A 57116-nucleotide genomic window follows, 5' to 3' on the forward strand; every position below is an offset into this window, starting at 1 on the left:
GATCGCGGCCGGATTCTTCGCCTTGACCTGGTCGACCGCGTCAATGATCACGTCGGCGATGTCGTCGCCGCCCTGGTAGCCGGAGAGCACGGCGTCCACCTGCGCGAGCGCGCCGCGCTCGTCCATGCCGGTGATGATTTCGGCGACGTCGCTAGCCGGAATCATCGGGCCGGTCCAGTGGCCGTAACCGGTGTGGTTGGAAAAGTTCACGGTATAGACCGGCCACACCTCGTGGCCGATGCGCTGCAGCGGGAACACGGCGGCCGAGTTGCCCACGTGCCCGTAGGCCACGGCCGACTGGATGGAGAGAATGTTACTCATAGCACTATTGTGCACCGCCGCTTCCAAGCGACCGCGTTAAGGGTGAAGGGGCTGACAAAGGTTAGGCTTCTGGGGCGAGTGGTTCGGCGGGCGGCGCGGGGACGTCGATAAGCACGGTCCGGGTTTTGATCCGGCCGCGGCGGTCGAAGCCACCCTCGGCGGTGTAACGCACGCCGTCAATCACCGTCGACGAGCCTGGCAACGGGACGCGACCCAGCTGGTAGGACAACAGTCCGGCGACGGTGTCGACGGAATCGGTGAGCTCATCATCAAACTCCACCGAGTAATCGAAGTTATCCGCAAGGTAGTCGACCAAATCGTCCAGCGGCAGGCGCGACTGCGCACGGAAGCGACGCTCACCGACCTGCTCGATCGGGGCGTCCTCGTCCTCGTCGTACTCGTCGGTGATCTCGCCGACGATTTCCTCGAGCAGGTCCTCCATCGTGAGCAGCCCGGCCACGTTACCGAACTCATCAATGACGATCGCGATGTGCATATTTTGCTGCTGCATCTGCCGCAGCAACTCGTCCAAGGGCTTCGACTCCGGCACAAACAGCGGCTCGCGCATGAACTCCGTCAATACCGTCGACCCAGCGATCGGCGCACCGTTGTGCCCAAACATGTCCTTGAGGTAGGCCACGCCGACGATCTCGTCAACGTTTTCCCCAATCAGCGGAACGCGCGAATGCCCGGAACGCACCATCAGACTGGTGGCCTGGCGTGCCGTCTTCTCCCCCTCGATCCAAATCATCTCGGGCCGCGGCACCATCACCTGGCGGGCGTGCGTCGACGCGAGGTCGAAAATGTTTTGAATCATCCTCCCCTCGGTCGTTTCCACGACGCCCTTTTCCTGCGCAATGTCGACAGCCTCGCGCAACTCCACCTCAGTGGCGTACGGGCCGTCGCGGAAATCCTCGCCGGGGTGGAAGATGTTGCCCAGCCTGATCAAGCCGCGCGCCACTGGGCCAAACACCGCGTGGAAAACCACGAGCCACTGCGCAGCCTTTAAAGAAATTGTGTACGGGTTACGCTTGCCCGCGGTCCGGGCAAACACCCCAATGATGCCGAACTGCAACAGCGCCACCGCTACCACGGCGGCCGTGATCGCCCACGAGTCCTGGGCGATCAGGTCCATCGCCGTCATCGCCGCGAACACCGCCGCGGTGATATCTAGCACGGTGCGGAGCATGACCAGCATGTTGATGTGGTTCGCCCGAGATTTGACTACCCGCAGCAGCGCGGCCGCGCCCGCCACGTCGTCCTTGACCATGTTCTCCACGCGTGCGCGGGACACCGGCGAGAGCGCGGATTCCACAGAGCCGAAAAGCCCCGAAAGCAGCATCGCCGCAATCGCGACAACGCCATAGATGACAGTGTGGTGCATACAGGTGCCTAGTCTTTCTCGTTCGCGCCACGCATCCGGCGGTCGAGTTCTTCACGGTCCGCGGCAGAGGGAAACGCATGCGGACCGGTGGGCTTGGGCTGGTATTCGACGCCGCGAGCGGCCAAAGAGTCGTACCAGTCGGCAAGGATTTCGTTCTGCAGCGCGAACATTTCGCGCTCGTCGGCCGGCTGGATATGGTCGTAGCCCAACAGATGCAGTACTCCGTGCACCGTCAACAGCGCCAGTTCGTGAGCAAGATCGTGGCCCGCCATCTCCGCCTGCTTGCGGTCGAACGCCGGGCACAAAATGATGTCGCCTAGCATCGCCGCCCCCAGTGGGTTCGCGTCGGGGCGTCCGCCGCCCGGGGTCAGCTCGTCCATCGGGAAGCTCATCACATCCGTGGGGCCTTCCAAGTCCATCCAGCGGACGTGGAGGTCTGCCATCGTCGCCTCATCGACGAGCGTAATGGTGGCCTCGGTGTCGGGGTGGACGTCCATGGCCTGGAGTGCGAACGAGCAGACGTCGATAAGCATCTGCTCGTTGACTTCCGCCTCGCCGGACTCGTTGAGAACCTCGATGCTCACTGTCCTGCCTCCTTTTCGCGCTCGCGCTCAAGCTCGCGCTGACGCTTCTCGTAGCGCATCGAATTCTGGGCATCGTGCCGGTCGTAAGCAGCAACGATGCGGGAAATCAGGTGGTGGCGCACCACGTCTTCGCCGCGCATCTCCTGAAACGCGATGTCTTCAATATTGGACAAGATGCGGCGGGCCACGCGCAGCCCAGACACGGTACCGCGCGGCAAATCCACCTGAGAAATATCGCCGGTGACCACCATCTTCGAGCCGAAGCCCAAGCGGGTGAGGAACATCTTCATCTGCGCGCCGGTCGTGTTCTGCGCCTCGTCTAAGATCACGAACGCATCCGACAGAGTCCGGCCGCGCATGTACGCTAGCGGAGCGACCTCGATGATCCCTGCGTCGACCAGCTTCGGGATCGCCTCCGGGTCCACCATGTCGCGCAACGCGTCGTACAGCGGGCGCAGGTACGGGTCGATCTTGTCGCTGAGCGTGCCCGGCAGAAAGCCCAACTTCTCGCCAGCTTCGACCGCGGGGCGGGTAAGAATGATCCGCTTGACCTCCTTGGCCTGCAGCGCCTGCACCGCCTTCGCCACCGCGAGATACGTCTTGCCGGAACCTGCCGGGCCAATGCCAAAGGTAATGGTGTTCGCGTCGATCGCATCCACGTACGCGCGCTGGCCCGCCGTCTTCGGGCGGATCACCTTGCCGCGCCGGGCGACGATTTCCGCGCCGAGGATCTCCGAGGCGGACTCCGGTGCCTCCGCCTCCATAATGCGCACCGCCTGCACAACGGTGTCCTGGTCCACGGGGACGCCGCGGCGCGCCATCGACTCCAACTCGTCTACCACTTGCGCTGCAGACACCACTTCCGCCTCTGTGCCACGCACCGTCAACGTCGTCCCGCGCGCGTGCAGGTTCGCCGCGAGCTGGCGGTTGAGCACTCGCAGGTTTGCGTCGTTGACGCCAAGTACTGCCTGCGCGTATGCCGAGTCAAGGTCGAGCTTGCGAGTCACCTTCGCTGAATCGTTTTCGGCCTGTGAAGTGTTCACGTCATTGTGAGTGTGCATCGTGCTCCCAACGCTACCAGCGAGATGTCAACGCGCCGATGGCGCACAGTGCCGCAAACCCAGCGCTCGCTGTGCGCAAGACCTGCGGCCCCAACCGCACGGGCTGGGCCCCGAGCAAATCTAACTCATCTGCGCCGATCCCGCCCTCCGGGCCGACCAGGACGTACAGGGTTTCGACGCCGGTGAAGTCGACGTCTCTTATCGACGTCTTCGCGTCCTCGTGCAAGACGATGGCGCGCTTCCCGGCGATGCGCTCGGCGAGCTGGTTTGTCGTCACCGGGTCGTGTACTTCGGGCCAGTTCGCGCGGCGCGACTGCTTCGCTGACGCCACCGCTTGGTTGCGCCACTTCTGCACCTGCTTGTCCTGCTTGTCCGCGCTCCAGCGGGCGATGGTGCGGTGCGAGATCCACGGGATGATGGCGTCGACGCCGCCTTGGACCGCAAGGTCGACCGCCAGCTCAGCGCGCTCGGACTTCGGCACCGCCTGCACGAGCACCACTTGCGGCTGCGGCGCCTCGACGTCATGCTCTGTTACAACGTCGCCAACCACGCGCTCGCGGGAGCAGTCGCGGACTGTGACTTCCGCGGCGTGGCCGGAGCCGTCGACAAGCATGATGCGATCGCCTTGGCTGATGCGCTTGACGTGCGCGTGTTTCGCCTCCGCACCGGTGAGCACACCCTCGGCGGGCCGCGGCGCGTAGAAGTACGGCAGGCTCATTAGCGGCGGAACCTGTCTCGCATGCGGGAGAAGAATCCGTCGCCGCCGCCCTCGTCACCGGTGTGGACGCGCGCCGAGTCCTCGTGGCCCTCGCGCAGCTGTTCCAGCGTTGCGCGTGCATCCTTGGACAGATCCGTAGGCACAACCACCTGCACGTGCGCGATCATGTCGCCGGCACCTTCGGCGCGCAGCTTCGGCATGCCCTCTCCGTGCAGCACAATCTCCTCGCCCGGTTGCACGCCCGCCGGGACGGCAATCGTGGTTGTTTCACCGGCCAGGTTGTCCACGTGAAGCTCGGTGCCGAGCGCGGCATCGTACATGGGAACGCGCAATTGGAGGTGCAGGTCGTTGCCTTCGCGGGCAAAGACCTTGTGCGGGGTGGTGTGGACTTCCACGTACAGGTCACCCGCCGGTCCGCCGCCGTGGCCGACCTCGCCCTGATCGGCCATGCGGATACGCATCCCGGAGGCAATGCCGGCCGGAATCTTCACTGTGAGGTCGCGGGTGGCGCGCACGCGGCCGTCGCCGGCGCACTGGCGGCACGGATCCGTAATGATTTCGCCGTAGCCGTGGCACTTCGGGCACTCGTGCGTGGTCATCACGTTGCCCAGGAAGGACTGCTGCATCTCCTGGACCGCGCCCTGTCCCTTGCAGTAGTCGCAGGTCTGCGGTTTGGCCCCCGACTCGGAGCCGGAGCCGTGGCACTTGTTGCACAGCACCGCGGTGTCGACGGTGACTTCCTTGCGCACACCGGAAAACGCTTCCTCCAGGGTGATCTGGGTGCGCAGCAACGCATCGTTGCCGGGTTGGACGCGCGAGCGCGGTTCGCGCCCGCCGGCGCCGCCGCCGAAGAACGCTTCGAAGATGTCGCCGACGCCGCCAAAACCGCCGAAGCCGCCCGCGCCGCCGGGTGCGCCGCCGCCCTGCTCCATCGGGTCGCCGCCGCGGTCGACAATGCTGCGCTTTTGCGGGTCCAAGAGCACTTCTTGGGCGAGCGAGATTTCCGCGAACTTCTCCGCCGCTTCCTCGGACGGGTTGACGTCCGGGTGGTATTTGCGGGCGAGCTTGCGGTACGCCTTCTTAATCTCCTGCTCGGTGGCCTCCCGGTCGACGCCGAGGATGCCGTAGTAGTCACGTGCCAAAATGTAACACCTTTCACAGTTGTAGAAGTCCAAGTGCGGCGCGCGCCGCGTTATTCGCCCTGCAGGATGCGGCTGATGTAGCGGGCGACTGTGGCAACCTTTTGCATGGTACCGGGGTAGTCCATGTAGGTCGGCCCCACCACCCCGAGCCCGCCGAGCGCTTCGTCGCCTGCACCATACGCAGTTGTAACAATTGCCGCCTGGGAAAATTCCTCGTTCTCGTTCTCGCGCCCGATGCGCACGGAGACGCGCTCCATGTCTTGGGCGGTTGCGAGCAGTTTGAGCACCACGACCTGCTGCTCAAGCGCGTCGATCACGCTGTGGAGGTCGGCGAGCCGGTGCACGGTGAGGTTGCCCGCGCCCGCGATCAGCAGCCGGTCCGCGGCGGTGTCGACCAACGTGTCCACGAGCACCGCAGCGCAGCGCGACACGGCGTCGGCGAGTTCGCGTGGGGCGCGCGCATGCAGGGCGGAAAGCCCGGCGGCGGCCTCGCGCATCGTGCGGCCAACGAGGATGTCGTTGAGTAGGTCGCGCAGCACGGGGACGTGGGCGTCCGCGAGCGGGCTGCGCAGCTCCACATTGCGCTGGTCCACGCGGCCGGAGTCGGTGATGACCACGAGGAGCAGGCGCGTCGGCGTCAGCGCCACGACCTCGCAGTGTTTGACCCGGGAGATTTCCAGGTTGGGCAGCTGCACGACGGCGGCTTGGTTAGTCAGCTGCGCGAGCAGTTGCACGCTGCGGCGCAGCACGTCTTCGAGGTCGACGCCGTGCTCGAGAAAGTCGAGGATGGCGTGGCGCTCGGCCACCGACAGCGGTTTGACGTCGTCGTGGAGGGCGTCGACAAACGCACGATAGCCGGCCTCCGTGGGGATGCGACCCGAGGAGGTGTGGGTCTGGCTAATGTAGCCCTGTTGCTCCAGCACGCTCATGTCGTTGCGGATGGTCGCCGAGCTCACGCCCAGCTTGTGGCGCTCGACCAGCGCCTTAGATCCGACAGGTTCTTGCTGCGCGATGTAGTCGGCAACGATTGCGCGCAGCACCGCGCGGCGGCGGTCATCAGCAGCACTCATTAGCACTCCCTCTCATCGACTGCCAGCTATCCTACTCGGCGGCCAAAATATCGGTGACGATGCCGTCGGCAAGCAGCCTGCCCGCATCCGTGACCGCAATGCGCTCGCCGGAAGTCAGCAGCCCGCCGCGTACATGCTTTTCGACGACCCCCCGCGCCCCACCGCCGACCCAACCGGCAGGAATCCCCTCTTTGAGCCGTAGCCCGAGCATCACCTGCTCGTCGTGGTGCTGGGTGTCGTTGAGCGTTTCCGAAAAATCCACCGGCAGCTCGCCGGCGCGTAGCAGTGCGGCGTAGCGCTCGGGCCGCTTGACGTTGGCGAAGCGCTCACGCCCGATATAGGAGTGCGCGCCCGGCCCCGCGCCCCACCACTGCCCGCCGCGCCAGTAGAGCAGGTTGTGGCGGCACTCCCCGCCCGGCTTTGCCCAGTTCGACACCTCATACCAGTCGAAACCGGCGTGCTCGAGCACCAGGGCGATGAGTTCGTAACGGCGGGCGTAGACCTCCTCTTCGGGTGCCGGCAGCTCGCCGCGGCGGACTTTGCGCGCCATCGCCGTGCCGTCCTCCACGATCAGCGAGTAGGCGGAGACGTGGTCCACGTCAGCAGACAGGATAGCGTCGAGGGTTTTACGCACGTCATCGTCGGTTTCCGTCGGCGTGCCGTAGATCATGTCCAGGTTCACGTGCGCGAAGCCTGCGGCACGCGCCTCTTTCGCCGCCGCGACGGCGCGGCCCGGGGTGTGCGCCCGGTCAAGCACCTTGAGCACCGGCGCGGACGCCGACTGCATGCCCAAAGACACACGCGTAAAGCCCGCGTCCACCAGGCCCGCGAAATATTCGGGGCTCGTGGACTCCGGGTTCGACTCCGTGGTCACCTCGGCACCGCCCGCGAGCCCGAAGGTGGCGCGCACCGCGTCCAGCACGCGAGCCAGCCCCGCCGCGCCGAGCAGGGACGGCGTGCCGCCGCCGATAAACACCGTGTGCGCACCGCGCGCGGCGACCCGCGCCGCGGCGAGTTCAAGCTCGAGCTCCAACGCGTCAAGGTATTCCGCATGGGAGGACTCCACCTCGTTAGGCGTATAGGTGTTGAAGTCGCAGTAGCCGCAGCGGGTCGCACAGAAGGGGACGTGAATGTAGACACCGAAGGTGTCTCGACCTGTCTCGGATTCAGCCATGCGGCTAGTCTAGGCGCCGCGGCGCGAACGCTTCGCGGCCACCTTTTCCACGATCCGGTTGATGCGGGCGCGCTCTTCCAAAAACTCCGGCGGGTTCGTCCCGCGCATGGTGCGCGCGAACGCCGGGTGGTCTACGCACACGGTCTCGACCCACCCGTCGACAACGGCCTCGACGAGCTCCGAGACGGTGGCGAACAGGTGCGGCAGACTCACCGCGCCGAGTTCACGGGCGACCATGTCGGTCTGTTCCAGGGTGTAAGAGACGATCTCGGTGAGGTGCTGCACCGTTAAGTCGGTGCGGCCGGTCAGCGCGTCTTCCATCGTCTGCACGGAGAAGGGGGCGGCGAGTGGGAAGAGATCGCTTAAGCCGGCGGCGTCGAGAAGCTCGGGCTCCGGCACCTTTTCCTCGGGGCAGGCAGAGGCCGAGAGCACGCCCGCGCGCATCCCCGAAGTCAGTGCCTGGCGCAACCCGATCAGCTCGCCGACGACCCGGCGCGCGTCTACGCGAGCGTCATCGGCGATCTCGACGAACTCGGCGAGGCAGTCGTCGGTGAGCTCGCCGTCGTAGTCCGCAACAGCTTCGGCGATGTGCTCGATGTATTCGGCAACCTCATCGCCGATGTTGTAAATCTCCTGCGTGAGCTCACGGTGCCGCAGCATGGCCGCTGTCTTGCGCACGGATAAGCCCCCTTCGGTTCGCTTGGACTACAACTAAAGATTTGCTGGGAGCCATGCTAAGCCACAGCGGTGGCGCGCCGTGGACGGCGCGCCGCTACCGCTCGTAGAGCTTGTCGATGTCCTCACTGAAGCGCTCGAAGACGACGTTGCGCTTGACCTTCATCGTCGGCGTCATCTCGTTGTCCTTCTCAGACAGGTCGCGGTCCAAGATGCGGAACTTCTTGATCGCCTCGGCATGCGAGACGGTGGCGTTGGCCATGTTGATCGCGTCCTGGACCTCCGCGCGCAGGCTCGCGTCCAGAGCGAGCTCGGCCAGCTTGCGGTGCTCGGGGATGTTGCGGTCCGCCTTCCAGCGGGCCAGCTCGTCCTCGTCGAGCGTGACGAGCACGCCGATGAACGGCTTGCCGTCGCCGACGATCAACGCATTCGAAATCAGCGGGTCCTGGCGGATGATCTCCTCCATCGGACCTGGCGAGACGTTCTTGCCGCCGGCAGTGACAATAAGGTCCTTCTTGCGGCCAGTGATGCGTACGAAGCCCTCGTCGTCCACCTCGCCGAGGTCGCCGGTGTTGAACCAGCCCTCGTCGAAGGCTTCTGCGGTGGCCTCCGGGTTGTTCCAATACTGCTTGAACACGCCTGGGCCGGCGAATTCGATCTCGCCGTCGTCGTTGATGCGCACCGAGTAGCCGTTGACCGGCGGGCCAACCGTGCCGATCTTCTGGCCAACCTTGTTGTTCACGCACGCCGCCGCACACGTCTCAGTCAGGCCATACCCCTCGAACACGGGCACGCCCATGCCGCGGAAGAAGTGCGATAGGTCCGCGCTCATCGCCGACCCGCCCGTGATGCCGTAGGTCACGGCACCACCCATGGCGTCTTTGAGCTTGGAGTACACAAGCTTCTCAAACACCTTGCGCTTCGCCTTCTGCACGCGGTTCGGTCCCTCGGACGTTTCCATCGCCTTGGAGTACTCGATCGCGGCGCGCTCTGCCTCGAGGAAGACGCGCTTGCCCACCGCGGAGCCGTCGGCGGCCTTGTTGTAGGCGGCGTTGCGCACCTTTTCAAACACGCGCGGCACGCCGAGCACCATGTTGGGTCGCGCGCGCTGCAGCTCCACGGTCAAGGTGGAGGTGTCGGACCAGTGCGACTGGGTCGCGCCCGCCATCGCGAGTGCGAGGGAGACGGCACGCTGCAGCACGTGCGCCAGCGGCAAAAACGTCACCACTCGCTTGCCGGGCACGGCAACCTCTCCGATCTCGTTGAAGATCAGCGCGCGGGTTTGGTGGATCCAGTTGCCGTGGGTCAGCTCCACGCCTTTGGGTCGGCCAGTCGTGCCCGAGGTGTAGACGATGGAGCCGATGTGGTCGTGGGTGATGGCGGCCACGCGGGCGTCGATAAGCGACTGCTCCACGTCGCGGCCCTCGAACTTCAGGGTTTCCACGCCGGAGGCATTGAATTCGTAGATCTTCTGCAGTTTGGACGTCGACCCAGCGAGCCGGGGCGTGCCGTCGTCTTGCAGCAGGAAGGAGCTGATGAGCTGCGTGTGGTCGCGCGTTTCGGTCAGCGCCAGCTTCGCGCCCGAGTCTTCCAGGATCCACTGGATCTGCGACATTGAACTCGAGGGGTAAATCGGCACGGAGATCGCGCCCGCCGCCCAGATGGCGAAATCCATCAGCGACCACTCGTAGCGCGTCGCCGACAAAATTGCCACGCGGTCGCCCGACTCCACACCCGCGGCGACCAGGCCTTTCGCCGCCTCGTAGACTTCCTCGAGGAATTCTCCGGCTGTCACGTTGACCCAGTCGTAGTTGCGCGGTCGCGAAAACAGCACAATGTGCGGCTGCGTTTCGCACAGCGCAATGAGCTGACTGAGGCAATTCTCCTCCGGCGGCACCGTGAAACCAAGGTCCGTTGTGTAAGCATTCTGCGACATAAACCCTCACACTACCGCCTGAAGCCCCACCTGGCCCCGGTCACGCGCGTTTGGCACAATATTGACTGTGATGAACGAGGATCTCTTGCTGTCTCTGGCCCAGTCCTACGGCTTCGGCACCGCCTACCGAGCCTCCGACGGGCAGCTGACCACCCCGCCCGCCCAGTCCTTCCTCAAACTGCTGCGCGCCATCGACGTTGACGTGCCCGACTCCCCCACCGACGAGACGCTCCGCGCGCTTATCGACGCCCGCGCGACCGAACTCGCCACCCGCCCGCTACCGCCCACCGTGGTGGCTACCGCCGGCGAAGAGCAGCACTTCAACGTGCACGTGCACGACGGCCACTACGCGCACTGCTGGATCCGCCTCGAGGACGGCTCCTCGCGGGACGCCTACCAGGACGAGAACTGGACGCCGCCGACCACCGCCGCCGACGGCACCGTGTGGGGCGAGGCCACCTTCCACGTCCCTGGCGACCTGCCGGAGGGCTTCCACGAGCTGCACTTAGAATCCGACGACCTGCACGAGGTCTCGACGCTTATCGTCGTGCCCGCGCGCCTGCAGTCGAATGAGGCACTGGTCCAGCGACCCGCCTACGGCGTGATGGCGCAGCTGTACTCGGTGCGCTCGACCCAGTCCTGGGGCATCGGCGACTTTGAGGACCTCGCGCGCCTGGCCGAGACCGTCGCCGCCGAGGGCGCCGACTACCTGTTGATCAACCCGGTGCACGCCGCGCAGCCAGTGCCGCCAGTGGAGGACTCGCCGTACCTGCCGGCGTCGCGCCGCTTCGTCAACCCCATCTACATCTCGGTCGAGGCGGTGCCCGAGTACCTGCACCTGGACGCGGGCACGCGCGCCGACGTCGACGAACTTGCCGCGCCGCTGAAGGCGATGAACCGCACCGCCGCCCCGCTCGAGCGCGATGCCGTCTTCGGCACCAAACTCGCCGTGCTGCGCGAGCTGTTCTTCCTGTCCCAGCAGGATGAGGGCCGCGCCCACGATTTCGAGCTCTACACCCTCGACGAGGGCGAGGGGCTGCGCGAGTTCGCGCAGTGGTGCGCTTCGCGCGCCGCCGACCTCGAGCGCGGCCAGCACGCCGTCGCCGCCGAGACGGACGAAGAGACGGTGCGTTTTTACATGTGGCTGCAGTTCATCGCCGACGAGCAGCGCCGCGTCGCCCAGGACCGCGCACTCGCCGCGGGGATGCGCATCGGGATCATGACCGACCTCGCGGTGGGCATCCACCCCGACGGCGCCGACGCGCACACGCTCGCCGACGTGCTCGTCCAGGACGCCTCCGTGGGTGCCCCGCCGGACCAGTACTCCCAGCAGGGCCAGGACTGGTCGCAGCCGCCGTGGAACCCGGAGGCGCTCGCTCGCGTTGGCTACGGGCCGTGGCGCGACCTGTTGCGCACCGTGCTGCGCCACTCGGGCGGCATCCGCGTCGACCACATCCTCGGCCTGTTCCGCCTGTTCTGGCTGCCGCGCGAGGACACCCCCGCCGACGGGCTGTACATGAACTACGACTTCCGCGCGATGGTGGGCATCTTGCTGTTGGAGGCGCAGCGCGCAGGCGCGGTTGTCGTCGGCGAGGACCTCGGCACCTTCGAGCCGTGGGTCCAAGACGTGCTGCGCGACACCGGCATTTTCGGTACCACCGTGCTCTGGTTCGAGTCCATCCCGCCGGCCGGCGACCCGCGGCCCGCGGACCAGTATCGCCACCTGGCGCTCTCGGCAGTTGGCACGCACGACCTGCCGCCGACGGCCGGCTACCTCGAAGGGGCGCACAACGAGCTGCGCTCCAAGCTCGGCCTGGTCAGCGAGTCGCTCGCCGAGCTCAACGCGAACGACGGCGTGTGGATCGGGCGCGTGCTCAACCAGGCTCGCGCCGAGGGTGCGTTCGCGGGCACCGCGTTCGCGGAGACGGATTTTAGCCAATTCGACCTCGGCGAGTTCGACGCTGCGGGCTCACTCGATGACCTGTTGGTGGGGCTGACGCGCTTCATCGCGTCGACCCCGTCGGCGATGACGGTGACGAATCTGGTGGACATGGTCGGCGATCGCCGCATCCAAAACCAGCCCGGCACCAACTCGGAGCAGTACTCCAACTGGTGCATCCCGCTCACCGACGCGAGCGGTGCCCCCGTGCTCATCGATGACTTGCGCGACAATCCCCTCTTCCACCGCGTCGCCGAGGCGTCGCGCCGCACGCACTCGGCGTAAAAGGGCCTAGAAGAGGCCGCCGAGCAGCGCGGCGACGACGATGAGCGCGAGCATGACGTAGAGCGCCTGCGTCACGCGCGACTGCGGGTACTTGCGCTGCGGCTTCGGCAGCCGCTGATCTTGCTTACGCAGTTCTTCCGGGTTTGCCATGGCGCTTAGTCTACTTCCCGCGCCTGCTTCGTCGGCAACTGACGCTCGCGGGCGCGGTTGCGCAGATACGCCAACCAATCAGCAACCCGCAGCATCGCCCACGCCGCCACGGACGCCAACGGCACGGCGACGGCGAGTACGATTGGCAGCTGCAGCCAGGGGCTTAATCCAAACAAGGTGTTAGAGCTCCGTCCCTTCGAGCCCGCGCCGCACGAGCAGCGGGCGCGTGTCCTTGTCCCGTCCGCGGAAGGCGCGGTAGGCCGCTTGGAAGTCTCGCGCGGCCCCGCGCGAGAGGATCGTCTCGCGGAACTTCTCGCCAGTTTCGCGGTTGATGCCCTCTTCCCGGATCAGCTCGAAGCCGTCAGCATCGAGCGCCTCAGCCCACAGGTAGGAGTAGTAGCCCGCAGAGTAGCCGCCGGCGAAAATGTGATTGAACCACGTGGAGCGGTACCGCGGCGTGAGCCCCGGCACGTCGAGGTGGTAGCGGCGCAGCACATCCTCCTCGAAGGCCTCGATGTCCTGCGGCGGTGTATCGCGCAGCGAGTGCCATTCCAGGTCGATCGCGGCCGCCGCCAGGTACTCGGCGGTGGCGAAGCCCTGGCCGAAGGTGCGCGAGGCGCGCACGGCGGCCAGCAGCTCGTCGGGAAGCGGTGCGCCGGTGTCGACGTGGCGGGCGTAGTGGCGCACGATCTCGGGCGCGAACGCGTAGTTCTCGTTGATCTGCGAGGGGAATTCGACCCAGTCGCGCGGCACGTTGGTGCCGGAAAGCGACGGGTAGCGCACGTGAGACAGCAGGCCGTGGAGGGCGTGACCAAACTCGTGGAAGACGGTGGTGACCTCGTCGATGGTGAGCAGTTCGCTGTTGACGCTCATCACGTTGACCACCACCGGTTTCGTTCCGGCCAAAAGTGACTGGTCCACGAAGCTGCTCATCCACGCGCCGCCGCGCTTGCTCTCGCGGGCGGAGTAGTCGGTCAGCAGCAGGCCGAGCCCGGTGCCGTCGTGGTCTGTGACCTCCCACACCTGCACGTCGTCGCGGTAGCCGCGCAGGTCCTCGCGGCGCTTGACGGTGATGCCGTAGAGCAGGTTCGCCGCGTAGAACACGCCGTCTTCGAGGACCTGCCACAGCGGGAAGTATTTGCGCAGCTCCGCCTCGTCGACGTCGAGTTCCTCGGCCCTGCGCTGCGCGGACCAGTACGGCCAGTCCGCACCGTCGAGGCCGTCTGCGTCGAGGTCCACGCCGCGCGAGACGGCAAGCTCGCCGTCGAGTTTGCGCTCGGCCGCCGCGTTTGCCGCCGCGGCCGGCGCGAGGTCGGCGATGAGCGCCCGCGCCGCGTCCGCGTTGCCTGCGGTTTCCTCCGCGATGACGTAGTCGGCGTGTGTGGCAAAGCCGAGCAGTTTCGCGCGCTCCTGGCGCAGCGCGACCGCCTCGCGCACGATCGGGGCGTTGGATTCGGCACCGCGTGCGAGGGAGGCGTCGAAAAGCGCGCGGCGGGCGGCGGGATCGGAAAGATCAGCCTGGAGTGACTGGGTCGACGGCAGCTCGATGGGAACGAGGTAGCTGTCGCCGTCGGCAAAGGCGGCGAGCTGATCCTCGCTCACCCCCGCGAGCTCATCGCGGGTGAAACGGACGGCAAGCTTCTTGGTGTCGGCGAGCAGGTTGCGGCCGAAGTGTTCGGAGAGTTCGGCAAGACGCTCGTTGAGCTTCCGCAGCCGTGCCTGCCCGGCGGCGTCGAGTTCCGCGCCGCGGCGGGTAAAGCGGCGCAGCAGAAGCTCGTGGAGGCGCTGCGACTCTTCGTCCGCGGGCGCTTCGACGGCGCGCAGCCGGCGGTAGAGCTCAGCATTTTGGTAGATCTCGTCTGTGTGCGCGGTGAGACGCGGCACGATTGCATCGGCCACGGCGTCGAACTCGGCGGTGGCGTCGGTGCCCTGCAGGTTAAAAAACCAGGCGAGCACGCGCTCGAGGTCCGCCCCGGCCAGCTCGAAGGCCTCAACGGTGTTTTCCCACGTGGGGGTTGCTTCCGCGCAGATCGCGGCGATCTCAGCGTTGTGGCGGGAAATCGCCTCGTCAAACGCTGGTTCGACGTGGTCCAGCTCGATGGCGGCAAAGTCGGGCAGTTGGTACGGCAGCGTCGACGGCGCAAGTAGTGGATTGGTCATGGCGGCCATCTTAGGCGGTTAAGATTGCGGCATGTCTACGCGCGAAACCCAAGTCACCGCGCCCGCGGGCGCCATCGTGGGCACCAGCGACGGCGAGGTGCGTACCTTCCACTCGATCCCGTACGCGCATGTGCCCGCTCCCTTCGAGTCGCCCGCGCCCGCACCAACCGGCCTGCTTATCGACGCCACCGCGCCTGACCCGTCCACCACCCGCCTCTCCATCACCACCCCGGAGGGCGCGCGCAGAAACGACGACCTGCCGGTGATCGTCTTCATCCACGGCGGGCGCTTCGAGGAAGGCAGCCACACGGACACCTTCAGTAACCCGGAAGGCTTTGCGCGCGCGGGGTTTGTGCACGTGCGCGTTGGCTACCGGTTGAAGTTTCCCGGCATGTTGCCGCTGTCAGGCGACGCGCCGCACGAGTACCGGGCGGTGCAGGACTGCGCGACGGCGCTTTCCTGGATCCAGCGCAACATCGAGCCCTTCGGCGGCGACCCCACAAACGTGACGATCGTCGGCCACAGCGCCGGTGCCGACATCGCACTCTGGCTCGCACGTCGCGACCATTACAAGGGCGAGTTCCGCCGCGCGGTCGTGGCCTCGCCCGTCTTCCCTCGCCGTAGCTTCGCCGCGCGCAAGTGGGCGGCGCGCGGCGCGCTCGGCACACCGCTGCTGCGCGGCGAACTCAACGCGCTAGCTGCGCGCAACCCGAAGCGCATCGCTCGGGCCTACGGGCGCTTCCGCACTCAGTACGCGACCGATATCGCGCTCGGCCCCTTCCCTCTTGAGGCGGGCGCGCTTGCTCGCGTCCCACTGGTTGTCACTTCCACCCGCGACGAATTCATACCGATGGTCCGCGGACTTGACCGCGTGGGGATGGGCAAACCCGCAGCAACGCTTATGGCCCGGCACATGGGCGTGGCGAAAGGCCACACCCGTGCCTACCTCGAGCGCGCGGCCGCGATGGATCCGCACGCTGTCGGCGGCCGGCTCATCTCCGATGCGTTGTGCCGACGCTGGGTCGACCAGATCGCCGAGGGCGCGCCCGGCGAGCTGTGGCAGGCCGAGCTCTTGCCTACCGACACCCGCCCGGCGTACCACTCCAAGGAGCTCACGCCCGCCTTCAGTACCGGCACGAGGCTCAACGCGTGGCTGACCCACTTCGCGCGCACTGGCGAGGCCGGCTGGCGCCCTTACGCAGAAGACAGGACGGTCATGCGCGTGCGCCTCGACGGCGCGGGCGCGGAAGAAGTCACCGATCCGCTCGGCTACGTACGTGGCGTGTTCGCGCCTGTGGCGCAAGAACACTAGAGCGCGCGGCGCAGCCGCTCGTCGGCCAGCTCTTCCACCAGCCACGGCGAGAACGCGAACGGCGTCGCCTCCGCAGCGCTGATCACATCGCGCGGGTCTGCCCACACCCAGGAGTCCACCTCTTCGGGGTTCGGCGCGAGCTCCACGCCCGGTACCATCCGCGCGGTAAAGACCGGGCAGACCTCGTTTTCCACCACGCCGGAGGAATCCACCGCGCGGTAACGGAAGTCGGGCAGCACCTCGGTGACCGCGTCGATGTCGGGCATGCCGAGTTCTTCTGCGGCGCGGCGGCGCACCGCGTCCGCGGTCGCCTCGCCCGGGGCGGGGTGGCCGCAGAACGAGTTCGTCCACACGCCCGGCCAGGTCAGCTTGCCCAGCGCGCGGCGCGTGAGCAGCAGGCGGCCGTTTTCGTCGAGTAGCCAGCAGGAAAACGCGAGGTGCAGCGGCGTCGAGTCGGTGTGCACTTCGGCTTTATCGGCGGCGCCGATGGGGTGCCCCGTGGCGTCGATAAGCACTACTTGCTCTCGCATTAATTATTCAGATTCCCTTTAAACGTCACGTTGCCGATGGTGAATTCCGCGTCCCACAGGTTGCCCGTGGACACGTCGAAGGCGTACTTCGCGTTCGTGGTCGCGCCCGGGCCAAGCGGCAGGTCAACGCCGATGATGTCGACGTCGGCGTTTTCCGCGCTCTTCGGATCGGCCGTCTGCATCGAGGACCCGCCCGCGTTGTAGCGCAGCTGCGGGGTAAGGGTGTCGGCCGGCATCGGCACGTCGCTCTCGTTGGTCACCGCCACCACTACGACCGTGCCGCCGTTGGGCTCGTAGCTTGTGCCCTGCCATTTGTACGACAGGTCCATTGCCGGGTCCTCGACGCGGTCGCCGTTGAGCTTGTCGGTGACCACAGGGTCGACCTCCTCCGCCTTGAACTCGGGCGCGGGCGCGCCGGTCGGCGTGGTGATCTCGATTTCCTCTTCTTGGGATTCCACGCTCTCCTTGCCGCTGACGCACCCGGACAGCGCAAACACGGAGCTGGCGGTCAGAAGCACGGCAATAAACTGCGAACGGTGTGACATACACGCCTCTTTTTACTCGTTGTGGCAGTGGACGTTTCGATTCTTCCTTACTGTACAGCCCGAGTACCCTAGCCAAACTATGCAGTCTTTATTGCGTGTCCTACGCAGCGCGTCTGCGCTGTGGCCGTACTACGTGGCCGTGGTCATTATCTCCTCCGGCGTTGCGGCACTGGGGCTGGTCTCGCCGTTTTTGATCCGGGAGGCAACCGACACCATCGTCGGCTACGTTGGCGACGGTACCGGGCCAGCGCCCACCCGCACCATCATCTGGCTGGCGCTGGCACTTTTTGCCGCCGAGTCGGCCGCCGCGCTGTTGCGCAACGTCTCCGGTTACTTGGGCGATGTGATGGTGGCACGGATCCGGCAGATTATGTCCACGCGCTACTTTGCCAAGCTCTTGTCGCTGCCGCAGCGCTACTTCGATACGCAGATCACCGGCACGATCATTGCGCGCCTGGACCGCTCGATTGCCAATGTCACGCAGTTCATCCAGTCTTTCGCCAACAACTTTCTGCCGATGTTGCTGCAGGTCGCGGCAATTTTGGCCATCACTGCCTACTATTACTGGCCGCTGACGGTCCTGCTCGCGCTGCTCTTCCCGCTCTACATGTGGCTCACCGCGCTGACCTCAAAGCGATGGCAGCGCTACGAGAAGGACAAGAACGCCAACGTAGACGAGGCCAACGGCCGCTTCGCCGAGGTCGTCGGCCAGGTCAAGGTGACCAAGTCGTATGTTGCCGAGGTGCGCGAGCTGGACAAGTTCGGACACCACTACCACGAAACGGTGGCGCTGACGAAGCCGCAGTCGCGCTGGTGGCACAGCATGGATACGGCGCGCGGGATCGCCATGACCGCGATCTTTTTGGGCATCTACCTCATCTTGTTCTTGCGCACACTCAGCGGCCATTTCTCTATTGGCGAGATGGTCATGCTCATCCAGATGGTCACGATGGCGCGGCAACCTGCACAGATGATGAGCTGGATCGTCGATGCCGCGCAGCGCGCCATCGCGGGCTCGCGCGACTACTTCAAGGTGATGGACGAAGACTGCGAGCCGACCGCGAACAGGCAGCTCGTCGCCGCCACGCAGTCCACGGACGTGCCGGCGCTCCGCGACACCGCGCACCACCCCCTGCCCGTGCGCGAACCGGTACTCGCCTTCGATGACGTGTCCTTCGCGTACACGCCCGGCGAGCCCGTCCTGCGGGGGCTGAGCTTCTCCGCGCGCGAGGGCGAAAAGATCGCGCTCGTCGGCGAATCCGGGGGTGGCAAGTCCACCATCGTCAATCTGCTCTTAGGCCTCTATCCGCTTGTCGACGGCACGCTGACCATCTGCGGCCGCAACCTCGCAGACCTCAGCGTGGAGGAACTGCGCGCGTCCACCGGCGTCGTCTTCCAGGAACCCGCCCTGTTTTCCGGCACCGTGCACGAAAACATCGCCTACGGCAAACCGAACGCCACGCGCGAGGAAGTCATCGACGTGGCCAAGCGCGCCAGTGCCCACGACTTCATCATGCGTTTCAAGGACGGCTACGACACCGTCATCGGTGAGCGCGGCCTGCGGCTGTCCGGCGGGCAGCGCCAGCGCGTGGCCGTGGCCCGCGCGATGCTCAAAGACGCCCCCATCCTTATCCTCGACGAGGCGACCTCCGCGCTGGACACGAAGGCGGAGCGCGCCGTGCAGGCGGGCCTCGACGAGTTGATGAAGGACCGCACCACCATCATGATCGCCCACCGCCTGTCCACGATCGCCGACGTGGACACGATCATCACCCTGGATCACGGCCGCATCGACGAGATCGGCCCGCCAGCCGAGCTCGCGGTCTCGGGCGGTATTTATTCAGAGCTGCTTGCGCTCACCGCCTCGTCCTCGGCCGCGGACCGGGCGCGCCTGAAATCCTTTGGGTTCCAGCTCGACGAGGCCGCGGACGAGGACGAGGAAGAGGACGCGTAGCCCGCGGGCGTGAATGTAGCGCTGGGGTGGTGAGGCGGGCGTCGATAAGCTTGGGCCCATGGATTTTCCCGAGCTTGCACAACTCCGCGCACGCGGAACCCGCAAATGGACCCAGTACGACGACGATGTGCTGCCGCTGTTCGTGGCGGAAAGCGACTTCACCACCGCCGAGCCGGTGCGAGCCGCCATCGCGGACGCGGTCGAGCGCGAAATGTTCGGCTACACGCCAGCGCCGCAGGCACAGCAGCTGCCGGAGCTTGTCGCCGACTTTTATGGCGCGCGCTACGGCTGGCGGCCGGACCCAGCGCGCATCTTTCCCATCCCGGACGTGGTGCGCGGCGTGCTGCTGGCGATCCAATACTTCACCCAAGGCCCAGTCATCGTGCCGGTGCCGGCCTACCACCCCTTCCTTGAGGTGGCTGAGACCGCCGGGCGCGAACGCATCAACGTGGCCGCGGTACCGGGGCTGGACGTAGACGAGCTGGAGGCGGCGTTTGCGCGCGGCGCGGGCTCGCTCATTTTGACCAACCCCTACAACCCCGGCGGCTGGACGTTTGACGCCGAGCGCCTCGACGAGATCTGCGCGCTGGCCAGGCGCCACGGCGCGCGTGTGATTGTCGACGAGATCCACGCCCCGCTGGTGTACGACGGTGCCCACACGTGTGCGGCCGCGAACAACCCGGATGTGTGCATCACTATTACCGCCGCCTCCAAGGCGTGGAACGTGGCGGGACTCAAGTGCGCGCAGCTGATCTTTTCCAACGATGAGGACGTGAAGACCTGGCAGGGGTTGAGCGGCGTGGCCAAGGACGGCACGGGCACGCTCGGCATTGTCGCTGCCGAGGCCTGCTACCGCGACGGCGTCGACTTCCTCGATAAGGAGGTAGCGCAGCTGCGCGAAAACCGAGATTGGCTCGCGGAGGTTCTGCCGCAAAAGATCCCCGGCATCGAGGTCAACCTTCCGCAAGCGACCTACCTGATGTTTTTGGATTTCCGCAACACCAGGCTCACCACAGAAAAGCCGGCCACGTGGCTGCGCACGCACGCGAAGGTAGCCATGAACGAGGGGGTGAGTTTCGGCCCCGGCGGCGAGCACAAGGCGCGGCTGAACTTCGCTACCAGCCCGGAGATCCTTGAGGAGGCCGTCGACCGCATGGCGGAGGCGATTCGCCTACTGTAGGAGGGCATGGAGCACACCCCGCAGGCCTCAGATTTTTACACCCCCGCGCCCCCGGAGCAGCCCTGGGAGCGGCCCGAACCGGAGTGGTACAAGGACGCCGTGTTCTACGAAGTCCTTGTCCGTGCCTTCTACGACCCGGACGACACCGGCATCGGCACGCTGAAAGGGCTCGAAGAAAAGCTCGACTATTTGCAGTGGTTGGGCGTGGATTGCCTGTGGCTGCCGCCGTTTTATGATTCGCCGCTGCGCGACGGCGGCTACGACATCCGCGACTTCCGCAAGGTGCTGCCGGAGTTCGGCACGGTGGAAGACTTCATCTCGTTGATCGACTCCGCGCACAAGCGCGGCATCCGCATCATCACCGACTTCCCCATCAACCACACCTCGGACACGCACGCGTGGTTCCAGGCGTCCCGGCAGGACCCGGACGGGCCCTACGGCGACTACTACGTGTGGACCGACGACGATACGCAGTACGACGGCACCCGCATCATCTTCATCGATACCGAGGAGTCCAACTGGACGTGGGACCCGGTGCGCAAGCAGTACTTCTGGCACCGTTTCTTCTCCCACCAGCCGGACCTCAACTACGACAACCCGGCGGTCCAGGAAGAAGTCCTCGACATCATCCGCTTCTGGCTGGATTTGGGCATGGACGGCATCCGCCTCGACGCCATCCCCTACCTCTTCGAGCGCGAGGGCACCAGCTCCGAAAACCTGGAAGAAACCCACGGTTTTATCAAGCGCGTGCGCAAGCTTTTCGACGAGGAATACCCCGGCCGCTTCCTCCTTGCCGAAGCCAACCAGATGCCCGATGAGGTCGTGGCCTACTTCGGCGACGGCGGCCCCGACGGGGTTGGCGACGAGTGCCAGATGGCCTTCCATTTCCCCGTCATGCCGCGCATCTTCATGGGCATCCACCAGGAATCCGCCCAGCCGATCATCGACATTTTGCGCGAAACCCCGGCGATCCCAGCGACCGCCCAGTGGGGCATCTTCCTGCGCAACCACGACGAGCTCACGCTCGAGATGGTGTCGGAGGAAGAGCGCGACTACATGTATAAGCACTACGCCTACGACCCGCGCATGCGCGCCAACGTGGGCATCCGGCGCCGACTCGCCCCGCTGCTCGGCGGCCACCGCGACCGCCTGGAGCTCGCCCACGCTCTGCTGTTGAGCCTGCCGGGATCGCCCTTTTTGTACTACGGCGACGAGATCGGCATGGGCGACAACATCTGGTTGCCGGACCGCGACGGGGTGCGCACCCCGATGCAGTGGTCCAACGACCGCAACGGCGGGTTCTCCAAGGCGGAGCCGGAGCGCCTCTACCTACCGCCGGTGCGCAATGACCAGTACGGCTTCCACATCGTCAACGTGGAGTCGCAGATGAACCGCGAAAACTCGCTGTTGCAGTGGGTGCGCAAACTGGTGCACATTCGCAAGCAGTACAAGGCGTTTGGCCGCGGCACCTATATCGAGGTCGAGCACGGCAACGAGCAAGTCCTCGCCTTCATCCGCGAGTACCACGACGAGTCGGGCGCGGTCGAGCGCATCCTGTGCGTGCACAACATGAGCTCGCGTCCGCAGGCCGTGGAGATGCAGCTCGGCCACTACGCGGGTGTGACTCCCCGCGAGCTGTCCGGCGGGCTCGAGTTCCCCGCCATCGGCGAGCTGCCCTGGCTGGTCACGCTCGCCCCGCACGGTTTCTTCTGGTTCGACATCTCGTAGCCGTCGCGGCCCGTAGGCTGGGGGCATGTTTGATATTGCCTCCCAGCGTTTCTACGGTGCCAAGTCCGAACCTGTCGACGCCATCGACGTCGCCGCGTCCCACCCCGTCGAGGACGCGCAGTGGCAGCTTCTCGACGTCACCCACGGCGACACGACCGACACCTACCAAGTGCTGCTCGGCGGCGCGGACCTCGACGCCGACGTCTTGCACACCGACGCCGGCGCCACCGCCTACCTCGCTGCCCTGCCCCAGCTTGGCCAGGTGCACGGCGAGCTGCGTACCGGTGCGGCTACCCCTTTGGGGGCGGAGCAATCCAACACCTCACTGGTCGTCGGCGACACCATCGTGAAAGTCTTCCGCCGCCTCGAGGACGGGCTGAACCCGGATGTGGAGCTGCTCAGCCGGATCGGTGACTGCCCGAACGTCGCCGTGGTCAACGCGTACGTCACCCGCGGCGAGCAGACGCTGGCGATGCAGCAGCAGTTGATTTCTGGCGGCGTCGACGGTTTCGAGCTGGCCACCGGCGGGGCGCTCGATCCGGCGGAGTTCGGCGCGCTCGGCGAGGCAATGCGCACCGTCCACGACGCGCTGGCCCAGGAGTTCGGCGTCGAGCACGTTGACGCGGCACGCGTCGCGCAGCGCCTGGCCGCAAACTTCGACGAGTACGTGCGCCGCGCCCCGGTGCTTGCCGACGTCGCCCCGCGCGTTGCACAGCTCTACGCAGCGCTGGATGCGTCCGGCAGCGTGCCGGTGCAGCGCGTCCACGGGGACCTGCACCTAGGCCAGACGCTGAAAACGCCCGAGCGCTGGTACCTCATCGACTTCGAGGGCGAGCCGGCGCGCTCGCTTGCACAGCGCCGCCGCCTGGATCACCGGCTGCGCGATGTCGCCGGCATGGTCCGCTCGCTCGGCTACGCGCGGGCGGTCGGCGGGTTCGCGCCCGAGTGGGAACAGGCGTGCACGGAGACGTTACTTGCCGGCTACGGCGCGAAGCACGACGCGTTGCTCGCCGCCTACATCGTGGATAAGGCGGCGTACGAGGTGGTCTACGAGGCGAACAACCGCCCCGACTGGGTGGACATTCCGATGCAGGCGATTGCGCAACTGGTGTAGGAGGGGCCGTGAGCGTGGGAGTGGCGTCGGTAAGCGGGGCCCAATTTTCCCACTAGGCGGGAAAGGTTTCCAAAAAATGGGATTGGCAGGGTACGCTTAAGCAAACCGATACTTACAAGGAAGGTTCCAATGAGCTCCACAGCAACGCCCACCGCCAGCGGCGGGCACACGAAAACGATCGTCATCACGGCGCTCGCCCTGTTTTCCATGTTCTTCGGCGCGGGCAACCTGATTTTCCCGCCGATGCTCGCGGTGCAGGCAGGCGACAACTTCTGGCCCGCCATCCTCGGGTTTTTGGGCACCGGCGCACTCCTGCCGGTCCTCGCCGTGATCGCCATCGCCCTGTCAGGCGCCAACGTGCGCGACCTCGCGCAGCGCGCCGGCTCCATCTTCGGCGTGGTGTTCCCCGTGCTGGCATACCTGTCCATCGGCGCGTTCTACGCGCTGCCACGTACCGGCGCGGTCTCGATGGAGACCGCGATCACCCCGCTGTTCGGCTGGGAAGGTCTGTTTGCCTCCGGCGTGTTCAACGTCGTGTTCTTCGGCGTCGCGCTGGCGCTGGCCTGGAACCCCACGCGCATCATGGAGACCCTGGGCAAATTCCTCGTGCCCGCCCTGGTCATCCTGCTGGTCATCATGATCACCGTGGCCGCCTTCCAGTGGAGCGCTGCACCAGCCGCCCCCGCGGAGGCCTATGCCGACGGTCCGTTTACCTCCGGCCTGCTCGAGGGGTACCTGACCATGGACTCGATCGCCGCGCTCGCGTTTTCGATCGTCGTGATCACCACCCTTCAGTTCAAGGGCTTCAGCGAAGGCAAGCAGATCGTCCGCGGCACCATCTGGGCCGGCGTCGGCGCGGGTGTCATGCTCGGCGCGATCTACCTCGGCCTGGGCACCATCGGTCGCGTCATCCCGAACCCGGGCCAGTACGACAACGGTGCCGCCCTGCTTGCCGACGCCTCCAACCTGACCATGGGCACCGCCGGCCAGGTCATCTTCGCGCTGATCGTGCTGCTCGCTTGCCTGACCACCGCCGTTGGCCTAATCACCGCGACCGCGGAATACTTCAGCTCCCAGTTCGCGGGCTCCTACTCCACCTGGGCCATCATCTTCACCATCACCTCCGCGGTCATCGCAACGCAGGGCCTCGACTTCGTCATGGCGATTGCGGCGCCGGTCATCGGCTTCCTCTACCCGCCAGCCATCGCGCTGATCCTGGTCACCCTGATCGAGCCCGCCTTTGCCAAGCGCACCCGTTTCACCTGGGCGTTCTTCCTGCCGATCTGGGTTGCTGTAATCTACTCCGCCATCGAGACCTTCGTGTCCCTGGGCTGGGCTGCCGACGCCCTGTCGCCGCTGATCACCTGGCTGCCGCTGCAGGCGGACGGCCTGGGCTGGGTCGTCCCGGTCGCCATCACGTTTGCCATCGGCCTTGCCATCGACTGGGCCAACCCCAAGACCCCGATGGCCGTGGGCACCAATGAGACCATCGACGGCGAGGTCGTTACCGCGTAGTGTGGGGGCATGCATAGCCCGCTGTCGCTCATTGATTTTTGTACCCGATACCCCGACGAAACCGTCAGCGAATCCCTGGAACGTTCCGTGGCTTTCGCACAGAAGGCGGAATCGTTGGGGTATTCGCGTATCTGGTATTCCGAGCACCACAACATGGGCTCGATTGTCTCCTCTACTCCGGCCGTGCTCATCGCGCACATTGGCGCGAAGACGAACACTATCCGGCTTGGCTCCGGCGGCGTGATGTTGCCCAACCACGCGCCCTATGTCATCGCCGAGCAGTTCGGCATGCTCGAGGAGCTCTACCCCGGCCGAATCGTCCTCGGCCTGGGACGCGCGCCCGGCACCGACCAGCAAACGCTCGGCCGGGCGCTGCGCCGCGACCCCCGCGCGGCCGAGAACTTCCCGCAGGACGTCGTGGAGCTTCAGGCTTGGCTGTCCAACGAGTCGCCGCTGCCCGGGGTCACCGCGATGCCCGGCTTTAACACCAATGTGCCGCTGATTATCCTCGGCTCTTCCATGTTTGGTGCCTCGCTCGCCGCCAAGCTCGGCCTGCCGTACGCGTTCGCCTCGCATTTCGCCCCGCAGCACCTGGAGCAGGCCACCGCCTACTACCGCGAGCACTACGAGCCCTCCGACCGCTACCCCGAGCCCTACTGCGTCGCCGCCGTCAACGTCACCGCCGCGGACACTGCAGAAGACGCCGAGCGGCAAACGGCGCTGGTGCACCGCAACCGCGTGCGCGCCATGCTTGGCAGGAGGGGCCAGGTGCTTGACGACGAGCAACTCGACGCCGTTGTCAACTCCTTCCAGGGGCGCCAAATCATCGACATGCTTCGCTACACCGCCAAGGGGACCGGCGAGCAGGTGCGCGAATACCTCGAGTGGTTCAAGGACCATGCCGGCGCCGACGAGCTGATGATCTCGCTGCAGGCTCCCAGCCACGAGGAAGTGCTGGCCTCCATGGACATCCTGGCGGAGCACTGGAACAACTAAGCACCCACGATGCACCCACTTCGTCCTCCGCAACAGCACGAGGAAATTTCGGCGTACCTGCGAGACGAGATCTTCGCGGGTCGCATTCCGGTCGGCGACGCGCTGCCTTCGGAGGCCGACCTGTGCACGCAGTTCAACACTTCCCGCGGCACAGTGCGCCAAGCCATGTCCACGCTGCGCGCCGAGGGGTTGATCTCTGCGGGCCGTGGGCGCCGCTCACTCGTGCTGTCGAATACACGCACCGAATCTTTTGAAGAGATCTTGTCGACGACGGCGTGGATTCTCAACATGGGCAAAGCGCCCGGCCAAATACTCGACTTTTTCGGCCGCGCGCCACTGCCCGCACACGCCGCCGACGCCCTGCGCGTCGCACCGGGGACAGAGGCAATAGTGACGCGGCGGACTCGGACCGCGGACGACGCGCCACTGCTTTTCGAGTCACTGTACTTTCACCCAAGCCTCACCGAGGCGCTTGGCCCCCTCGATCCGGCGCGGGATTCCATTCACCGGCACTTGGTCGCCCACGGCATCAACTGCAATAATCTCTCCCGCTGCCTGAACGTCCGCGCCGCCACTGAGCAGGAATCCTCTGCGCTCGGCATCGCCGCTGGTACGCCGGTCATGCAGACGGAGATGCGGGTGTACGACTACGCCGGCGAGCCCGTGGAATTTGCGGTGCAGATCCACCGCGCCGACACGCTAACCATCGGGCTGAATAACGTACGGGGGCATGCGTCGCCACTCTGGTTCGAAATCGATTCGTAACCCCAGCTAAGCGCCAATTACACTGTGCAACCATGGCGAAAACCACAGACACCCGGCGGCGCATCGCAGGCACGGTGCTCGCCGCGTCGGGCGTGCTCTTGAGCGCGTGCGCTCCCAATCACGGCACGCCCGCGCGCGAAACCGTGGTGGTGGCGACCCAGGCGGCGCCCGCGAGCCTGGACTTTACCTCCACCGGGGGTGCCGCGGTGCCGCAAGCGATGATGGGAAACGTCTACGAAACGCTCGTGCGCATTGACGACACCGGCACCCCGCAGCCCTTCCTCGCCACCAGCTGGGAAGAAAGCGCCGACGGCACCGAGTACACCTTCCGCCTGCGCGAAGACGTCACGTTTTCCGACGGCACCCCGTTCAGCGCTGACACTGCCGCCTTTTCCATCGACTACGTCACGCAGCACTGGACCAACGGGTTGAAAAAGCAGATGGACGCGGTGAAAACGGCGCGCGCGGTGGACCCGCATACGCTCGTCGTTACGCTTCATGCCCCGGACCCGGATTGGCTGTGGTCGATGGGCACGCTCACCGGCGCGATGATGGCCCCGGCAAGCATCGACCGGCTGTCGACCGACCCGCTCGGCACCGGCCCCTACCGGGTTGCGAGCTTCCGCGTCGGCGAGGCAATCACCTTTCGCGCCCGCGATGATTACTGGGGCGGCACCGTGGCACGTGACGCCGCGATCCGCTACTTCGACGACTCCACCGCCGCCGTGAACGCCTTGCGCACCGGCGACGCCGACGTCGTCTGGGCAATGCAGGCACCGCAGCTTTTGGGTGCCCTGCCCGACGACATCACCGTCGACATCGGCACCACCAACGGCGAGGTCCTGTTTTCCATGAACAACAACCGAGCCCCCTTCGACGACCCAGACGTTCGCCGCGCCGCCGCCTACGCCATCGACCGCGACGCGATCAACGCCGTCGTTTACAACGGGCTGGCCACCGACACCGGCGGCGCGCCCGTCCCGCCCACCGACCCCTGGTACACCGGCAAAAACTTCTACCCCTTCGACCCGGACCGCGCCCGCAAGCTTCTCGACGGCCGCACCCCCGAAGTCACCATCACGGTGCCGAATCTCGCCTACGCACAAACGGCGAGTGAGCTGATCTACTCGCAGCTGAGCGACGTCGGCTTCCGCGTTCGCCTCCAAACCGTTGAGTTCCCCGCAGTGTGGCTCAACGATGTCCTCAACGGGCACAACTACCAAGCCTCGCTGGTGGCACACGTGGAGCCACGGGACCTGGGCATGCTCTTTGGCAACCCCGACTACTACCTCGGCTACGACTCCGCCGCCGTGCGCGCTGCGCTCGCCGCCGGCGACCGCGAGGCCGCAGTCCAGACCATCATGGCCGACGCCGGCGCGCTCACCTTGGCTAACGCCCCCAACGTCGTGCTGTACGCCCCCGGCGTGCACGGGCTCAACCCGAACGTAGTCACCGATGCGCTCGAGCTGGCCAAGATCGAGAAAACGCCCGCGCGGAAGGAAGCCTAGGCAATGCCCACTACGTTTGCAGCGCGCGTCGGCCGCGCCGTCGCCCGCTTTGCGTTGTTGCTCGCCGCCGCCAGCCTCATCATCTTTCTTTTGCTGCGGGCGGTGCCCGGCGACCCGGCGCGCGTCGCGCTCGGCGTCAGCGCTACCGACGCCGACGTCGCCGAGCTCGCTCACCGGCTTGGCACGGACCGCCCGCTTCTCACGCAATATTTCAGCTGGGTGACCGGGATGCTTACCGGCGACTTCGGGATCTCCATGGCCAGCGGCACTGCGCTTGGACCCCAGCTTGCGGAGCGGGCGAGCGTATCGCTCGTGCTCACGCTGGTGGCGATGGGCGTTTCCCTCTGCATTGCCATCCCGCTCGGCGTGTACTTGGCGCGTCGGCGCGGCCACGCAGACGCCGCGTTGGTGCACGGGCTGACCCAGGTCGGCATCGTGGTGCCCTCGTTTTTGGTGGGCATCCTCGCCGTCGCCCTGTTTTCCGTGCGGCTCGGGTGGCTGCCGGCCAACGGCTGGGGCACGCCCGCGCACGCAGTGCTGCCGGTGGTGGCGCTCACGCTGGTGCAGGCGTCAATTCTCACCCGTTACGTGCGCGCCGCGGTTGCCGAAGAATTGGACAAAGATTACGTGCGGACCGCGCGGGCGAGCGGGGCGTCGATAAGCGCTGCCCTTGTGCGGCACGCGCTGCGCAACGCCGCGCTGCCCGTGCTCACCGTCACCGGCGTGCAGCTCTCAGCGCTGGTTGTGGGGGCGGTGGTCATTGAGCGAGTCTTCGCTATTCCGGGGCTGGGCAGCCTGCTTCTCGACGCCGTCGCCAACCGCGACCTCACCCAAGTCCAAGCCATCATGATGTGCATCGTCGCCTTCACCCTCCTGGTGAACCTGGCGGTCGATGTCAGCTACGCCGCAATCGACCCGCGAACCCGGAGGCGCGCATGACCCGCTCATCCGCCGTGCGCACGCTCGGCTGGGTGCTCATTGCCCTCGCCGCCTGCGCCGCACTGCTCTCACTTGTCTGGACCCCCTACGACCCGCTCCACGCGGACCCCGCCGCCCGCCTCGCCGGGCCGAGCTGGCAACACTGGATGGGTACCGACGCCTTAGGCCGCGACATCACCTCACGCATCATGCATGGTGCCCGCTTCACGCTTTCCGTCGCCTGCGCCGCAGTTGCCCTCTCCGCGCTCGTCGGCGTGCCGCTTGGCATGCTCGCCGGCATGCGGCGCGGCGCAGGGCGGGCGGTCATGGCGGGCGCGGACCTTTTGCTCGCCTTCCCCGCGCTCCTGCTTGCGATCGTGTTTACGGCGGTGTTCGGGGCGTCGACGTGGGTGGTGATCGCCGCCGTCGGCATCGCCGGGATTCCCGGTTTCGTCCGCGTCGCGCGCGTCGGCACCATGCAGATCATGCACCAGGACTATATCCTCGCCGCGCGGATAAGCGGCGTGCCCGCCTGGCGGATCGCCGCGCGCCACGTGCTGCCTAACATTGGCCCTATTATTACAGTGCAGATTTCGACCGCGCTTGCGCTCGCCATCCTCGCCGAAGCGGGCCTGTCCTTTCTCGGCATGGGCACGCCCGCCCCGTACGCCTCCTGGGGGCGGATGCTGCAGGCCTCCCAGCCGTACCTGGCCACCTCCCCGCATCTCGCACTGTGGCCCGGGTGCGCCATCGCGCTGACCGTCCTCGGGTTCAACCTCATCGGCGATCGGAGCGCATCATGACAGCACCCGTGATCGTGGTGGACGGGCTCACCGTCCCCGGCATCGTGCACGACGTTTCATTCAGCGTCGCGCGCGGCGAGCGCGTCGGTATCATCGGCGAATCCGGCTCCGGCAAATCAGTCACCGCCCTGAGCATCATGGGGCTGGCAGACGCGCCGGGGATGCCCGCCGCCAGCGGCTCAATCACCGTCGATGGCGTGCAGATGGTGGGCACGCGCGACCGTGTCCGCCGCAAGGTACGCGGCAGCCGCGTGGCGATGGTGTTCCAGGAGCCGATGACTGCGCTTGATCCGCTGACCAAAATCGGCCGCCTCGTGCCGCAGAAGCTGTTGCGCCAAGTCGGCGTCGACCGGCCCGATGCCTATCCGCATCAGCTCTCAGGCGGGCAGCGCCAGCGTGTGCTCATCGCGCTGGCGCTGTCGCAGGACCCAGACGTGCTGATTTGCGACGAGCCCACCACCGCCCTGGACGTGACCACGCAGGCGCAGATTCTCGATTTGCTCGACCGGTTGGTCGCAGAGCGCGAGATGGGCCTGTTGTTTATTTCCCACGACCTCGCCGTGGTGCGCCGAATGACCAACCGCACGCTCGTCTTCCACCGTGGCCACATCGTCGACGGCAACAGCGCGTACGCACGCCAGCTCGAGGCCGCGGCGCGGCCGGGCCCGCCAGCGCCCGCTCTGCGCTCCACCGGCGCTGCGACCGCAGTCGAGCTGGCTGGCGTGTGCGTCGACCGCGGGAACACGCGCGTCCTCGACAACATCAACCTGCGCGTCCGCGAAGGCGAGCGCCTCGCAATCGTGGGCGGCTCCGGTTCCGGGAAAACCACGCTGCTGCACGTCATCGCAGGCCTCCTCCCCCCGTCCGCAGGCGAAGTGCACACCGAAAAGCAACTGCAGATGGTGTTCCAGGACCCGTACTCCTCGCTCGATCCGCGGATGCGCGTGCGCGACTCCATCCGCGAAACCGGCGTGTCCTCTGACACCGCCGAGGCCGTACTCGATGCGGTCGGGCTTCGTGGGATGGGCGATCGCCTCCCCCGCGAGTTTTCCGGCGGCCAGCGCCAGCGCATTTCGATTGCGCGCGCTGCCGCCCCGCGCCCCCGGCTGCTGCTTGCCGACGAACCCGTTTCCGCCCTCGACGCCACCATCCAGCATCAGGTGCTCAATGTGCTGCGCGAGAGCGTCGGTAAGCACACGCTCATCTTCGTCACGCACGACCTGCAGGTCGCTCGCGAGTTGTGCCCGCGTCTGGCGGTCATGAAACGCGGCCGCATCGTCGAGCACGGCGCCACCGAGGACATCTGGGCGAACCCGCAGCACGAGTACACACAAGCGTTGCTCGACGCGATCATTCCGTACGATGAGAAGGCATGAGCCACTCATCTGCTGCTGACATCGTCGTTGTCGGCTCCATTAACGCCGACCTCACCGTCAACGTCCCGCGCCATCCCCACCCCGGCGAAACCCTCATGGGTGCCGGGGGCGGGATCACCGCTGGCGGGAAGGGCGCCAACCAGGCGTGCGCGGCGGCGAAATTGGGGGCGAGCGTCGCGCTCGTCGGTGCGGTCGGTAAAGACGCGAACGCGGCACCGGCCACTGCGGTGTTGCGCGCTGCCGGTGTCGACCTCACCCAGGTAGAGGAGGTCGATGAGGTCACCGGTCTGGCTGTGATCACGGTCGCGGCCGACGGCGAGAACACCGTACTCGTCGTGCCCGGCGCGAACGCACTGGTGGACGACGCGTTTGTCCGCACCCACCGCGCGCCGGTGGAAGCCGCAAAGCTCGTCCTGCTGCAGGGCGAGATCCCGGCGGAAGGTTTCGCCGAAGCGGTTGCGCTTGCCGGCGGGCGCGTCGTGGTCAACCTCGCCCCAGTGGTCGAGGTGCCTCGCGAGGCGCTGTTGAGCGCCGACCCGCTGTTGGCCAATGAGCACGAGGCGGGGCTGATCCTCGCGCAGCTCGGCGCCGACGACGCTGGCGAGCCAGAGGAGCTTGCCCAGCGTCTCTTGGACGTCGGGTTCCCCTCTGTGGTGCTCACTCTCGGCGCGGCTGGCGCGCTGGTCGCGGATGCGGACGGGCTCCGTCATGTCGCAACGCCGTCGGTGAAGGCTGTGGACACCGTCGGCGCGGGCGACGCATTCGCGGGCGCGCTGTGCCACCGTTTGGTGGCGGGCGATTCCTTGGACGAGGCAGCGGCGTTTGCTGCACGAGTCGGCGCCTTTAGTGTGCAGCGGCCCGGGGCGCAGCCCTCCTACCCCTCGGCCGCGGATCGCCTCCCGGAGGCCTAGTTGTAGATCTGCGGGATAAGCGCCCAGTTGAGTACGTGTTCTTCAACACGCTCGAAGCCGCTGATTAACTGCTCAAACTCGGCAGCTTCTGCGTCACTCAGCTGCAATTGTTCGCGGGGAACCGGTCGTTGCATGCCTTGATCATAGCCCGTCTTCCCTAGCGCATGCTCGCCGCGATCTCGAGTAGCCGTCCGAGCACCGCGGCGCCGTGCTTGCGCAGGCCATCGTGCTGGTAGTGCGCTGTCTCCCACGCCTCGATGCCGAGCGTGTGCGCCGTATCCAGCGAGAGTTCCCTCGGTACGTAGATGTCGTCTGTGTACACGGCGGCTACGCGGCGCCCACCCGCTGCGTCGTGCGCGGCGGCCCCGTCGACGATGCCCGCGTATTGGTTCGGCCAGTCGTCTTTGGCCGCCAGCGTGTTCGCCGCGTCCTTGAAGGGGCGCAGCGCGGGGTCCTCGTCGAATTGGAAGTTGAAGATGTGTTCGCCGGTGAGGTAGAACTCTTCGTCGTCAGGCGTGGCGTCGGGGCCAAAGCCGGCGATGGTGCGCGACACTCGCTCGGCGGACCAGTTGGTTGCGCCCGGAACGGTGCCGCCGTAGATGGATTCGTGGATGGCGGCGTAGAGCGGGTGTGCGGCGAAGCTCACGCGGCGGCCGACTTCGGCGAGAAAATCGGTGCGTAGCCGCCCGTTGGGGTGAAACGGCGCCTCCAGAAGGTTCGCGAGTGAAGCAAAACCGCCCTCTTGTCCGAGCTCGATGCCAAGAGTTCGGAAGCGGCGCGGGGTGAGCCGCTCGCCGGTGGGCAGCAATTCTTCAGTGCTGGCGAGGTGGCGGCACACCTCGCGGATCATCCGCTCGGCCTCCGGCAGCGCCAGGTTGAACGCGCGGTGGCGAGCGCGAAGTTTGGCAAAGGTCGCCGCGTAGACCGCATCGGGCCCTTCGCTTATCGACGCCAACCCGCCCGTAAACATCGCCAACCCGATCCGCTCCGGCGCGACAGCAAGGTAGTGCAGCAGGCAGAAGCCGCCGAAGGACTGGCCCAGCACGTCCCAGCGCGCGATACCGAGCTCCTCGCGGATCGCTTCGGCGTCCTTGATGATCTCCGGTGCGCGCAACTGCGCCAGCGTGTCGGCAGTGATGAGCTCTGGCACGGCAGCGTCGATGCGCATGGAGCGGCCCGTGCCGCGCTGGTCTAAGAGCACGACGCGGAAGCCGCGGCGCAACGCCGCGTGGATCCATTCGAAATGCTGCCGCGGTGCGGGGGATCCAGGCCCTCCTTGCAGGAACAGCAGCGCAGGCGCGTCGGGCTGGCCCAATACGCGCGCGAACACTGTCCATTGGTCCCTGGTGATCTCTACAGTTGACTCCATGCCTGCGATAGTAGACACTGCCCGCATGATCCCCGCCTACCATCGTCTCGCGCGCCGAGACCGTAACCGTCCTTATCGCTGGTGGCGCCCGTTGGTGGAGATTGCAGTCGCCGCTTTTCTCTTCGTCGCGTTGCAGGCGGTGTGGGTTGTTCCCTTCATTCTGCTCAATGGAAAAGAGGCCGTCGGGAAAATCTCCGACGCCGACCCACAGTCTTTGCTGCTTGGCTTCGGAGCCCTCGCGATGACCATCCCGGCGGCGTTCGTTGCCGCGTGGGCATCTGGGCGCGACGTGCGCGCACTGTGGTCGGTTGAGCGGAGGTTTCGGTTCCGCTATTTCCTGCCCGCACTCGCTGTTTTTGCCGCACCAGGCCTGCTCTCGCTTTTGGTGGACGCGTTCGCCTTCGGCGCCCCACCCGCACCGCTGGACGCAATGTTTTTCTCGTGCGTCGCCATCACCGTGACCCTGCTGCCGCTGCAATGTCTGGCAGAAGAACTCCTCTTTCGCGGCGTACTCGTGCAAAGCTTCGGCGCGTGGATGCGCTCTCCGTGGCCAGCGTATCTGCTCGCGGTACCGATTTTCGCGGTCGGACACACGACAGGCGGCGGGGGCATGGTCACCATCATCGTCTTCGCGCTCGTCGCCTCATTACTGGTGCATCGCACTGGCGGGATCGAGCTCGCGGCTGCGCTCCACATAGTCAATAACGCCACTGTTGCCTACGGAGGATTTTCCGGCATCACCGCGCTGGACTCCTCGCGTATCCTGCTGCCTGTCTTCGCGCAGCTCGGCGCGTTCATTCTTGCGCTCATTGCAGTGCTCATCGTTGGCAGTAAGGTGGCTCCCATGCCAACTACCGACGCTCACCTGCGCCACCTGCCGCACCCGACCGGCGACCTGCTGTTCCAGTCCGCCGCAAATCCCGACCACGGTGGCATCCCCGTCGTCGCTCCCTGGTTCGCACAAACGCTCGGTCCGCAGCTGCACGGCTGGGCGAATCAGCTGCCCTGGGTCCGTACTGCGCAGGTGGACGGCGTGACCACCGCAGAGCTGACCAACGACCACTTACGTTTGACCTACACCGTGTGTACAGCGTCCGACCCCTCATTCACGTTGCGCATCGACAACCTCGACGACGCACCGCGTCGCGTCCAACTCGCGCTGCACCCGTACTGGGCAGTCAACGCTACCCAGGCGAACGTCACCGGGCTCGAAGGGGCGTCCTATTACGATAAGGTCGCCGGTGCCACGCGCACAGTTGATGGGCCCATCGCGTTCGGCGAGGAAGTTGACCGAGTCGTGGCAACGAGCGCTCCATGCACGCTTGCCGACGCGCACCGTACCCTCACCCTGCGCGCACACGGCACCGACCACGTCGTGGTATGGAACCCGGGCCCAGACGTGTGCGCCCGTGACGAGAGCCTCGGCGCAGACGACTGGGCTAGCTTCGTCTGCGTCGAGCCAGCGCTGCTTGGCCCGAATCGGGACGGTGTCATACTCGCGCCAGGCGAATCCGCAGAGATCGGCCTCGACGTCACCGTCACCGCGACGACGCAACCATGACCCCCGGTTTCCACCGCGCCGGCCCCACCCGCCTGACTAAGTGCGTCGGCGAAGTCGCCCTCCTCATTATCTTCGCTACCGCCTTCGGCGTGGCTGCCGCGTTCGGGATCCAAGTTGCCAGCGCGCGCGGGATATGGACGGTTGACCCGATGCTCGAGCCGCTGTACATCCTCGCCGCCACGCTGCCCGCAGCCCCGCTGGCGCGCGTGTGCACCGGCCACCACCCCGCCACGCTCATTTCTGTCGATGAGCGTGTCCGGTGGGGCGTCATCGCCCGAGTACTTGCCGTGTCAGTGTGCGTCTACGCCATCGCTTCCATCGCCGCATCAGTAGTCCCTGCGATGCGCTGGGACAGGTTTGCTGTGCTGTGCGGCGTCGTCGCGCTGCAGGCTGCGGCGGAAGAACTGGTTTTCCGCGCCGCGTTGCCGCAGGTCCTCGGGGGCCTTCCCGCACCACTCGCCTATGGCCTTCCGGCGCTCGGCTTCGTCGCGTTGCATACGGGGAGTACAGGCACGCTTGCTGATGTTGCGGTCTTCGCAGCCTGTGCCGCGTGGCTGACTTGGCGCACCGGCGGAGTCGAGGCCGCGTGGGTGCTGCACGTTGTGGGCAACGTGTGGGTGATGGGGGCGTCGGTAAGCACGGGGCCCTGGGGGACGGTCGCCACAGTGGTGGCGACCGCCGTGATTGGGGTAACTAGTCCTCGTCGGTAGACAGCGCCGCGACGAATGCCTCCTGTGGCACCGTGACGGAACCGATCGCCTTCATCCGCTTCTTGCCCGCCTTCTGCTTCTCCAGCAGCTTGCGCTTACGCGAAATGTCGCCGCCGTAGCACTTCGACAGCACGTCCTTGCGCATCGCGCGGATGTTCTCGCGCGCAATAATCTTCGAGCCAATCGCCGCCTGGACCGGCACCTCGAACTGCTGGCGAGGGATGAGCTCCTTGAGCTTCTTCGTCATCTTGTTGCCGTACCACTGCGCAGAATCCCGGTGCACAATCGCCGAAAACGCATCCACCGGATCGCCCTGCAACAAGATATCCACCTTGACCAGGTTCGCCTCCTGCCACCCGGCGTCCTCGTAGTTCAGCGAAGCGTAGCCCTTGGTGCGAGACTTCAGCATGTCGAAAAAGTCGAAGATGATCTCGCCGAGCGGGATGAGGTACCGCAGCTCGACGCGGTCCTCAGACAGGTACTCCATGTTCTTCATCTGGCCGCGCTTGGACTGGCACAGCTCCATGGTGGCACCGACGAATTCCTGTGGCACGATGATCGTCATATTCACCACCGGTTCAAACACCTGCTGCAGTTTGCCGCCCGGCCAATCGGAAGGATTGTGCACCATGTGTTCAGTGCCGTCCTCGGCAATCACACGGTACGTCACCGACGGCGCTGTCGAAATCAGGTCGAGGTCAAACTCGCGCTCAAGGCGATCACGGGTGATCTCCATGTGTAGCAGCCCCAAAAAACCACAGCGGAACCCGAAACCAAGGGCGACCGAAGTCTCCGGCTCCCACGTCAGCGAAGCGTCATTGAGCTGCAACTTCTCCAGGCTTTCGCGCAGGGCCGGGAAATCCTCTTGGCTCACGGGGAACAAGCCCGAGTACACCATCGGCTTGACCTCTTCGAAACCATCGAGTGGCTCATCCGCGCCTTTTTGGGCCCAGGTGACCGTATCGCCCACGCGGGTCTCACGCACGTCTTTCACGCCTGTGATCAGGTACCCGACCTCACCAGGCCCTAAACCCTTCGTCTTTTTCATCGTGGGCGAGACCACGCCGATCTCAAGGATCTCGTGCTGGACGCCGGTATTCATCATCTGCACGCGCTGGTTCGGCTCCAGCTTGCCGTCCATCATGCGCACGTACGTCACGACGCCGCGGTACGTGTCGTAGACCGAGTCAAAGATCAATGCTCGCGCCGGCGCGTCTGCGCCGTGTTCCGACGTTGGAGCCGGGATCAGCTCGACGACCTTGTCTAGCAGCTCTGGCACGCCCTCACCAGTCTTGCCAGAGACGCGCAATACCTCTTCGGGCTCGCAGCCAATAATGTGGGCAATCTCATTCGCGTACTTATCCGGGTCCGCTGCAGGCAAGTCAATCTTGTTGAGCACCGGAACGATCTCGAGGTCGTTTTCCATGGCCATGTACAAGTTGGCCAAGGTCTGGGCCTCGATCCCCTGCGCCGCGTCGACAAGCAGGATCGCACCTTCACACGCGTCCAGCGAACGCGAGACCTCGTAAGAAAAGTCGACGTGTCCAGGGGTGTCAATCATCTGCAACACGATGTCCTGGCCCGCAAACTCACCCGACGTCGGCTTCCACGGTAGGCGCACATTCTGTGCCTTAATCGTGATGCCGCGCTCGCGCTCGATGTCCATATTGTCGAGGTACTGGTCGCGCATTTCGCGCGCAGCAACCACGTTTGACAGCTGCAAAATACGATCCGCGAGCGTGGATTTACCGTGGTCAATGTGAGCGATAATGCAGAAGTTTCGGATCCGTGAGGGATCGGTAAACGTTTGTTCCGCAAAATTCTTCGTCGTGGCAGCCATAGTTTCACCATCCTACCGGGGCCAACCCACCCCCAACCACTTGTCCCACCCGCACCAAGCGCCTAAAGTGTCGAGCAACACGAACGGGAGGTTCGTCAACGTGGAATCACACCGAGAGGCCGGCACGCGCGGCGACGGGCCACGCCTCGTCAAACGCCAAGGCAGCTTCGCACCACTCAGCAAGCTCAAGGCGAAAACCTCCCGCGTCCTCAAACGACGCAGCCGCCGAGAGCGACGCACCGCCTCCCTCGACCAAGGCCTCGCACTGCTCAACGAACGACTTGGCACGCGAAACCCCGCACACGAGCCACGCACCGCAACCTACGTCACCGTCAAGCCAACTGCACATTTGCCGCGCAACATCTACTACGCACCCGACATGGACGGCAATGCCGAACCTGGCGAAGTCGTGTGGGTCACCATGCCCTCACATCCGCCACGACAACGCAGCATGCTCGTCGTCGGGCGAGAGCGCAACGAGGTGCTCGGCCTCCTCATTTCCTCAGAGTCCGAGCACGCGAACGATGAACGCTGGCTTGGCATCGGTGCAGGAGAATGGCATAAATCTGGGAAACCGTGCTGGGTGCGACTCGACAAGACGCTCATTGTGCCCGAAAGCGATCTGCACCGGTCTGGCACCATCGTGCCGCAGCGCCGCTTCGAGCGCGTGGCAAACCGACTGCGGGACCGTTTCGACTGGGCATAGCCAATTTGAATCGCGCAGCCACGCCCTGCTACCTTGGAAGAGTTGTTCTCGCCCGGAATTTTTCGGGGCTGTTTGACGACGCGGGCAGGACCTTGGGTCCGCGTAAACCACGGCGCACACGCGCCCGGTTGCCACAGTCAAACGATGACGCCCTTTTCCGGTGAAGATCGACAGTACCGATCCGAATACGAAAGACTAAGAGGTAAATCATGGCAAACATCAAGCAGCAGAAGAAGCGCGTCCTCACCAACGAGAAGCGCCGTCAGCGCAACAAGTCCGTCCGCTCCGCTACCCGCACGGAAATCCGTAAGTTCCGTGAGGCTGTCGAGTCCGGCGACAAGGCTGCCGCTGAGGCACAGCTGCGTGTTGCGTCCCGCAAGCTGGACAAGGCCGTGACCAAGGGCGTCTTCCACCGCAACAGCGCGGCAAACAAGAAGTCCAACATGGCAAAGGCGCTGAACAAGATGGCGTAACGCCGTTGCTCACGCCGGCAGCGCGAGAGCGCTGAACACACCCGCCCTAGCCTCACGGCTAGGGCGGGTGCATTTATTTTTACGCCTACCCCCGGAGTGTAATCAGCACACAACTAGATTACGATACCCGTTCGTGAAGAAACCTCGTCGTTACCAGCGCGCATTGTGCGCCGCTGCCTTCGCAGCCGGCCTGGCGCTTAGCTCCACTGCGATTGTGGACGCCCCGTTGACCGAAGAAGCACACGCTGCTTCCCTGCAAGACTTCGTGCCGGAGCTCCCCGGCGTCGACCCAGTCGTCGCGCAAAGGATCGGCACCCTTCTCGCACTGGTTGTCATCCTCGGAATCGCACTTCCCGTTGTCGGCACCGAAGGTTCCTCCGCCGCACCGGGCGGGGACGCCGGTAACGCAGCTGCTGGCGAAAGCCCCGGTGGCCGCGACTCGGGCTACGCCTCCGACGGTACGATGCAACGCACACTCAAAGTCGGCGGTGGCACCCGTTCCTATAACTTGGTCTTGCCATCCGGGTACGCAGAGGGGAACTCCTACCCCATTATCTTCGGCTTCGGTGGCTGGCAGCACTCCGCAGAAAAGGCACACAGCTACCTGCGGCTTGAAGACGCCGCGACCGATGCGATCATCGTCTACGGCCAGGGCATTGACAACGCGTGGGCCGGCGCCCCATACGCGAAGACCAGCCTGCGCCAAGACATCGCCTACGTACGCGCGGTCATTGCGGATCTCGAGGCGAACTTCGGCGGTGACCGCAGCCGCGTCGCCGCGATCGGGCTGTCCAATGGCGGCGGCATGGCGGCGGCTCTTGGTTGCCATGCCTCCGACACAGTCAAGGCCATCGCTTCTGCGGCCGGTGCTTACTACGATCCGACAGTAAGCAATTGTGATTTCGGCAGCGTTGCTACCTTGTTGATGCACGGAACCCGCGACGAGATCATCGATTACAACGGTGGCGCCCGCCACGGCGGCACTTACCAGCCGGTGACTCGTGTGCTCGACACCTTTGGTCGGAAGAACGGCTGCTTCACTGAGCCTCATGAATTCGGTGGTCTGTTCAGCACCACTTCCATCGAGCCAATCGGGTGCATTACCCCGACGCGCCTGGTGCGAGTCAATGGCGGGACACACACATGGTTCACACGGCCAGACGCGACGAGGGAATCCGTCGACTTCGTCATGCAGCAGCTATAGAGGCAGCGGAGGCGCTATGCCAAGGCGAGTACCCCGCGAGCGCAGAGCGCCACACCCACCACGATGAAAAACACCCCCGCGCCGATGTCGATGAACGGCCCTGCGCCGAGCAAGCGGCGGCGCACCCGCTCCGTCGAAATGACCTGTGTAAAGGCGGCGAAAAGCGCAAAAGAGCTCAGCCACAACGCAGCGATAACCACCACTGCGGTGGCCACCGTCGGATGCGCTGGCAGCAAGGGAGCGATCATCGCGGATAAAGCGAGCACAATTTTTGGATTGGCCAAATTAGTAGTCAGCCCGCGCCAGTAGCTCGCACGCGTAGTGCCGAGCCGCTTCGCCGCCTCCATCGTATTTGGCGGCGGCTTGCGCCGATCTTGCCAACCCCCGCGTACGTTACCGGTGCCCATCCAGACCAAAAACGCGCCGCCAACGATCTGCACCGCTTCTAGTGCCCACGGGAACGCGTTGAGAAGCGCAGTCGCGCCTATGACGGTGAGCGTGCACCAGAACAGCACGCCCGTTTGCACCCCGAGTGTGGTCGCCCATGCGTGCGCACGAGAGCGGGTCCCTGTACGCGTCAGCAAAATGACATCGGGCCCGGGCGAGGCCGCCCCCAAAAGATTGAGGCCGACGATGACAGCGAGATCGCCGAGCCCGATCATGCTTCGGTTCCCGGCGGGAAAAGGTCGAGAAGTGCGCTGCGTTCAAACATCATGGCGGTTTCGCGCGCGCTCGGGTGGCCGGCGTCGGGGTCGGCGTTGGCGTCGATAAGCATCCGCACAATCGCCTCCTCACCGCGAAACACGGCGCCTGCGACGATGCTCTGGCCGCGCGCATTGCGCGCATTCACATCCGCTCCTCGTTCGATCAGCCCTCGCACGAGTTCGGCGTGGCCGGCATAGGCGGCGAGCATCAATAAACTATTGCCATCCTGGTTGCTCAAGTCCACATCCACGCCACGGTCGACGTAGTCCAGCAACTGCAATTCGCCAGACCTGGCCATAGAAAACAGTGCCGTAGCGAACTCTTGCACGTCTTCCGGGATCTCATTGCTCATAACGAAAAAGTATCACGCAAGCTGCGCGATTCGGCGTACAGCGTTTTCCACCGCGAACTCGGGCACGCCGCCGTTGCCCTTGACCTCTGCGTCTAAATCCGCGACGATAATGACCGCCTCAGATACTGCGGCAGGAGACCACCGCCGCGCGATCTGCATCGTCTTCTTCACGCCCCACGGTGCCATCCCCAAATCTCGGGCGAGCGAATTCGGATCGCCCCGCATACCCTGCAGCTTCGCTACGTCACCCACCTTGTATGCCAGCGCCGCCGCGATCGCAACTGGATCTGTGCCCAATTGCAGCGCACGCCTAGTCGACGCGAGCGCGCGATCCGCGCGCCCCTGCACCGCAAGTTCGGCAATGTCGAAGCCTGCGACTTCTGCCACCCCTGTGTAGTAGTTCCGCACCGCTTGGAGCGTGACTTGTCCGCCTGTGTCTGCAACAAGCTGTGAGACAGCCGAGGCCAATTCGCGCAAGTCGGAGCCGACCGACTCGAGCACCGCAGCAACCACGTCCTGGTGCGGGCGCACGCCGTGGCGGCGGAACTCCGCAGTCACCCACGCTGGTCGGTCTCGGGTGCTCACTGGGTCGACCGTGTGCACCTCGGCCAGCTTCTTAAACTTCGCTACTGCAGCTTTCTGGTGCCCCTTCCCCGTGTGCTCAATGACGATGGTCATTCCCGGCGCAGGGTTCTTACACGCTTCCAAGAGGATTTGCGTTGGTTCTTTGCGTGCGAGCTCGGTTTTCTTCACCACAACAACACGTTGTTCGGCGAACAGCGACGGGCTGGTGGCCATTGCCATCTCCCCCTCGGTGACGTCGCCGGCACGCAGCGTTGTCACCTCGGCGGTCGGACCAAGGCTGTCGACGATGTCGTTAGTAACGCGCTCGGCAAGAAACGTCTCCTCACCGAGTACAAGGTGAACCGGGTTGAGCATGCCCCCAAGCTTACGGGCCAAGCAGTCGTTGCGTTCCGTCAGTGTAGAGGAGCACTCGCCCATCTCGATTCGGAAAGAGCACCGGAATTCCATTTGGCGTCACCACCGGGTAGCTGTGTGGCCGCCCGCCTTCCAACACCACCACGATTTCCGTTCCCGCTGGAATAGGCTCGACGTCTTCCTTTGTCTCGACCACGTGTGCTCGCAGTGTCATTGGATCAACAGTGCGTGCGGAGTGAAACGGCACGTTGCAGCTGATCAGCAGCACGGTCGTCAGGGCAAGGGTAGCCCGCGGTCGACGGAGCAAAAACCCAGCGAGGATCCAGCCATAGCCCACCAGCACTACCGGTGGAGACGCGCGTACCGTTGCGGAAGGAAGGTCCGCACCAAACGATGCGACAGCGTGCACCCACCATGCGAGAGGCTCAACCAACCACAGCACTATTGCTTCTACGCCACCTGGCAACAGGGAGAGCACACAAGCGAGCAGCCCCAGCACGGTTATCGGTGGCACGACGGGAGCAACGAGCACGTTCGCAGCAACGGAAACGAGGGAGACCTGTCCAGCCATGAGCGCGATGATCGGCATCGTTGCAATGTCGGCAGCAATCGCGACAGCAAGCGCCCGCACCACAATGTCCGGCCATTGGGTAAAGGCAAGCGCGCGGTACAGCAAAGGGGAAAGCGCGACGATCCCAGCCGTCGCGGCAACCGAAAGCGCAAACCCAAAGTTGACCGCGAGGTCAGGGTCGACCAGGACAAGGCCGATGATCGAAAGGCAAAGCGCGTGGATCGGCTCCGTGCTCGTCGAAGCCATGATGGCTGTCAGACCGACCAGACCAGTTACCGAGGCCCGCAACACGCTCGGTTCTGGACCTACCAAACCGGCGAAGAGGAGCAACGACCCCGCAGCGGCGGCAAGGCGATAGCGTAGCCCGAAGCCTAGAAGGGTCGCGATGATCACCGCTGCGCTTGTGACAATAGCGACGTTTGAACCAGACACGGCCGACAGATGCGATAAGCCCGTATCGATATACGTCTGCTGCTCAGCGTCGCTCTGCGAGCTTGTATCGCCAAGCACCATCCCCGGGATCAGCCCGCGCGTTGCTTCGCCAACCTGTGCCTGCACCGACTGGTCGAAGGTCGAACGCACGTGCTCCGCTAGCTTGGCCATCCCCTGCGGCCCCGCGAGCACTGCAATGTCTCCATTTATCGTTACCGCGCCTACGCCGGGAACCGTAGATTCCCCGAGCGCACCAATGACCTCGACGTGAGCGCCAGGCACCGCGTGCGGTGGGAGCTTTTCCGAGAACGCAGGGATGGCAGCCGGATAGCCTTCGACGTGAATCCGGGTCAGATAGCCGCCACTTGCAAGCTCACGTGGATGCCCGCTGATGGTTCCTACCACACCCTTCGGCACCTGCCCGGACTGTTCCCAACGGTGAGCGAGCACACCGCGCAAGTGGGTACCCAGCGTGGATGCTATCCCCAGTCCCGCAACGAGAATTGCCTGACCGTACTGCCTGTAGAGCACGCCCGCGCAAGCTCCTGCGGCGAGCGCTCCCCCGGCCCACACAGGCCCCCAAAGCAAACAGCACAGCGCACCAGCCCAAACCCCAATTGCCGCTGGTACGAGCCGAAGTTCCTGCACAACTACGGCCCCACAAGCTCTTTGAGCGCCTCAAATTTCGCCGGACCGATGCCTTTGACATCCATGAGGTCTTCAGGCTTGGCAAATGGGCCGTTCGTCTCACGGTGCTGCACGATCGCCTGAGCCGTGGCCTCTCCTATGCCGGGTAAGGAGGTGAGTTCTGCGACGCTTGCGGTGTTAAGCGAGAGCACCCCCGATTCGGTACCAGCAGGTCCGCTGGCGTCTCTCGCGCCAGCTTCGCCGCTGGCACCCACAGCTGGTACTACAAGCTGTTGACCATCCACGAGAAGCTGTGCTTGATTCAACGCGTAAATATCCGCCGCTGGCCGCGCAGAGGCTGCGTTGAGCGCATCCGCTACCCGCGCGCCGTCCGGCAGGGTGACTAACCCGGGGCGTTCCACCTCGCCCACGACGGAGACCACGATCTCTCCGCTCGCCGCGTTTTCCGTTTCTGTCGCTGTGGTATCCCAGGTCGGCGGCGAATCAGGCGGGGCGGAGGTACGAAACAGCGCCCACACGCCAAGAGCCAGCAGTGCACACACAACGGCAATGACGGCGTGCTTGGGCGAGACGCTCAGTCGCGGTTTCGGGTATTCAACGTTGAGTAGGTCTTCTTCCCCAGTTGGGCGGGTGAGTTCTTTAATTCGCGTAAGAGTATCCATAGTCACATCATACGAAACTCACTCCAGTAATGGAAGACCTCCGCGAAATAAATAAATAACGCACAGCGTAAATGAAACGCGTGGGGCGGAAGAGACAGCTGAGCACGCGCGGGCGTTCGGGCTACCTCACCAAACAGCACAACCTAGGCATCGCGTTGCGAGGAGAACACCACCGAAAGCCCGATCGCTCCTTGCCCGGTGTGCACAGCAAGCACATCCACAAGCGGCTCAATAAGAATCCGAGAGCCATCCGGCAAAACCGCCTCGAGCGTGTCTGCAAGTTGATGCGCCGCCTCAGTCGCCCCGGTGTGTTGGATGGCGGCGAAGACCGGCTTCTCCCCAGCCCGCTCCATCACCAGCTCCGCCAACTTTGCAAAAGCCTTGGTCTGCGTCCGTGTCTTTCCGGCAAGTTCAAGCTTGCCTGCGTTAAGCCGAAGGATCGGCTTGGTTGCCAGCAGTGCTGCGGAAAGGACAGCGGTGCCCGTCGATAAGCGACCGCTCTTGCGCAAATCATCAAGCTGACTGAGGTAGAGCCACGTCTCCGAGCGCTCGATAGTAGAACGTGCCATCGCTTCGCACTCATCGAGGTTCGCGCCCTCGCGTGCGAGTGTCGCGGCCGCCATTGCTGCAGCACCAATGCTCATCCCCGCAGTGTCAGTCTCCACTACGCGCACGGAGCCCGGAAACACTCCTGCGGCCTGAACCGCAGCCGACCAGGTCGATGAGAAATGCTTCGACAAATGCAACGCGACGACGCCATCATCCCCGCCTCGCTCCAACTGCCGCGCATAACACGCCGCAAGCTCAATCGCGCTCAGCCCGCTTGTCGACGCCCCGTCGTCCCCATCCATCACATGAAGCGCGGCCTCAGTGATATCAAGCTCATGCAGCAATTCTTCCGACAAGCCCGCAGCGGAATCAACCACGATGCGCACCGTCATGGACCCACCAGCCCCTGATTCCAAGCCTCCAGGTACCACTGCACCGTATCACCGTCATCACCGTCGTCTGCCCCTTGAGTGCCAAACCTCGGCAGCGCGTACAGGCGTGCGGTGTTTGTGTTACCCAGGCTCTTAAACAGCGGGTACTGCGCAACGTCGAAGCCCAGCAGACTGGCCGTCAGCGCCGAAATAGTCCCGCCATGCGCCACCAACAGCACCGCCGAGTCGCCCCAGTCGGCGTAGTCTGCAATAAGCTCGTCCACCACGGGACGAGCGCGCTGCGCCACTTGAACACGACTCTCCCCCTCCGGCGGTGACCATGTCGCGTCGTTGCGCCACAGCGCCCGAGCCCCTGGGAAAGCACCATCAACCTCTTCGTGCGACTTACCTTGCCAACGTCCGAGGTGCGTTTCCCGCAGTCGAGCATCTGTATGCACCGGCACCCCTACGGTTTTGGCAATGATCTCAGCGGTGTCGGCGGCGCGCGAAAGATCGGAGGACACAATTTTCGACACCCCCAAGTCCGATACCATGTCCGCAGCAGCACGCGCCTGCGCAAGCCCGGTCTCGGACAATTGCGTATCGAGGTGTCCTTGCATCCTCCGGGTTGCGTTATACACAGTTTGCCCATGCCGCAGCATGATGAGACGGCGCTGCATCGGTGTTCCTCCTTACAGTAGTGGGCAGATCAAGGGGCGAATTCTCTGAAAACCTGCCGGAGCCTAGTCGTCGTCCTCCGGGATCTCACCCGCAAGTGGTAGGTCTTCGAGATCTTCCACCCCGCGTACCTCAGTGAATTCTTCCGGCCGCTGATACGGCTCAACGCCCTCAACCGCAATAACCGGGCAGTCCGCGTACAAACGGTCCAGCCCGTAGAATTCGCGCTCCTGCTCCCTCTGCACATGCACGACAAAATCCCCGTAGTCCAACAAGACCCAGCGGAACTCGCGGTTACCTTCACGACGCTTCGGCTCCAGGCCTGCCTCGGTCAGCTCTGCTTCAACCTCGTCCACAATCGCCGCGACCTGGCGCTCATTATTCGCCGACACGACGACAAAAATATCCGTAATCCCCATCACCTGGGATACATCAAGCACGGCAATGTTCGTGCCGAGTTTCTCATCAGCGGCCTTCGCGGCGATGGTGGCTTGTTCAATAGAGATCTGCGCTGCGCTCAAGAAACAATTCCTTTTCAAGTACCAAGACAAAATGTAGCGACTTCATTGTCCCACGACAGGCGCGCGTAGTGCCACTTACTGATAGAGCCGGTTCTTCGCGATGTACTGTACAACGCCATCCGGAACCAGGTACCACACCGGGCGCCCCTGCTGCGCACGCTCACGGCAGTCGGTCGAAGAAATAGCCATAGCTGGGATCTCGATGAGATGTATACGGCGCTGAATTTCTTCCGGAAACATCTCTTCCGTCAGCTCATAGCCAGGGCGGGTCACACCAACAAACTCTGCAAGCTCAAACATTTCTTCCCAGTGCCGCCACGACATAATTGAGCTCAGTGCATCTGCGCCGGTGATGAAAAACAGCTTGGCGGAAGGGAACTGCTCCCGGAGATCCCGCAACGTATCCAGCGTGTACGTGGGACCTCCCCGGTCAATGTCTACCCGCGAGACCGAAAAACGTGGGTTAGAAGCAGTGGCAACTACGCTCATCAAGTACCGGTCCTCCGCCGCGGTGATCTCCCGGTCCGCCTTCTGCCAGGGGTTGCCCGTCGGAACAAAGATCACCTCGTCTAAGGCAAACCTGTCGGCAACTTCACTCGCCGCCACGAGGTGGCCGTGGTGGATCGGGTCAAACGTGCCGCCCATAATCCCAATGCGGGAGGCACCGTTGAGCGAATCAGCAAACTCTTCCATGCTCACCAGGCTACGCGGAGCCTAGAGCTCGGTAGCGCCACTGCCCCATGCTTAGCGGTAACGCACCTGATCCACGAACCTGCCGAAAGTGTCCGAGACCTGATTATCCCAGCGCGACGGCCAAATGTAGTAGCGCCCATGGTTGCCGCCATTGCCCTGGGAGGCGCGCAACGTCTGGATCGATAAATCACACACACCGTCCAACGGCAAGCAGTAATTCACGCGATTGCGGGTACCCGCAGCCGTCTTCATGTTAAACGGCAAAAAGCCCAGGATGCCGCCGGCGCCACCGCCGGCAACGCCGACCGTCGCCGGATCCCACGGAGCAGTGTTGGGGTTGCCGAAGTACACCACACCGGCGAGCTGTCCACGTCGCGCCAACTCGCGTTCATGCTCCAGCATGATCATGGCACCTTGCGAATAGCCGGACAGGATGTACTTCGGATGGCACCCGGTCGATCGCTCGTACCCATTGATCATCGCCATCACGCCAGTACGACCAACCTGCACAGAGTCTAGGAACTCATTGCCGGCACGGACAGCCATGCGCAGCACAGGCATGCTGTACTGCACAGCCAAACCGAGCGCCTGCAGCGCAGTCGATGGCGCAATGACATTCGGCACATCGTATTCCGGGTAGACAGCCGGATAGTAGCGCGGCTCAAGGCCGAGCACTTCCACGTCCTTCATCAGCGAATTTCCGCCATGAGTGGCACGGTACCGGCCTTCTGCATGGTGCAGGAACGCACGAATCGTCTGGCCTTCCCACCCGTTGGATACCCAGGGTGCCTGGGAAGAGTAACGGGTGCGGTAGATCTGGTCGTTCTGACCAGAACCACGCGCAGCCACAAACGCGACCGCCGGGCAACGATGCTGCGCCTCGGCTTGTGGGGCAGGAGCAATAGGGGCGATTACCGCAGTAACTGCGGCAACAAAAGCGACAACGAGGGCGCTCACGCGAAGGCGCCATGAAGCATGGGAACGTAACACGACAATGAGCATAGAGCCAGACCGCCCCAATGTCTCATTAAGGTTACGGCCTGGTGTGCCCGGCACCCTCGACGACCCACTTTGTACTGGTCAATTCTGGCAGCCCCATCGGCCCGCGCGCGTGCAACTTCTGAGTAGAAATCCCGATTTCAGCACCCATTCCGTACTGCTCGCCGTCTGTGAACGCCGTGGAAGCATTAAGCACCACCGCCGCCGCATCCACTGCGTCGGCAAATCGCTGCAACGCACGAGCGCTGTCTGAAGCGATTGCCTCGGTGTGGCCGGTGCTGTATTCCGCGATATGTGCAATCGCTCCCTCCACACCGTCGACCACTGCGCAAGCAATGTCGAGCGAGAGATACTCCTCTGCCCAATCAGCTTCCGTGGCAGCAGTAATCTCGCGAGCCCCAAACGCTGCGAGCGCGTCCACTTCTCCGTGGACTGTGACCGATGCGTCCTGCAGCGCTTCCACGACGCGGAGCTTGTCGGCATCCGGTAGCGCCGCGTCGAGAAGCACTGTCTCCGTGGCATTACACACCGAGCAGCGTCGTGTCTTGCCGTTGAGCAACATTGCGATTGCTGAATCCAGCGGAGCATCTTTATCGATATAGAAGTGGCAATTGCCCGTTCCCGTCTCGATCGCCGGCACGGTCGCTCGCTGCACCACCGCGTCAATGAGTGAGGCACTACCGCGTGGGATGACCACATCCACCAAACCACGAGCAGTGATGAGCGCCTGTACCGTTGCATGGCTCTCGCACGGCAAAAGCTGCACCGCTTCACGCGGAAGTCCTGCCCCCTCGAGCACATCCTGCAGTACCGCCACTAACGCCGCGTTGGAATGCACAGCGGACTTCGAACCGCGTAAGAGCGCAACGTTGCCAGATTTCAAAGCGAGACCGAACGCATCAACGGTGACGTTCGGGCGAGCCTCGTACACCATCCCCATCACGCCAAGAGGGACGCGCACTTGTCGCAGCTTCAAACCGTTCGGCAGGGTACGCCCCTGCACGACATCCCCTACCGGGTCCGGCAGACTCGCGACCTGCACCAAACCATCGGCGATGCCGGCCACGCGATCGGCGTCAAGAGCCAAGCGATCAATGAGAGACTCGTCCATTCCGGCCTCGCGGCCGGCCGCGATGTCCGCGCCGTTCGCCTCCAGGATTTCCGCGGTTCGTGCAACGAGCGACTCTGCCGCGGCACGCAGCACCGTGTTCTTCTCCGCCGTTGGCAGTTCGGCGAGCTGCGGCGCGACTCGCTTCGCGGCCTGCGCAAGCTCCTGCACGGTGCGAGTGTCACCTTGTGTGTCAGTGTTCATGTCAGTACCCCGCATTCACGTCAACTTCGGTTCGCATGTGTTTCCCTCCGGCAAACAGCTCCCAGTTTTCCACCGCGAGCGCACCAACCCGGCGCTCCATAAACCGTGGAATGTTGGCAGTGTGTGGTGTGATGACGACGTTGTCCATGTCCCACAATGCGTGATCGGCTGGCAAAGGCTCTGGATCAGTGACGTCCAGGCCCGCACCTGCAATGGTGCCGTTACGCAGCGCTTCCGTCAGTGCCTCGGTATCGATCAGGCCACCGCGCCCGACGTTCACCACAACTGCGTTCGATGGCATGACCGCAAGCACGTCATTGTTTACGAGATGCTTCGTGTCCGGGGTGAGCGGCGCCAGTAGGACAAAGTATTCGTGCTCTGCCCACACTTGCGACATCGCTTCAGTGTTGGACATCGCGATAGTTCGCGACGCTCCCTCTACCGCGCGACCAGAGCGGTTTACAGCCGTCACTTCCATGCCGAAGGGAGCGAGAAACTCAATCAGCTTCTTGCCGATGCCGCCAGCACCAATCAGAGCCAATTTCTTGTTGTCGAAGAGAAATTCAGTCTCCTCAAAAAGCTGGTCCTGGTTCCACTCCCGTCGCACCGCGTTATGCCGGTGCGAGACCGCAAGCAACAGTGCAAGTGTCGACTCAGCCACGGTGTCGTCGTAGACCCCGGCAGCGTTTGCAAAGCGCACTCCAGTAGCAGCGTGCTTCGCTAAAATCCCTGCATCAAGGAGCTGCTCGACGCCGGCGTAGCCGATTTGCACAACCTTCACGCTCTCCGGCAGCGTATCCGGAAAGTCTTTCGGGCCGCCCCGGAACACAACCATGTCCGGATTGTCGGCCAGGTCAACCATTTCGTGGCCGGCCGCCGCAAGATCCGCGACCGAGGCCTCCCACGGGGACGGAAGAAAAGCAAACCTCATGCCACTACCGTAGTCGTTACAATCGACTCGCGTAGTGAGATAGATAATCCGCATGGACGACCGGGCGTCGCTTATCTTCTGCGAGCTCCGAGGTGTGCTTGCCACACATACTGGTGAGTTCCGTCGCGTCGTAGGCGACCTCACCGCGCCCAATTACTTCCGAATCGGGGCCAAGAATCTCAACAATATCGCCAGCATGGAATTCTCCTTCAATGCCGGTGATCCCTACCGCGAGCAAGCTCGTTCCTCCACGCGTCACCGCTTCGACAGCCCCCGCATCCAGGCGAATAATCCCTTCTGCATCCGCGGCATAGAGTGCCCAAAACTTCCAGGCACGCAACTGTGAAGCCGGCCGTGTGTGGAACACCGTGCCGCAGTCTGCGCTCTCCAGCGCTTGGGCAATACTGCTTGCCGACGTCAACAGCACCGGCACCCCACCCCGTGTTGCTAACCGCGCCGCAGACACTTTTGCTGCCATGCCACCGGTACCAAACACTCCACCGTCACCGGCTGCTACGCCCTCAAGGTCTCGCCCGCTACGCACCTCAGTGAGCATTTGCGCTGCCGGGTCTGCGGGGCTGCGATCGTACAATCCGTCAACGTCGGAAAGCAGAACAAGCGCGTCGGCGGAAGTCAGCGTCGCCACGATTGCTGAGAGCCGATCGTTGTCTCCGAAGCGCATCTCCGAGGTGGCTACGGTGTCGTTCTCGTTGACAATCGGCACAGCCCCCAACTGCCGCAGCCGATCAATAGTGCGTTGCGCGTTCCTAGCCCTTTCACGCACTCCGGCATCAGCTTGCGTAAGGAGAACTTGCCCAGCAGTCCGGCCATAGCGAGCAAATGACGCGCCCCACGCCTGCGCAAGGTGAACCTGGCCTATCGCGGACGCAGCCTGCTTTGTGGCGAGATCACGTGGTCGTTGCGACAGCCCTAGCGGTGCCATCCCCGCCGCGATCGAGCCGGAGGACACCACAATGATGTCGGTGCCTGCGCTCATCCGAGCATGCATAGCGTCGACAAGCGCATCAATTTTTTCGGTGCTCACAGATGAGTCCGTGTTGACCAGTGAGCTCGAACCAATCTTGACCACGATCCTTCGCGCACTGGCAATGTGTGCGCGAAGCTCGGACTCGGAAAGGTTGGGGTTTAAGGCAGCAGGCATAGGCAACCAGTCTAGCCCTCCCAGCGTTTGCGCTCCGCTTCTTCGCCATCGCCGTAATCGAATTCATCGATAAGACCACGCCGCGCCTGGGAGGCTCGCTTGCGCTCTGCCGCAGATGTTCGATTGGTGTCGTACAGACGGGCATCCGCTCCACGGCCTGCGAGCGTTGGGTCTCCTCCGCGCATCGGTTCCCAATCGAAGGAAATATCGCCAATCGTGACGGTATCTCCCTCGCGCGCGCCGATGCGCCGCAGTTCCTCCTCAACTCCCGCCTTTTCCAAACGGTCCGACAAGTACCCGACGGCTTCGTCATTTTCAAAATCGGTCTGGCGGATCCAGCGTTCCGCTTTTTCGCCAGTAACGATCCAGCCCTCTGGATACATCGGGTCTCGTTCGACCACGATGCCGCTGTCTGCCTTGCCTCTGCGGCCTTTACGCGACACGCCTTGCGGACGAATCACCTCTTGACGAGCTATCGGCGCGTTGGATTTTTGCGCCTTGCGCTGTGCCTTGCGAATTTGCTCAACGACTTTCCACATCGCCCACTTGAGGTCGTCCAAGCCCGCGCGTGTCGCCGTAGAAATCTGAAACACCGGCCACCCGAAGCGTTCCTTAATGTCCTCGAGGAGAAACTCTGCGAGCTCTGCAGCCTCTGGGATGTCCAACTTGTTCAGGACAATAATGCGTGGCCGCTCGCGAAGGTCACCCAAGCCGGAATCATGATCGAGGGCATCCGCATAGCTCTCCAGCTCCGCCTCTAAGGCCTCAACATCAGAAATCGGATCTCGACCGGGCTCTATCGATGCGACATCTACCACGTGCACAAGCACCGCGGTGCGCTCAATGTGTCGCAAGAAGTCAAGACCTAACCCCTTGCCCTGGCTTGCGCCTGGAATCAGGCCAGGCACATCGGCAATGGCAAACGTATCGTCGCCCACATCTACGACCCCCAAGTTTGGGGCAAGGGTGGTAAACGGGTAGTCGGCAATCTTCGGTTTCGCTGCCGACAAAACCGAAATGAGCGAAGACTTCCCTGCTGAAGGAAACCCCACGAGCCCAACATCAGCCATCGACTTCAGCTCCAAGATGAGATCGTGTGCCTCACCCGGCTCCCCCTTAAGCGCAAAGCCTGGCGCCTTGCGTTTTGCCGTTGCGAGCGCTGCGTTGCCTAGCCCGCCGTAACCGCCTTCGGCAGCCATAAATCTCGTACCAGGTTCCGTAAGGTCGGCCAAAACATTGCCTCCCTCGTCCCGGACGACGGTACCCACCGGCACCTCTAAGATAAGGTCCTCGCCGCGGGCACCGTTGCGGTGATCGCCCTCACCATTGCCTCCACGACCAGCCTTGACGTGCGGGCGGAACTGAAAATCAAGAAGCGTATGCACCTGAGTCGAAACTTCCAACACGATATCGCCGCCGTGCCCGCCGTTGCCCCCGTCGGGGCCACCGAGCGGCTTAAACTTTTCGCGGTGCACAGACACGCACCCATGCCCACCATCACCTGCTTGCAAATGCAGCACCGCGCGATCAACGAATTGCGCCATGGTTTCGCCCGCCTCCCTATCGTCAATGGTCTGTACAACAACGCTGCAGCTTGCCGGCGCTCACACTTTCGCGCCTGCAAGCCCGATGCTTTCTGCGCAAAAGAAGTAATGTGCGGCACCTGCCACAACGTTTCTTACATGCAGGGTACCGGGTCAACAGCAAAGCAAGTAACGGATCACCTCGCATGCTCGGTTTAATACACCGACTGCGTGAACTCTCCGCCGACTGCGCGAACAGTTTCCTCCGTGATCGTGCGTAGATCTTCACCACTTGGATCAGTTCGCGCGATCCAAAGCTTGTGTCGATGCTCCAGGCGGTCCGCAAAGTTACGCGCCCACCGTCCATTGCTACGTTCCGCAGTAGGCAGCGCCTCATACACAGCGACCACGGTCGCGTCCAAGAGCGCTGTATCGATGCTCCAACCTCGTCCCTTTAAGCTTTCCGCGACGATGCGCGCTACTTCTCGAGAGCTGTAATCTGGAAATTCAATCACATTTGGGATGCGGGAGCGCAAACCGGGGTTGGCATCCAGAAACTCTTCCATCTCGTCGGTATATCCAGCCAAAATCGCGATGAACTTGCCTCGGTCGTTCTCCAGTCTCGACAGTAGAGTTTCGACAGCTTGCAGACCAAAATCGTTCGAGCTGCCGGCGCTTGTAAGCTGGTACGCCTCGTCAATAAACAGCACCCCTCCCAGCGCTTCATCGAGCGCTCTGGTGGTTTGCTTCTCAGTCGCGCCAATGACGGAGCCAACAAGATCCGCGCGCGTGACCTCTTTGACGGTCGGAGACTCGAGGATCCCAAGCGCGTGAAAAATCTCTGCGACGATGCGGGCGACCGTAGTTTTTCCAGTCCCGGGATTCCCAGAAAACACCATGTGGTACGTGGGCGTAGAGGTTTGTAAGCCCTGCGCTTCAAGCCGCTGGTTCGCCTCGGCGACTTGCACCAGGTCGGCTGTCCACTGTTTTACCTCTTCTAAGCCGATGAGGTTTTCCAATTCATCCAAGAGGGCGTCAACGCGTTGCGCGCTCGCGGCGCCACCTGTGACCGTGCGAATATCAGCATCCGTCACACTCGTTATTTCGTCATTTGTCACTTGCGAAAGGTCGCCGGCGTGTGTCTGTGCCAAGCGAGTGCTGATGGCGCCAATGAGCGAGTCTTCAAAATTCCGTACCCACCGACCGTTCGATCCGTCACCCGAACGCCGATACTGTCTACGGATCGCCGCATGCAGCGCAACTTCGTCAAAGGTGTAGCCCTTCTTTGACAGGCTCACAGCACCGATTGCCGCAAGCTCATCCGCAGAGTAGTCCGCGAAGTCGAAGCGGTTGGGGATACGAGACTTTAACCCGGGATTCATCGCGAGGAAATCCTGCATCAGATCCGTATAACCAGCAAAAATGATGACTATGTCATCACGGTGATTTTCCATGAATGTCAAAATTGCGGTTACTGCCTCTTTGCCAAAGTCTTGGCCGCTTTCCGAATGCAGGTCGTAGGCCTCGTCGATAAACAGCACGCCTCCGAGTGCTTCCTCAAGCACTGCATTTGTTTTCTGCGCAGTCTTTCCGATAAATTCGGCGACAAGGTCAGCTCGTCCGACCTCGACGAACGTATTCGTCCGTACGGCACCAGCGCTATACAGCGCTTGGCCAAGCAGCCTGGCCACAGTGGTTTTTCCTGTTCCGGGGTTACCAAGGAACATCGAATGCATAACCATCGGTTCAGGTGCCAGACCGAGCTCGGCCCGGCGCTGGTTAAACTTCACACGATTCATAAACGCATCGATCTGACGCTTCACCGTTTCTAGACCAATGAGTTCGTTAATCTGGGACATCGGATCGCCGGGTGCAGTTTGCGACAGCGCGGTGCCGCCCTCCGCAGCTCCATCGACAACTGCAGCCGATGGCGGTGACTCGATATCTAAAGGTTCACGCACGCATTGCCATTGCCCATTAACTTCTTCGAATATCGACGCTGCCGGTAAGTGTACGGTTCCCTGTTCTGAAAAAACCGCAACTTTTGCTGAGTGGACCAAACGTGATTCTTGAACGGCCAAAGAGGCGTGATCGACGAAAAATTCCGCATAGTTTGTCAGGAGCGTCAGTTCGTTGAGATCACAATGACTACCGCCATGGATCCAAAGCTGCCGTTGGTTTGCAAGCGATTGGTGGATTTCCAAAGAGCCGGACACCCGCGATTCTTCGGCGTCTACCCCGTAAGCGGAGCACGCTTCCAGCTCGACCACCGCTTGATTTACAAATTGTGTCCAGCCGAGGAAAGACGTTGCCGCCCGGACATGCCCGCCGACCGCAGCCACAGAGAATCCCACTACCCCCGCAGGCGCTTCGACAACCGTTTCCCTCAGGCTCAGACTCCCGTTGCGGACATACAGCGCTGGGATCGTTCCAACACGCTGGGCACTGACCACCCTTGTTCGGAGAAAAGAGGCTTCGGAATCATCAAAAACGTTACATGCATTGTGCCCCTCTGTCTGCAGCAACGTTATGTCCTCCACATGGAGTTTTCTCCCTTCGTACGCGTTCAGCGACTCGGTGACTAACAAGTCAGTGGTATCGCGACTTGCCCCCCGAAGCGTGAATTCGTGTACATGCTGCGGTACCGATGCAATCTTGTATTTCCCTTCTTCCAGGGTTACTACCGCGCGAGGCGCAAGCTGCGGAGCAACGACGCGTTCAAAGTCTTCGCTGTCAGCAGCTCTCCAAAGCACCTCAGCTGCAACTTCGCCTTCACGGTGCACGACGCACGCGCGGGAATCTACGTCGCAGCGCGCATCACCTTCCGCCTTCACTACGACGGTTGCAGCGTTGCTACTTACAACTTGGGACAGATTGAGACTCGCGCTCCGCACAAATATCTCGGGTTTACTGGTCTTTACCAGCACACGTGGAGCATTCATTAACGCCCCACCAACGACCACCGCCACTCGCTGCAGCGGGGGAGTTTCAATGGTCACTTCGTCCAAGAGGTGCATCCTGGCGCCTTGGGAGACATAAAGCGTGCTCACTTCCGACGTCGACACGCTCGCCTCGGAGGCCGATTCCAGGTACAAGCAATCTAAGACACTGCGCGAAATCACATACTGTGCCTTCTCGACCCCGACCAATGCCTTCTTCTGCGCCCCTCCTCTTACTTCGCTATCCGAGATCTCGAGCTGCGCCCCCTTCACACCAATCGCCGGAAACTTGGAGTCATCAGAGACAAAGACTCGGCATTCGTGAACAAAAGCGTCTCCGCCGTTGCAAAGAATGGCGTTGCCTTGAGACAAACCATTTACCGTAAGACCGACGAGAGTTGCCCCGCGAACGAGCACAACACGGCCAAAAATCCGCACTCCGTCGCCCTCTGCCTGCAGTACGCGGCCGTCAACCCGCAGTGTAGCTACCCGGTAATCACCCGGCGAAAGCAGTAGCGTCCCGCCGGGCGGTAGAGAGGCGAGCATCTGGGCGAGGTCGTCGTTCGGGGTAGCGCGCATTCTCAAAAGACTCCTTGACAGATAGACACGGTCCAACTCTACGCGTAGTCACTCCACAGGTAAGCTCAATCGCCAAACACGCTAAATTTTCGCCTATTTCTCTTGACGCGCTAACAAGACTTTCGTATATTGCCTTTTATGAACTTTACATCGCAATTACAAAAGTACTTTTCACTCCGGAATCGCGGCATGGAGATCATTGCCTGGGCTGCACGCACACACCAAACCACCGAACAACTTGCAACTCTCGGTATGCCCGATGATTACGCTGCAAACGTCGTCCGCCTAGTCGAATTATTCTTCCACGACAATACCCACTCCCGATACCAAGCACGAAGCAAAAGAAAAGCAGAGGAGAATCAGCACAGCGTAGAAACACTTGCCGTTATCTGGCAGCGCTCCCAAAACATCAAGGACCCCACAAAACGTTGGCAGTTCCTAGAAGTACTGTGCGGCACGCCTGGAGATACACAAGCTATCCAGCGGAAAGCTCGCCAAATTAAGAAAGATTACGTCCCTAAGAAGGCCCCGCGGGATGGGGTCCGCACCCGTCGAGTTGGCAACAAAATGACCGTGTCCATCACCGGTGCTTCCACCACCATGCAAAACCTCGTAGATGTCCTCAATGAAGCTCCTACCGAGGCTCCCCACACTGATCCAGTTGATTGGATGCTCCATCGCCACAACTCAGACCACGCTGATCTCACCGCAAACGCCGTCATGACCGTCGACAATGTCGAGCAAATACTGCGAGGCGACACTATTGAAGACGATGTCTTAGTCCAGCTCACTGATGGAACAGTGCTCACTGGCATGGAAGTCGCCCAGCGGAGGTTGCGCAACCGAGGCCTGGTCACCCTGCTTTCGCCTGGAGTCGGCCCAATCAACATCTATGAGGCGACTTTTGACTATGCCGACACGAAAGAACGCCGC

The 57116-nt window shown here is 63.7% G+C and carries 53 protein-coding genes (2 of these 53 only partly in view); 20 read left to right on the top strand and 33 right to left on the bottom strand.

From position 1 onward, the window contains the following. The 10 genes from pdxY to M3G14_RS07695 all read right to left on the bottom strand — a co-directional run. On the bottom strand, positions 1-321 hold the beginning of the coding sequence (gene pdxY, locus M3G14_RS07650; protein WP_259925942.1) for a pyridoxal kinase PdxY. The gene continues 531 nt to the left of window position 1, outside the view; the window shows 321 of its 852 coding nt (coding positions 1-321); the start codon lies at positions 319-321; the stop codon falls past the left edge of the window. 61 nt (positions 322-382) lie between these two features. Next, on the bottom strand, positions 383-1705 hold the full coding sequence (locus M3G14_RS07655; RefSeq protein ID WP_259925943.1) for a hemolysin family protein: 1323 nt from the start codon (positions 1703-1705) through the stop codon (positions 383-385). 8 nt (positions 1706-1713) lie between these two features. After that, positions 1714-2289 carry an rRNA maturation RNase YbeY gene (ybeY, locus tag M3G14_RS07660; RefSeq protein ID WP_259925944.1) on the bottom strand — a complete coding sequence of 192 codons (576 nt, stop codon included), beginning with the start codon at positions 2287-2289 and terminating at the stop codon, positions 1714-1716. Continuing rightward, positions 2286-3332 (bottom strand): PhoH family protein, encoded by a 1047-nt coding sequence (locus M3G14_RS07665; RefSeq protein WP_259925945.1) that lies wholly within the window; start codon positions 3330-3332, stop codon positions 2286-2288. The genes ybeY and M3G14_RS07665 overlap by 4 nt, the downstream gene beginning before the upstream one ends. Before the next feature lie 31 nt (positions 3333-3363). Then, positions 3364-4068 (bottom strand): 16S rRNA (uracil(1498)-N(3))-methyltransferase, encoded by a 705-nt coding sequence (locus M3G14_RS07670; RefSeq protein WP_259925946.1) that lies wholly within the window; start codon positions 4066-4068, stop codon positions 3364-3366. Beyond that, complete coding sequence (dnaJ, locus tag M3G14_RS07675; RefSeq protein ID WP_259925947.1) at positions 4068-5210, bottom strand: molecular chaperone DnaJ; 1143 nt, start codon at positions 5208-5210, stop codon at positions 4068-4070. The genes M3G14_RS07670 and dnaJ overlap by 1 nt, the downstream gene beginning before the upstream one ends. 50 nt (positions 5211-5260) lie before the next feature. Beyond that, positions 5261-6280, bottom strand: a complete 1020-nt coding sequence (gene hrcA / locus M3G14_RS07680; RefSeq protein ID WP_259925948.1) for a heat-inducible transcriptional repressor HrcA — start codon at positions 6278-6280, stop codon at positions 5261-5263. Between the two features lie 31 nt (positions 6281-6311). Further along, positions 6312-7454, bottom strand: a complete 1143-nt coding sequence (gene hemW / locus M3G14_RS07685; RefSeq protein ID WP_259925949.1) for a radical SAM family heme chaperone HemW — start codon at positions 7452-7454, stop codon at positions 6312-6314. 9 nt (positions 7455-7463) lie between these two features. Next, complete coding sequence (locus M3G14_RS07690) at positions 7464-8132, bottom strand: hypothetical protein (protein ID WP_259925950.1); 669 nt, start codon at positions 8130-8132, stop codon at positions 7464-7466. 94 nt (positions 8133-8226) lie between these two features. After that, positions 8227-10065, bottom strand: coding sequence for a long-chain fatty acid--CoA ligase (locus tag M3G14_RS07695; RefSeq protein ID WP_259925951.1), 1839 nt, complete (start codon positions 10063-10065; stop codon positions 8227-8229). A gap of 70 nt (positions 10066-10135) precedes the next feature. On the opposite strand from M3G14_RS07695, the gene malQ reads away from it, so the two are divergent. Continuing rightward, on the top strand, positions 10136-12289 hold the full coding sequence (gene malQ, locus M3G14_RS07700; RefSeq protein ID WP_259925952.1) for a 4-alpha-glucanotransferase: 2154 nt from the start codon (positions 10136-10138) through the stop codon (positions 12287-12289). A 6-nt stretch (positions 12290-12295) separates the two neighbouring features. Here malQ and M3G14_RS07705 read toward each other — a convergent pair whose 3' ends face one another. Genes M3G14_RS07705 through M3G14_RS07715 form a run of 3 tightly spaced genes read right to left on the bottom strand, consistent with a single transcriptional unit; the run spans position 12296 to position 14599 of the window. Continuing rightward, entirely contained in the window at positions 12296-12439 is a 144-nt protein-coding gene (locus M3G14_RS07705; RefSeq protein WP_259925953.1) for a hypothetical protein, read from the bottom strand. Between the two features lie 5 nt (positions 12440-12444). After that, on the bottom strand, positions 12445-12615 hold the full coding sequence (locus M3G14_RS07710; RefSeq protein ID WP_259925954.1) for a hypothetical protein: 171 nt from the start codon (positions 12613-12615) through the stop codon (positions 12445-12447). Positions 12616-12619: 4 nt separating this feature from the next. Then, positions 12620-14599: a M3 family metallopeptidase gene (locus M3G14_RS07715; protein ID WP_259925955.1), complete on the bottom strand. Its 1980-nt coding sequence runs from the start codon at positions 14597-14599 to the stop codon at positions 12620-12622. Between the two features lie 31 nt (positions 14600-14630). Between M3G14_RS07715 and M3G14_RS07720 the strand changes: the two genes are divergently transcribed. Beyond that, positions 14631-15911: a carboxylesterase family protein gene (locus M3G14_RS07720; protein ID WP_259925956.1), complete on the top strand. Its 1281-nt coding sequence runs from the start codon at positions 14631-14633 to the stop codon at positions 15909-15911. Here the strand turns inward: M3G14_RS07720 and idi are convergent. Both idi and M3G14_RS07730 read right to left on the bottom strand, forming a co-directional pair. Further along, positions 15908-16441: an isopentenyl-diphosphate Delta-isomerase gene (gene idi / locus M3G14_RS07725; RefSeq protein WP_259925957.1), complete on the bottom strand. Its 534-nt coding sequence runs from the start codon at positions 16439-16441 to the stop codon at positions 15908-15910. The genes M3G14_RS07720 and idi overlap by 4 nt on opposite strands. Then, the gene (locus M3G14_RS07730; protein WP_259925958.1) at positions 16441-16986 is read right to left on the bottom strand and encodes a hypothetical protein; all 546 of its coding nucleotides are present in this window, start codon (positions 16984-16986) and stop codon (positions 16441-16443) included. The genes idi and M3G14_RS07730 overlap by 1 nt, the downstream gene beginning before the upstream one ends. 79 nt (positions 16987-17065) lie before the next feature. Here M3G14_RS07730 and M3G14_RS07735 point away from each other — a divergent pair, with 79 nt between their 5' ends. The 12 genes from M3G14_RS07735 to M3G14_RS07790 all read left to right on the top strand — a co-directional run bounded on the left by M3G14_RS07735 (position 17066) and on the right by M3G14_RS07790 (position 31754). Then, complete coding sequence (locus M3G14_RS07735) at positions 17066-18940, top strand: ABC transporter ATP-binding protein (RefSeq protein ID WP_259925959.1); 1875 nt, start codon at positions 17066-17068, stop codon at positions 18938-18940. A gap of 58 nt (positions 18941-18998) precedes the next feature. After that, on the top strand, positions 18999-20120 hold the full coding sequence (locus tag M3G14_RS07740) for a MalY/PatB family protein (protein ID WP_259925960.1): 1122 nt from the start codon (positions 18999-19001) through the stop codon (positions 20118-20120). A 6-nt stretch (positions 20121-20126) separates the two neighbouring features. After that, on the top strand, positions 20127-21848 hold the full coding sequence (treS, locus tag M3G14_RS07745) for a maltose alpha-D-glucosyltransferase (RefSeq protein ID WP_259925961.1): 1722 nt from the start codon (positions 20127-20129) through the stop codon (positions 21846-21848). A gap of 25 nt (positions 21849-21873) precedes the next feature. Then, positions 21874-22962 carry a phosphotransferase gene (locus tag M3G14_RS07750; protein ID WP_259925962.1) on the top strand — a complete coding sequence of 363 codons (1089 nt, stop codon included), beginning with the start codon at positions 21874-21876 and terminating at the stop codon, positions 22960-22962. A 129-nt stretch (positions 22963-23091) separates the two neighbouring features. Further along, positions 23092-24477 (top strand): branched-chain amino acid transport system II carrier protein, encoded by a 1386-nt coding sequence (brnQ, locus tag M3G14_RS07755; RefSeq protein ID WP_259925963.1) that lies wholly within the window; start codon positions 23092-23094, stop codon positions 24475-24477. Positions 24478-24486: 9 nt separating this feature from the next. After that, complete coding sequence (locus M3G14_RS07760) at positions 24487-25473, top strand: LLM class flavin-dependent oxidoreductase (protein WP_259925964.1); 987 nt, start codon at positions 24487-24489, stop codon at positions 25471-25473. 9 nt (positions 25474-25482) lie between these two features. Continuing rightward, the gene (locus M3G14_RS07765; protein WP_259925965.1) at positions 25483-26238 is read left to right on the top strand and encodes a GntR family transcriptional regulator; all 756 of its coding nucleotides are present in this window, start codon (positions 25483-25485) and stop codon (positions 26236-26238) included. Positions 26239-26270: 32 nt separating this feature from the next. Then, positions 26271-27746, top strand: coding sequence for an ABC transporter substrate-binding protein (locus M3G14_RS07770; RefSeq protein ID WP_259925966.1), 1476 nt, complete (start codon positions 26271-26273; stop codon positions 27744-27746). 3 nt (positions 27747-27749) lie between these two features. Then, complete coding sequence (locus M3G14_RS07775; RefSeq protein ID WP_259925967.1) at positions 27750-28685, top strand: ABC transporter permease; 936 nt, start codon at positions 27750-27752, stop codon at positions 28683-28685. Continuing rightward, entirely contained in the window at positions 28682-29467 is a 786-nt protein-coding gene (locus tag M3G14_RS07780; protein ID WP_259925968.1) for an ABC transporter permease, read from the top strand. The genes M3G14_RS07775 and M3G14_RS07780 overlap by 4 nt, the downstream gene beginning before the upstream one ends. Further along, the gene (locus M3G14_RS07785) at positions 29464-30843 is read left to right on the top strand and encodes an ABC transporter ATP-binding protein (protein WP_259925969.1); all 1380 of its coding nucleotides are present in this window, start codon (positions 29464-29466) and stop codon (positions 30841-30843) included. Before M3G14_RS07780 ends, M3G14_RS07785 begins: the two co-directional genes overlap by 4 nt. Beyond that, the gene (locus M3G14_RS07790; protein ID WP_259925970.1) at positions 30840-31754 is read left to right on the top strand and encodes a ribokinase; all 915 of its coding nucleotides are present in this window, start codon (positions 30840-30842) and stop codon (positions 31752-31754) included. Before M3G14_RS07785 ends, M3G14_RS07790 begins: the two co-directional genes overlap by 4 nt. On the opposite strand, the gene M3G14_RS07795 is transcribed toward M3G14_RS07790, so the two are convergent. After that, the gene (locus M3G14_RS07795; RefSeq protein ID WP_259925971.1) at positions 31751-31888 is read right to left on the bottom strand and encodes a hypothetical protein; all 138 of its coding nucleotides are present in this window, start codon (positions 31886-31888) and stop codon (positions 31751-31753) included. The genes M3G14_RS07790 and M3G14_RS07795 overlap by 4 nt on opposite strands. 23 nt (positions 31889-31911) lie before the next feature. Next, complete coding sequence (locus tag M3G14_RS07800; protein WP_259925973.1) at positions 31912-33123, bottom strand: alpha/beta fold hydrolase; 1212 nt, start codon at positions 33121-33123, stop codon at positions 31912-31914. Here M3G14_RS07800 and M3G14_RS07805 point away from each other — a divergent pair. Next, entirely contained in the window at positions 33122-34684 is a 1563-nt protein-coding gene (locus M3G14_RS07805; RefSeq protein ID WP_259925974.1) for a type II CAAX prenyl endopeptidase Rce1 family protein, read from the top strand. The genes M3G14_RS07800 and M3G14_RS07805 overlap by 2 nt on opposite strands. Further along, positions 34681-35394, top strand: coding sequence for a CPBP family intramembrane glutamic endopeptidase (locus tag M3G14_RS07810; RefSeq protein ID WP_259925976.1), 714 nt, complete (start codon positions 34681-34683; stop codon positions 35392-35394). Before M3G14_RS07805 ends, M3G14_RS07810 begins: the two co-directional genes overlap by 4 nt. Here the strand turns inward: M3G14_RS07810 and lepA are convergent. Continuing rightward, positions 35378-37234 (bottom strand): translation elongation factor 4, encoded by a 1857-nt coding sequence (gene lepA / locus M3G14_RS07815; RefSeq protein ID WP_259925977.1) that lies wholly within the window; start codon positions 37232-37234, stop codon positions 35378-35380. The genes M3G14_RS07810 and lepA overlap by 17 nt on opposite strands. Positions 37235-37334: 100 nt before the next feature. Between lepA and M3G14_RS07820 the strand changes: the two genes are divergently transcribed. From M3G14_RS07820 to M3G14_RS07830, 3 genes are all read left to right on the top strand, one after another. Then, positions 37335-37940, top strand: a complete 606-nt coding sequence (locus M3G14_RS07820) for a type II toxin-antitoxin system PemK/MazF family toxin (RefSeq protein WP_259925979.1) — start codon at positions 37335-37337, stop codon at positions 37938-37940. Positions 37941-38149: 209 nt separating this feature from the next. Further along, entirely contained in the window at positions 38150-38413 is a 264-nt protein-coding gene (gene rpsT, locus M3G14_RS07825) for a 30S ribosomal protein S20 (protein WP_259925980.1), read from the top strand. Positions 38414-38546: 133 nt separating this feature from the next. After that, positions 38547-39617, top strand: a complete 1071-nt coding sequence (locus tag M3G14_RS07830) for a PHB depolymerase family esterase (RefSeq protein ID WP_259925981.1) — start codon at positions 38547-38549, stop codon at positions 39615-39617. A gap of 14 nt (positions 39618-39631) precedes the next feature. Here M3G14_RS07830 and M3G14_RS07835 read toward each other — a convergent pair whose 3' ends face one another. From M3G14_RS07835 to M3G14_RS07905, 15 genes are all read right to left on the bottom strand, one after another. Beyond that, the gene (locus M3G14_RS07835) at positions 39632-40279 is read right to left on the bottom strand and encodes a LysE family translocator (protein WP_259925982.1); all 648 of its coding nucleotides are present in this window, start codon (positions 40277-40279) and stop codon (positions 39632-39634) included. Continuing rightward, a complete protein-coding gene (locus tag M3G14_RS07840) occupies positions 40276-40674 on the bottom strand; it encodes an ankyrin repeat domain-containing protein (protein ID WP_259925983.1) in 399 nt (132 codons plus the stop codon). The genes M3G14_RS07835 and M3G14_RS07840 overlap by 4 nt, the downstream gene beginning before the upstream one ends. 12 nt (positions 40675-40686) lie before the next feature. Continuing rightward, positions 40687-41613 (bottom strand): DNA polymerase III subunit delta, encoded by a 927-nt coding sequence (gene holA, locus M3G14_RS07845; protein ID WP_259925984.1) that lies wholly within the window; start codon positions 41611-41613, stop codon positions 40687-40689. Between the two features lie 10 nt (positions 41614-41623). Continuing rightward, positions 41624-43033, bottom strand: coding sequence for a ComEC/Rec2 family competence protein (locus tag M3G14_RS07850; protein ID WP_311201358.1), 1410 nt, complete (start codon positions 43031-43033; stop codon positions 41624-41626). A 233-nt stretch (positions 43034-43266) separates the two neighbouring features. Then, entirely contained in the window at positions 43267-43932 is a 666-nt protein-coding gene (locus M3G14_RS07855) for a helix-hairpin-helix domain-containing protein (RefSeq protein ID WP_396122214.1), read from the bottom strand. Positions 43933-44069: 137 nt separating this feature from the next. Next, entirely contained in the window at positions 44070-44867 is a 798-nt protein-coding gene (locus tag M3G14_RS07860; protein ID WP_259925987.1) for a DegV family protein, read from the bottom strand. Next, a complete protein-coding gene (locus M3G14_RS07865) occupies positions 44864-45526 on the bottom strand; it encodes a histidine phosphatase family protein (RefSeq protein ID WP_259925988.1) in 663 nt (220 codons plus the stop codon). The genes M3G14_RS07860 and M3G14_RS07865 overlap by 4 nt, the downstream gene beginning before the upstream one ends. Positions 45527-45589: 63 nt before the next feature. Continuing rightward, positions 45590-46045 carry a ribosome silencing factor gene (rsfS, locus tag M3G14_RS07870; RefSeq protein WP_259925989.1) on the bottom strand — a complete coding sequence of 152 codons (456 nt, stop codon included), beginning with the start codon at positions 46043-46045 and terminating at the stop codon, positions 45590-45592. A 75-nt stretch (positions 46046-46120) separates the two neighbouring features. Further along, positions 46121-46738, bottom strand: a complete 618-nt coding sequence (nadD, locus tag M3G14_RS07875; RefSeq protein WP_259925990.1) for a nicotinate-nucleotide adenylyltransferase — start codon at positions 46736-46738, stop codon at positions 46121-46123. A gap of 51 nt (positions 46739-46789) precedes the next feature. Next, on the bottom strand, positions 46790-47695 hold the full coding sequence (locus M3G14_RS07880) for a hypothetical protein (protein ID WP_259925991.1): 906 nt from the start codon (positions 47693-47695) through the stop codon (positions 46790-46792). A gap of 76 nt (positions 47696-47771) precedes the next feature. After that, positions 47772-49064 (bottom strand): glutamate-5-semialdehyde dehydrogenase, encoded by a 1293-nt coding sequence (locus tag M3G14_RS07885; RefSeq protein WP_396122215.1) that lies wholly within the window; start codon positions 49062-49064, stop codon positions 47772-47774. Beyond that, positions 49051-49980: a D-isomer specific 2-hydroxyacid dehydrogenase family protein gene (locus M3G14_RS07890; RefSeq protein ID WP_259925993.1), complete on the bottom strand. Its 930-nt coding sequence runs from the start codon at positions 49978-49980 to the stop codon at positions 49051-49053. Before M3G14_RS07890 ends, M3G14_RS07885 begins: the two co-directional genes overlap by 14 nt. Positions 49981-49996: 16 nt before the next feature. Beyond that, positions 49997-51142 carry a glutamate 5-kinase gene (gene proB, locus M3G14_RS07895; RefSeq protein WP_259925994.1) on the bottom strand — a complete coding sequence of 382 codons (1146 nt, stop codon included), beginning with the start codon at positions 51140-51142 and terminating at the stop codon, positions 49997-49999. A gap of 11 nt (positions 51143-51153) precedes the next feature. Beyond that, positions 51154-52686, bottom strand: coding sequence for a GTPase ObgE (gene obgE / locus M3G14_RS07900; RefSeq protein ID WP_259925995.1), 1533 nt, complete (start codon positions 52684-52686; stop codon positions 51154-51156). A 194-nt stretch (positions 52687-52880) separates the two neighbouring features. After that, positions 52881-56183 carry an AAA family ATPase gene (locus tag M3G14_RS07905; protein WP_259925996.1) on the bottom strand — a complete coding sequence of 1101 codons (3303 nt, stop codon included), beginning with the start codon at positions 56181-56183 and terminating at the stop codon, positions 52881-52883. A gap of 138 nt (positions 56184-56321) precedes the next feature. Here M3G14_RS07905 and M3G14_RS07910 point away from each other — a divergent pair, with 138 nt between their 5' ends. Then, positions 56322-57116, top strand: partial view of a hypothetical protein gene (locus M3G14_RS07910; RefSeq protein ID WP_259925997.1) — the 5' portion only. The gene runs 30 nt beyond the window's last position; only the first 795 of its 825 coding nucleotides appear in the window; the start codon lies at positions 56322-56324; its stop codon lies beyond the right edge, outside the window.

Origin of the sequence: Corynebacterium sp. p3-SID1056 (genome assembly GCF_025152525.1) — a bacterium.
GTDB lineage: Bacteria > Actinomycetota > Actinomycetes > Mycobacteriales > Mycobacteriaceae > Corynebacterium.

Excerpts from the sequence above, each read along its gene's own strand:
- rpsT (WP_259925980.1), top strand. The coding sequence starts at position 38,150 with ATGGCAAACATCAAGCAGCAGAAGAAGCGCGTCCTCACCAACGAGAAG.
- M3G14_RS07800 (WP_259925973.1), bottom strand. The coding sequence starts at position 33,123 with ATGGAGTCAACTGTAGAGATCACCAGGGACCAATGGACAGTGTTCGCG.
- lepA (WP_259925977.1), bottom strand. The coding sequence starts at position 37,234 with ATGGCTGCCACGACGAAGAATTTTGCGGAACAAACGTTTACCGATCCC.
- M3G14_RS07890 (WP_259925993.1), bottom strand. The coding sequence starts at position 49,980 with ATGAGGTTTGCTTTTCTTCCGTCCCCGTGGGAGGCCTCGGTCGCGGAT.
- M3G14_RS07840 (WP_259925983.1), bottom strand. The coding sequence starts at position 40,674 with ATGAGCAATGAGATCCCGGAAGACGTGCAAGAGTTCGCTACGGCACTG.
- M3G14_RS07905 (WP_259925996.1), bottom strand. The coding sequence starts at position 56,183 with ATGCGCGCTACCCCGAACGACGACCTCGCCCAGATGCTCGCCTCTCTA.
- M3G14_RS07720 (WP_259925956.1), top strand. The coding sequence starts at position 14,631 with ATGTCTACGCGCGAAACCCAAGTCACCGCGCCCGCGGGCGCCATCGTG.
- M3G14_RS07740 (WP_259925960.1), top strand. The coding sequence starts at position 18,999 with ATGGATTTTCCCGAGCTTGCACAACTCCGCGCACGCGGAACCCGCAAA.
- M3G14_RS07765 (WP_259925965.1), top strand. The coding sequence starts at position 25,483 with ATGCACCCACTTCGTCCTCCGCAACAGCACGAGGAAATTTCGGCGTAC.
- M3G14_RS07750 (WP_259925962.1), top strand. The coding sequence starts at position 21,874 with ATGTTTGATATTGCCTCCCAGCGTTTCTACGGTGCCAAGTCCGAACCT.
- M3G14_RS07670 (WP_259925946.1), bottom strand. The coding sequence starts at position 4,068 with ATGAGCCTGCCGTACTTCTACGCGCCGCGGCCCGCCGAGGGTGTGCTC.
- idi (WP_259925957.1), bottom strand. The coding sequence starts at position 16,441 with ATGCGAGAGCAAGTAGTGCTTATCGACGCCACGGGGCACCCCATCGGC.
- M3G14_RS07760 (WP_259925964.1), top strand. The coding sequence starts at position 24,487 with ATGCATAGCCCGCTGTCGCTCATTGATTTTTGTACCCGATACCCCGAC.
- M3G14_RS07885 (WP_396122215.1), bottom strand. The coding sequence starts at position 49,064 with ATGCGGGGTACTGACATGAACACTGACACACAAGGTGACACTCGCACC.
- M3G14_RS07735 (WP_259925959.1), top strand. The coding sequence starts at position 17,066 with ATGCAGTCTTTATTGCGTGTCCTACGCAGCGCGTCTGCGCTGTGGCCG.
- M3G14_RS07860 (WP_259925987.1), bottom strand. The coding sequence starts at position 44,867 with ATGACGGTGCGCATCGTGGTTGATTCCGCTGCGGGCTTGTCGGAAGAA.
- M3G14_RS07780 (WP_259925968.1), top strand. The coding sequence starts at position 28,682 with ATGACCCGCTCATCCGCCGTGCGCACGCTCGGCTGGGTGCTCATTGCC.
- obgE (WP_259925995.1), bottom strand. The coding sequence starts at position 52,686 with ATGGCGCAATTCGTTGATCGCGCGGTGCTGCATTTGCAAGCAGGTGAT.
- M3G14_RS07865 (WP_259925988.1), bottom strand. The coding sequence starts at position 45,526 with ATGCAGCGCCGTCTCATCATGCTGCGGCATGGGCAAACTGTGTATAAC.
- hrcA (WP_259925948.1), bottom strand. The coding sequence starts at position 6,280 with ATGAGTGCTGCTGATGACCGCCGCCGCGCGGTGCTGCGCGCAATCGTT.
- M3G14_RS07705 (WP_259925953.1), bottom strand. The coding sequence starts at position 12,439 with ATGGCAAACCCGGAAGAACTGCGTAAGCAAGATCAGCGGCTGCCGAAG.
- M3G14_RS07775 (WP_259925967.1), top strand. The coding sequence starts at position 27,750 with ATGCCCACTACGTTTGCAGCGCGCGTCGGCCGCGCCGTCGCCCGCTTT.
- M3G14_RS07730 (WP_259925958.1), bottom strand. The coding sequence starts at position 16,986 with ATGTCACACCGTTCGCAGTTTATTGCCGTGCTTCTGACCGCCAGCTCC.
- M3G14_RS07695 (WP_259925951.1), bottom strand. The coding sequence starts at position 10,065 with ATGTCGCAGAATGCTTACACAACGGACCTTGGTTTCACGGTGCCGCCG.
- M3G14_RS07835 (WP_259925982.1), bottom strand. The coding sequence starts at position 40,279 with ATGATCGGGCTCGGCGATCTCGCTGTCATCGTCGGCCTCAATCTTTTG.
- M3G14_RS07715 (WP_259925955.1), bottom strand. The coding sequence starts at position 14,599 with ATGACCAATCCACTACTTGCGCCGTCGACGCTGCCGTACCAACTGCCC.
- nadD (WP_259925990.1), bottom strand. The coding sequence starts at position 46,738 with ATGGAAGAGTTTGCTGATTCGCTCAACGGTGCCTCCCGCATTGGGATT.
- brnQ (WP_259925963.1), top strand. The coding sequence starts at position 23,092 with ATGAGCTCCACAGCAACGCCCACCGCCAGCGGCGGGCACACGAAAACG.
- M3G14_RS07785 (WP_259925969.1), top strand. The coding sequence starts at position 29,464 with ATGACAGCACCCGTGATCGTGGTGGACGGGCTCACCGTCCCCGGCATC.
- M3G14_RS07795 (WP_259925971.1), bottom strand. The coding sequence starts at position 31,888 with ATGCAACGACCGGTTCCCCGCGAACAATTGCAGCTGAGTGACGCAGAA.
- holA (WP_259925984.1), bottom strand. The coding sequence starts at position 41,613 with ATGCTCAACCCGGTTCACCTTGTACTCGGTGAGGAGACGTTTCTTGCC.
- M3G14_RS07810 (WP_259925976.1), top strand. The coding sequence starts at position 34,681 with ATGACCCCCGGTTTCCACCGCGCCGGCCCCACCCGCCTGACTAAGTGC.
- malQ (WP_259925952.1), top strand. The coding sequence starts at position 10,136 with ATGAACGAGGATCTCTTGCTGTCTCTGGCCCAGTCCTACGGCTTCGGC.
- M3G14_RS07770 (WP_259925966.1), top strand. The coding sequence starts at position 26,271 with ATGGCGAAAACCACAGACACCCGGCGGCGCATCGCAGGCACGGTGCTC.
- M3G14_RS07790 (WP_259925970.1), top strand. The coding sequence starts at position 30,840 with ATGAGCCACTCATCTGCTGCTGACATCGTCGTTGTCGGCTCCATTAAC.
- hemW (WP_259925949.1), bottom strand. The coding sequence starts at position 7,454 with ATGGCTGAATCCGAGACAGGTCGAGACACCTTCGGTGTCTACATTCAC.
- proB (WP_259925994.1), bottom strand. The coding sequence starts at position 51,142 with ATGCCTGCTGCCTTAAACCCCAACCTTTCCGAGTCCGAGCTTCGCGCA.
- M3G14_RS07805 (WP_259925974.1), top strand. The coding sequence starts at position 33,122 with ATGCCTGCGATAGTAGACACTGCCCGCATGATCCCCGCCTACCATCGT.
- M3G14_RS07655 (WP_259925943.1), bottom strand. The coding sequence starts at position 1,705 with ATGCACCACACTGTCATCTATGGCGTTGTCGCGATTGCGGCGATGCTG.
- treS (WP_259925961.1), top strand. The coding sequence starts at position 20,127 with ATGGAGCACACCCCGCAGGCCTCAGATTTTTACACCCCCGCGCCCCCG.